The 57,671-nt window shown below is 52.3% G+C and carries 52 protein-coding genes and 1 tRNA gene (2 of these 53 cut by a window edge); 11 read left to right on the top strand and 42 right to left on the bottom strand.

The features are described 5' to 3' along the window. The 8 genes from B0F88_RS19745 to B0F88_RS12340 all read left to right on the top strand — a co-directional run. Positions 1-494 carry the end of a hypothetical protein gene (locus tag B0F88_RS19745; RefSeq protein WP_258076651.1) on the top strand. It extends 2,842 nt beyond the left edge of the window, so only the last 494 of its 3,336 coding nucleotides appear in the window; the start codon falls outside the window, past its left edge; its stop codon occupies positions 492-494. 189 nt (positions 495-683) lie between these two features. Next, positions 684-965 (top strand): hypothetical protein, encoded by a 282-nt coding sequence (locus B0F88_RS12370; RefSeq protein WP_104424232.1) that lies wholly within the window; start codon positions 684-686, stop codon positions 963-965. Further along, positions 965-1,345, top strand: a complete 381-nt coding sequence (locus B0F88_RS12365) for a type II toxin-antitoxin system VapC family toxin (RefSeq protein WP_104424231.1) — start codon at positions 965-967, stop codon at positions 1,343-1,345. The genes B0F88_RS12370 and B0F88_RS12365 overlap by 1 nt, the downstream gene beginning before the upstream one ends. Before the next feature lie 115 nt (positions 1,346-1,460). Then, on the top strand, positions 1,461-2,534 hold the full coding sequence (locus tag B0F88_RS12360) for a hypothetical protein (RefSeq protein ID WP_104424230.1): 1,074 nt from the start codon (positions 1,461-1,463) through the stop codon (positions 2,532-2,534). A gap of 225 nt (positions 2,535-2,759) precedes the next feature. Then, positions 2,760-2,900: a hypothetical protein gene (locus B0F88_RS19395; protein WP_181049897.1), complete on the top strand. Its 141-nt coding sequence runs from the start codon at positions 2,760-2,762 to the stop codon at positions 2,898-2,900. A 161-nt stretch (positions 2,901-3,061) separates the two neighbouring features. Beyond that, positions 3,062-3,490 (top strand): hypothetical protein, encoded by a 429-nt coding sequence (locus B0F88_RS12350; RefSeq protein WP_104424228.1) that lies wholly within the window; start codon positions 3,062-3,064, stop codon positions 3,488-3,490. Beyond that, complete coding sequence (locus B0F88_RS19390) at positions 3,438-3,947, top strand: hypothetical protein (RefSeq protein WP_181049896.1); 510 nt, start codon at positions 3,438-3,440, stop codon at positions 3,945-3,947. Before B0F88_RS12350 ends, B0F88_RS19390 begins: the two co-directional genes overlap by 53 nt. A 47-nt stretch (positions 3,948-3,994) precedes the next feature. Next, positions 3,995-4,210: an addiction module protein gene (locus B0F88_RS12340; RefSeq protein ID WP_104424226.1), complete on the top strand. Its 216-nt coding sequence runs from the start codon at positions 3,995-3,997 to the stop codon at positions 4,208-4,210. Positions 4,211-4,504: 294 nt separating this feature from the next. Here B0F88_RS12340 and B0F88_RS12330 read toward each other — a convergent pair whose 3' ends face one another. The 14 genes from B0F88_RS12330 to B0F88_RS12265 form a co-directional block, all read right to left on the bottom strand. Beyond that, a complete protein-coding gene (locus B0F88_RS12330; RefSeq protein WP_104424225.1) occupies positions 4,505-5,896 on the bottom strand; it encodes a glycoside hydrolase family 30 protein in 1,392 nt (463 codons plus the stop codon). Positions 5,897-5,972: 76 nt separating this feature from the next. Continuing rightward, a tRNA-Thr gene (locus B0F88_RS12325) sits at positions 5,973-6,048 on the bottom strand. Positions 6,049-6,089: 41 nt separating this feature from the next. Next, positions 6,090-7,196 (bottom strand): alanine dehydrogenase, encoded by a 1,107-nt coding sequence (ald, locus tag B0F88_RS12320; RefSeq protein ID WP_104424224.1) that lies wholly within the window; start codon positions 7,194-7,196, stop codon positions 6,090-6,092. Positions 7,197-7,200: 4 nt separating this feature from the next. Beyond that, complete coding sequence (glk, locus tag B0F88_RS12315) at positions 7,201-8,187, bottom strand: glucokinase (RefSeq protein ID WP_104424223.1); 987 nt, start codon at positions 8,185-8,187, stop codon at positions 7,201-7,203. After that, positions 8,184-8,642 (bottom strand): DUF411 domain-containing protein, encoded by a 459-nt coding sequence (locus B0F88_RS12310; RefSeq protein WP_104424222.1) that lies wholly within the window; start codon positions 8,640-8,642, stop codon positions 8,184-8,186. Before B0F88_RS12310 ends, glk begins: the two co-directional genes overlap by 4 nt. Positions 8,643-8,668: 26 nt before the next feature. Next, positions 8,669-9,736: a uroporphyrinogen decarboxylase gene (gene hemE, locus B0F88_RS12305; protein ID WP_104424221.1), complete on the bottom strand. Its 1,068-nt coding sequence runs from the start codon at positions 9,734-9,736 to the stop codon at positions 8,669-8,671. A gap of 73 nt (positions 9,737-9,809) precedes the next feature. Continuing rightward, complete coding sequence (locus B0F88_RS12300; protein ID WP_146083349.1) at positions 9,810-11,405, bottom strand: hypothetical protein; 1,596 nt, start codon at positions 11,403-11,405, stop codon at positions 9,810-9,812. Between the two features lie 76 nt (positions 11,406-11,481). After that, positions 11,482-12,564, bottom strand: a complete 1,083-nt coding sequence (aroB, locus tag B0F88_RS12295) for a 3-dehydroquinate synthase (RefSeq protein WP_104424219.1) — start codon at positions 12,562-12,564, stop codon at positions 11,482-11,484. A gap of 105 nt (positions 12,565-12,669) precedes the next feature. Then, on the bottom strand, positions 12,670-13,194 hold the full coding sequence (gene aroK, locus B0F88_RS12290) for a shikimate kinase AroK (RefSeq protein WP_104424218.1): 525 nt from the start codon (positions 13,192-13,194) through the stop codon (positions 12,670-12,672). A gap of 72 nt (positions 13,195-13,266) precedes the next feature. After that, positions 13,267-15,657, bottom strand: a complete 2,391-nt coding sequence (pilQ, locus tag B0F88_RS12285; RefSeq protein WP_104424217.1) for a type IV pilus secretin family protein — start codon at positions 15,655-15,657, stop codon at positions 13,267-13,269. 15 nt (positions 15,658-15,672) lie between these two features. Then, complete coding sequence (locus tag B0F88_RS12280; RefSeq protein WP_258076655.1) at positions 15,673-16,191, bottom strand: pilus assembly protein PilP; 519 nt, start codon at positions 16,189-16,191, stop codon at positions 15,673-15,675. A 296-nt stretch (positions 16,192-16,487) separates the two neighbouring features. Then, on the bottom strand, positions 16,488-17,111 hold the full coding sequence (locus B0F88_RS12275; RefSeq protein WP_104424216.1) for a type IV pilus inner membrane component PilO: 624 nt from the start codon (positions 17,109-17,111) through the stop codon (positions 16,488-16,490). Next, positions 17,111-17,734, bottom strand: a complete 624-nt coding sequence (locus tag B0F88_RS12270; protein ID WP_104424215.1) for a PilN domain-containing protein — start codon at positions 17,732-17,734, stop codon at positions 17,111-17,113. Before B0F88_RS12270 ends, B0F88_RS12275 begins: the two co-directional genes overlap by 1 nt. Further along, a complete protein-coding gene (locus B0F88_RS12265) occupies positions 17,734-18,795 on the bottom strand; it encodes a pilus assembly protein PilM (RefSeq protein WP_104424214.1) in 1,062 nt (353 codons plus the stop codon). The genes B0F88_RS12270 and B0F88_RS12265 overlap by 1 nt, the downstream gene beginning before the upstream one ends. Positions 18,796-19,064: 269 nt before the next feature. On the opposite strand from B0F88_RS12265, the gene B0F88_RS12260 reads away from it, so the two are divergent. Continuing rightward, positions 19,065-21,407, top strand: coding sequence for a penicillin-binding protein 1A (locus B0F88_RS12260; RefSeq protein ID WP_104424213.1), 2,343 nt, complete (start codon positions 19,065-19,067; stop codon positions 21,405-21,407). A gap of 38 nt (positions 21,408-21,445) precedes the next feature. On the opposite strand, the gene secA is transcribed toward B0F88_RS12260, so the two are convergent. The 23 genes from secA to nifV all read right to left on the bottom strand — a co-directional run bounded on the left by secA (position 21,446) and on the right by nifV (position 52,694). Next, on the bottom strand, positions 21,446-24,169 hold the full coding sequence (gene secA / locus B0F88_RS12255) for a preprotein translocase subunit SecA (RefSeq protein ID WP_104424212.1): 2,724 nt from the start codon (positions 24,167-24,169) through the stop codon (positions 21,446-21,448). A 242-nt stretch (positions 24,170-24,411) separates the two neighbouring features. Then, positions 24,412-26,526, bottom strand: a complete 2,115-nt coding sequence (locus B0F88_RS12250; protein WP_104424211.1) for an HlyD family efflux transporter periplasmic adaptor subunit — start codon at positions 26,524-26,526, stop codon at positions 24,412-24,414. Continuing rightward, complete coding sequence (locus B0F88_RS12245; RefSeq protein ID WP_104424210.1) at positions 26,511-27,851, bottom strand: efflux RND transporter periplasmic adaptor subunit; 1,341 nt, start codon at positions 27,849-27,851, stop codon at positions 26,511-26,513. Before B0F88_RS12245 ends, B0F88_RS12250 begins: the two co-directional genes overlap by 16 nt. Then, positions 27,844-28,596, bottom strand: coding sequence for an efflux RND transporter periplasmic adaptor subunit (locus B0F88_RS12240; protein WP_104424209.1), 753 nt, complete (start codon positions 28,594-28,596; stop codon positions 27,844-27,846). The genes B0F88_RS12245 and B0F88_RS12240 overlap by 8 nt, the downstream gene beginning before the upstream one ends. A 378-nt stretch (positions 28,597-28,974) precedes the next feature. Next, a complete protein-coding gene (locus tag B0F88_RS12235; protein ID WP_104424208.1) occupies positions 28,975-30,534 on the bottom strand; it encodes a TolC family protein in 1,560 nt (519 codons plus the stop codon). 147 nt (positions 30,535-30,681) lie between these two features. Then, entirely contained in the window at positions 30,682-41,445 is a 10,764-nt protein-coding gene (locus B0F88_RS12230; RefSeq protein ID WP_104424207.1) for an autotransporter-associated beta strand repeat-containing protein, read from the bottom strand. A 144-nt stretch (positions 41,446-41,589) separates the two neighbouring features. Continuing rightward, complete coding sequence (locus tag B0F88_RS12225) at positions 41,590-42,444, bottom strand: sulfotransferase family protein (RefSeq protein ID WP_104424206.1); 855 nt, start codon at positions 42,442-42,444, stop codon at positions 41,590-41,592. Between the two features lie 124 nt (positions 42,445-42,568). Further along, entirely contained in the window at positions 42,569-42,790 is a 222-nt protein-coding gene (locus B0F88_RS12220) for a hypothetical protein (RefSeq protein WP_258076650.1), read from the bottom strand. Between the two features lie 348 nt (positions 42,791-43,138). Next, entirely contained in the window at positions 43,139-43,330 is a 192-nt protein-coding gene (locus B0F88_RS12210; RefSeq protein WP_258076649.1) for an AbrB/MazE/SpoVT family DNA-binding domain-containing protein, read from the bottom strand. A 292-nt stretch (positions 43,331-43,622) separates the two neighbouring features. After that, on the bottom strand, positions 43,623-43,919 hold the full coding sequence (locus B0F88_RS12205; RefSeq protein WP_104424205.1) for a DUF6156 family protein: 297 nt from the start codon (positions 43,917-43,919) through the stop codon (positions 43,623-43,625). Between the two features lie 12 nt (positions 43,920-43,931). Then, entirely contained in the window at positions 43,932-44,231 is a 300-nt protein-coding gene (locus tag B0F88_RS12200; RefSeq protein ID WP_104424204.1) for a hypothetical protein, read from the bottom strand. A gap of 14 nt (positions 44,232-44,245) precedes the next feature. Further along, positions 44,246-44,680: a SoxR reducing system RseC family protein gene (locus tag B0F88_RS12195; RefSeq protein WP_104424203.1), complete on the bottom strand. Its 435-nt coding sequence runs from the start codon at positions 44,678-44,680 to the stop codon at positions 44,246-44,248. 12 nt (positions 44,681-44,692) lie between these two features. Then, positions 44,693-45,058: a Rieske (2Fe-2S) protein gene (locus tag B0F88_RS12190; protein ID WP_258076648.1), complete on the bottom strand. Its 366-nt coding sequence runs from the start codon at positions 45,056-45,058 to the stop codon at positions 44,693-44,695. 14 nt (positions 45,059-45,072) lie between these two features. Continuing rightward, positions 45,073-45,606, bottom strand: coding sequence for a flavodoxin (locus tag B0F88_RS12185; RefSeq protein ID WP_104424202.1), 534 nt, complete (start codon positions 45,604-45,606; stop codon positions 45,073-45,075). A 116-nt stretch (positions 45,607-45,722) separates the two neighbouring features. After that, on the bottom strand, positions 45,723-46,331 hold the full coding sequence (grxD, locus tag B0F88_RS12180) for a Grx4 family monothiol glutaredoxin (protein WP_104424201.1): 609 nt from the start codon (positions 46,329-46,331) through the stop codon (positions 45,723-45,725). A gap of 242 nt (positions 46,332-46,573) precedes the next feature. Continuing rightward, positions 46,574-47,845: an ATP-dependent Clp protease ATP-binding subunit ClpX gene (gene clpX / locus B0F88_RS12175; protein ID WP_104424200.1), complete on the bottom strand. Its 1,272-nt coding sequence runs from the start codon at positions 47,843-47,845 to the stop codon at positions 46,574-46,576. Then, complete coding sequence (gene nifM / locus B0F88_RS12170; protein WP_104424199.1) at positions 47,845-48,711, bottom strand: nitrogen fixation protein NifM; 867 nt, start codon at positions 48,709-48,711, stop codon at positions 47,845-47,847. The genes clpX and nifM overlap by 1 nt, the downstream gene beginning before the upstream one ends. A 1-nt stretch (position 48,712) precedes the next feature. Next, complete coding sequence (locus B0F88_RS12165; RefSeq protein ID WP_104424198.1) at positions 48,713-49,192, bottom strand: nitrogen fixation protein NifZ; 480 nt, start codon at positions 49,190-49,192, stop codon at positions 48,713-48,715. After that, entirely contained in the window at positions 49,189-49,506 is a 318-nt protein-coding gene (gene nifW / locus B0F88_RS12160) for a nitrogenase-stabilizing/protective protein NifW (RefSeq protein ID WP_104424197.1), read from the bottom strand. The genes B0F88_RS12165 and nifW overlap by 4 nt, the downstream gene beginning before the upstream one ends. Before the next feature lie 200 nt (positions 49,507-49,706). Beyond that, entirely contained in the window at positions 49,707-50,225 is a 519-nt protein-coding gene (locus tag B0F88_RS12155) for a hypothetical protein (protein WP_104424196.1), read from the bottom strand. Next, positions 50,226-51,017, bottom strand: a complete 792-nt coding sequence (gene cysE / locus B0F88_RS12150) for a serine O-acetyltransferase (RefSeq protein WP_104424195.1) — start codon at positions 51,015-51,017, stop codon at positions 50,226-50,228. It abuts the gene before it with no gap. Positions 51,018-51,410: 393 nt separating this feature from the next. Next, positions 51,411-51,557, bottom strand: a complete 147-nt coding sequence (locus tag B0F88_RS19385; protein ID WP_181049895.1) for a hypothetical protein — start codon at positions 51,555-51,557, stop codon at positions 51,411-51,413. 12 nt (positions 51,558-51,569) lie between these two features. Continuing rightward, entirely contained in the window at positions 51,570-52,694 is a 1,125-nt protein-coding gene (gene nifV, locus B0F88_RS12145) for a homocitrate synthase (protein ID WP_104424194.1), read from the bottom strand. Positions 52,695-52,965: 271 nt separating this feature from the next. On the opposite strand from nifV, the gene B0F88_RS12140 reads away from it, so the two are divergent. Both B0F88_RS12140 and B0F88_RS12135 read left to right on the top strand, forming a co-directional pair. After that, positions 52,966-53,274 (top strand): type II toxin-antitoxin system HigB family toxin, encoded by a 309-nt coding sequence (locus tag B0F88_RS12140; RefSeq protein ID WP_104424193.1) that lies wholly within the window; start codon positions 52,966-52,968, stop codon positions 53,272-53,274. Then, on the top strand, positions 53,264-53,623 hold the full coding sequence (locus B0F88_RS12135; protein ID WP_104424192.1) for a helix-turn-helix domain-containing protein: 360 nt from the start codon (positions 53,264-53,266) through the stop codon (positions 53,621-53,623). Before B0F88_RS12140 ends, B0F88_RS12135 begins: the two co-directional genes overlap by 11 nt. Positions 53,624-53,753: 130 nt before the next feature. Here B0F88_RS12135 and B0F88_RS12130 read toward each other — a convergent pair whose 3' ends face one another. The 5 genes from B0F88_RS12130 to rsxC form a co-directional block, all read right to left on the bottom strand. Then, a complete protein-coding gene (locus B0F88_RS12130; protein WP_104424191.1) occupies positions 53,754-54,014 on the bottom strand; it encodes an RnfH family protein in 261 nt (86 codons plus the stop codon). Then, the gene (locus B0F88_RS12125; RefSeq protein ID WP_104424190.1) at positions 54,011-54,709 is read right to left on the bottom strand and encodes an electron transport complex subunit E; all 699 of its coding nucleotides are present in this window, start codon (positions 54,707-54,709) and stop codon (positions 54,011-54,013) included. Before B0F88_RS12125 ends, B0F88_RS12130 begins: the two co-directional genes overlap by 4 nt. Positions 54,710-54,897: 188 nt before the next feature. Beyond that, positions 54,898-55,635 (bottom strand): electron transport complex subunit RsxG, encoded by a 738-nt coding sequence (gene rsxG, locus B0F88_RS12120; protein ID WP_104424189.1) that lies wholly within the window; start codon positions 55,633-55,635, stop codon positions 54,898-54,900. 175 nt (positions 55,636-55,810) lie between these two features. Next, positions 55,811-56,884 (bottom strand): RnfABCDGE type electron transport complex subunit D, encoded by a 1,074-nt coding sequence (locus B0F88_RS12115; protein WP_104424188.1) that lies wholly within the window; start codon positions 56,882-56,884, stop codon positions 55,811-55,813. Then, positions 56,881-57,671 carry the 3' portion of an electron transport complex subunit RsxC gene (rsxC, locus tag B0F88_RS12110; protein WP_104424187.1) on the bottom strand. The gene runs 697 nt beyond the window's last position, so 791 of the gene's 1,488 nt are visible here — the last part of the coding sequence; its start codon lies off the right edge, out of view — the gene reads right to left on this strand; it ends in the stop codon at positions 56,881-56,883. The genes B0F88_RS12115 and rsxC overlap by 4 nt, the downstream gene beginning before the upstream one ends.

The raw sequence follows: 57,671 nt of genomic DNA, 5'->3' as shown, positions 1-57,671 counted from the left end.
AATACGGACGCAACCCGGTCGAAAACTCCAGCTTCTTGGTCAGCAGCGGTTTCGCTGTCGATCCTCGCCAACACGGAAGAGGCTGCGTAGCCCGTCTTTCGGGTTCCACGGTGGAATTTTTGCACCTCTGGACGCATCTTTTCCTGGGGTCGACTCCGTTTGTGTTCGAGGAAGGCAAGTTGCTGTTCAGACCCGCGCCGGTGTTGTCGAAGTCGTTTTTCTCCTCGGATGAGCAATTAGCCAATCCGTTCGGTTTTGAAGAAACCTTGCCGGCGGGCAGCGCGGCTTGCGCTTTATTGGGGACAACCTTGCTGGTCTACATCAACCCCGAGCACCAAGACACCTTCGGCGATGCCGCCGTAAAACCCTGCCGCTATCTGTTACATGGGCGGGACGGCATCATGCAGACCGTGGAAGGTCAACACCTTGAGGGGCAAATTGCAGAAGCGCTGCGTAACGGCCAATTCCGGCGGGTGGATGTGGTGCTTCGGTGATGAACCTTCTACTCATGGTTGTTTATGGGTGTGGGTGTGGGTGTGGGTGTGGGTGTGGGTGTGGGTGTGGCAATGGTATGCTTTACCATAACTAAAAGCCTATAATGCCGCTGAACCGCGATGAAAAAAAGGGCGCGAGTGAAATGTAATCAGTCCCTTTTCTCTGGGCACCTTGTAGGAGATATGACAATGTTGAAAAGTTATGAGGCGATTTATGATCATGGACGCATTAAATGGCTGGGTGAAGCGCCCAAATTTAAACGTGTGCGGGTGGTATTGGTGGCTGATGATGCCAATGAAATGGATGAGGCTCTTGTGGCGGAAAAACCTAATGGTGCGCAGTTAGTCAGCATTATCCGTGCAACACCGTTAGAACTATTGACAAGCATTGCCGATAAATTTGGCGATCCGGTGGAATGGCAGCGCGAACAACGCAAAGACCGGGTATTGCCAGGCCGTGAGGATGATTGATGATCCTTGACAGCAATATTGTGATTTACGCATTTGAGCCAAAATACCGTGAATCAAGTCTGGAGGATTTTTTACTGCAAGGCGAATTTTCCGTGTCGAACGTAACCCGCTTGGAAGTGATGGGTTATTGGCGAAACTCCGATGCTGAGTTTAGACGTTTCGAGTTGTTTTTTGACGCGACTCATGTCCTTGACGTTTCATTTGAAATTATTGACCGTGCCATTCAATTGCGTCGCCAACGAAGCATGGGACTGGCCGATGCCATGATTGCGGCTACCGCCTTGATTCACCAATTACCGCTGGTAACCCATAATACCCGAGATTTTCAATGGATTTCGGAGTTGGAGTTAATTGATCCGTTGGCGGAGTCTAGCCCATGAATTTAAAATCCTGGCTTGAAACTTTCAGGCATCATCAGGATGTTTTTAATATTGATGGGCAGCAAAATGTTGGGCAACGAAAAGGTTTTGCCCAACCTTAGCTTGAGGAAAAAGTGTGACCATTAAATTCATTGAGAAAAACGAACACCTAAAGATTGAGCAGGATGGTAAAGAGTTACTTTCCATACCCTGCCAAAGCTCCGATGGCTCAGTTTTGAAGTATTATACTGAGGATGTAGATAAGGAACTTTCTCTCATAATATGTAATTCACCGGCAGGCGATATTCCAAAAGGGTTAGAGTATTCATGGGAATTTGAATCTAAAGAGTTTCCTAATGCGAATTGGCTTGCCTTTAAAAAAGAGAATGAATCTGTACAAGTTAAACTTTCTATTACGTTTTCTTGGGAAGAATGGAATCAGCCATTTACTATCCAGGAGTTTTTGGAGTGCTACAAGAATGAAATGTCTAATATTGGGTTTAAAACCGAAATAAATAAAGAAGAAGGCTGGGCATCTCTTGATATTATTTTCTTTGTGCTCGATGGGATAGTCTTGCATAGAATTGATGAGGTAATTCATGAGGCAAAGAAAGAATATCAATCATTGGTAGTAAAACTTGCAAGAGCCGGTTCAGAAAATATATTCGTGAAAGTATTTAATTTTCCCAAAGAATACGAGTCTATTTGTACTCAATATTTGGTCTGGTTTGGAGAGTTTCTTCTTAACTTGGGGATAAATGCAGATGTATCGGCTGAAAATAACAGACATCAAACATCGTTAATTGTTTCGCCAAAGGAAGCGCCAGAACTTTTAATTAAAATAGAACAATTATTCTATCAGTACCTATCGTTGCCATATATCGAGTACTTACCTGCACAAGCTGTGTCAGCCTCAGTTGAAGATAAATATCTTCTTCAAATGCTTTTTAGCCAAGTTGAAAACTTTAAGAATCAGATTCAAATGAAAGACGCTATTATAGAAATGAAGGAATTATCTATTGCCTCTTTAAAAGATAACCTTCATGAAAAAGAGAAAAAGATACTTTTGATTCAAAGCATGAAGAATGCTAAAGACATTGAAATGTTTGGAGGGGCAATAAGCTTGGGTGAAATTAAATTGGGCCCGCTAAAATTTGATCCGAAGAAATTGTTAGATGCATTTAAAGCAAGTAGCCTGGATGAAGCGTAGCGGAATCCGGGACTTCGTGGCACTGATCATCCCGTATTCCGCTATGCTTCATACGGGCTACGCAATTTTCCCCCGTTAGGGCCGGGGTTTGCAACCCCGGCCCTAACGTTTCTGCGATTTCTGAGCTAAAGAACCAAAATTAATTAACGCAAAATGTTTCGGTCGGGGCAACATGCCCCGATCGGCTTTAGCACATTCTATGGACTCTATCAGCAGCAAGTAGCCGTGTTGATTTTGCATCCAAATGGGGTTAAAACCGACATGGGCGAATACAATGTGCCACGCCCAGTTGAAAAGGATGCGGAACTTAATGAAAGTTTTGATTTAGAAAACAGCGGCAGTTCTCTTAATTTTAAAGGCCGATAATTGCCGTGGCGTAGTACCTTAGAGCGCAAGTCATCATCGTTAGCCACAGGCCAATCTGGGCAGGCGATCATGAAAAAACCCTTATACCCAAAGGGCATAAGTTTCGTTTGAGCAGACAAGCTGCTCAACTCAGCTTTAATGTTGAAGCAAGGGAAACCACTATGAAAGATAAAAATGCCGAACCTAAAGTGTCTGTTTTTCAACACAGTAAAGATTTGCAAGATCCTGTGTTTCACCAGAAGGCTGTGTTGCACAAACAATTGTTTTTTACTTTGGCAGTCGCCGTTGGAATTTTTTTCTCTGCATCTGTTGCCGCCAACAGCGCGGAGGTGGAAGCCGCCATTGATTTGATGAAGCAATCGCACATGGATCAATGCCAAAAAATAAAAATCAAGAAAGAACTTCTGATAGCCCATCAGCATCACGATCAAGCCAAATTAAAAGCCTTAGCCCCCGAACTTGATGCCATTAACAAACGCCTCAAACCGACGGAAGACAAATTAACAATTTTAAAATCCGCCATGATGAAAAACCCCGATGACGAAAGCGACTTTGCAACCGCCATGCTTTACTTGGACGCATGCAATTGAACCTTCAACACGATTAGATGCACTTAACGCTGATCGGGTGGAAATGACGGGATTGCCGCCGTCATTCCTCCCACACCACCGGACATGCGGTTTTCCCGAGCAGGACGGGCAACATGCCCCGTCCTGCTACTCGTTGTTCCGATTTGCTGTGCGACACGTCCGGCAACTGCGCAACGTATTTCGCAAAGTGCGGACGGAACGGCCTTTCACCATCGACGCCATTGTTATTCTGCCGGATCACTTGCATGCTGTTTGGACGTTGCCTGACGGCGATGCCGGTTACTCGGGACGCTGGCGGGCGATCAAATCCAACTCTACGCACGAACTGTGGCTGTCGGGAATGCCGTTAACGCCGGACAAATGCGGTGAATATCGGCTTTGGCAACGTTTCTCCCTTGAAACCGAAAAGACACTATTATTGTATTTTGTAGACGCTACCCTTGGCCGGAAACCGTAGTACAATCATAAGAGCCTGCCTTCGCTATCTCTACTTAGGAAATCACTATGACAGTCATTGAAATAGAAAAATTGTCCGTCACAGAAAAAATACAAGTTATGGAATCTCTTTGGGACAGCTTATGTACTGATGCTGATAACATCAACTCTCCGGCTTGGCATTCCGAGGTATTACAACAAAGGGAAGAAATGCTTAATGATGGAACCGATACCTTTATCGATTGGAATGATGCAAAAAAGGACATTCGCAACCAGCTTCCATGAAAATCCAAATACAGCGATCTGCGCAACGGGATTTAATCGATGGTTACCGGTTTTATAAGCAGCAGGCTTGGGAAGTTATTTTGTAGATACGCTTTTTTCAGACATTGACTCATTGATAATTAACGCCGGAGTTCATCAGATCTATTTCGGGAAATATCATCGCTTATTATCAAAACGATTCCCGTTTGCCGTTTATTATCGGGTTGAAAATCAAACCGCACGAGTCTATGCCGTTCTTGATTGCCGAAGGCACCCGGCATGGACAAGGAAAAAACTGAGCCAAAAATAAGTTTTTTACACCGCCCGCCAAACATAAGTAGCTACGGCGTTTGCTGGCAGAGTGGCTACTGCACTTTTCCCCTGAAAGCGGATAGTAAAGAAACGTGCTTCAGCTTCGTCATTGAGCGCGATCAGAACGATATAACCCTCGGGCGTCAGAAAGGCCACATTCGGTAAGAACTCGTGCTCATCGGAATAAATCTTCACCGAACCGGGGCGGACGAATTTCGCGGCATGGGCGATCACATAATAGGCGACGTTGCGGGCAACCTCTTCGCCGATGGTCAAAGCGCCGACGCAACGGGCCTCGCCGCCGGGCGTATGGGGGCGGCAAAACGGATCGGAAGCCAGGTTCCATTCAAGCACTACCCGGCTCCAGTTGCGTAGGGAACCGATCAGCACGTTTTTCATGTGCCACATCGAATCCCCCCCGAACTGCCCGTCTATCCCCACCCACTGTTCGGTGAAATACAGTTTCATATCCGGGTAAGCCCGATGCACTTCGGAAAGGGCTGAAATGTCGCCGCCGTACAGATGCCAAGCCGATCCGCTCAGGTAACGGCGCGCTTTAGCATCTGCGAAGACTTCCAAAGGATACTCAGGGACATCGCAATTGTGGTCCCAGCAAAACAGCTCCACATCGGCCAACCCGGCTGTCGACAAAGCCGGCCCCAGATGATTTTTGATGAACTCGGCCTGCTCGCCCGCTTCCATGACCATGCTGGGTTCGTTTTTTTCATTCAAGGGTTCGTTCTGCGGGGTGATCGCATGGACGGTGATGCCTCTGTTCCGCATTGTTTGCAGGTATTTGACCAGGTAGGCTGCGTAAACAGCGTAGCAATCCGATCTTAGTTTGCCGCCGACAAAACTCTGGTTGGTCTTCATCCAGGTTGGAGCCGACCAAGTTGTAGCCATGATCTTGATCTCGGGGTTGATCGACAAAATCTCCCGCAACAGCGGAATGACTTCACGGTCGCCGGCCTCGATGTCGAAATGGGCAAGCTCAAAGTCCGATTGTCCGGCAGGCCTGTCGTCATAGCTAAAGCAGCGCTCGCTCAGATCCGACGCACCGATGCTCAGACGCAGAAAACTAACGCCGATGCCGTCCTCATCGGGCAAAAACAGCTCCCGCAACAATGCTTTCCTGTCAGCGGCGGACAAGCGACCGATCAGCATCGCGCTGCCGCCGGTCAACGAAAAACCGAATCCCTCGATGACCTGATACTTCTGCTTGGCATCCACGGTTATCACAGGGAAATCATTGGCGTTGTCGGCAAAACAGAGCTCATTCGGCTGCCGTTGGAACAACGCAGTTTGGTCGGCGGTGGTCAGCCAAACCGCCAAAAAAGAAGAAGGATCTTCCCAAAAAGGAAAAAACGGATCATGGGGATGGGTTTGTTCTGGCATGGAAGTTCCTTTGGAGAAACAACTGGCATTACACACAAAAAAGGGCCAGGCATTCCGCCTAACCCTTTGATCTTTTTGGAGCCAATGATGGGAGTCGAACCCACGACCTACTGATTACGAATCAGTTGCTCTACCAACTGAGCTACATCGGCTTTAGTGCTTATCGTAACTTAGAATGTTACCGTAAAACCATTTAAAACTTATCAATCGACTGGTAGTTATCCAGCATATCCAGACTTTCGGCTACAGCTTTACAGGTGATCTTGCCGTCACAGGTATTAATCGCTTTTGCCAGTGTCTTATCGGTCATTAAAGCCCCTTTCCCTGCATCGGCTATTTTCAGGACATAGGGTAATGTCGCATCGGACAAAGCGATGGTTGATGTTCTGGGATACGCGCCCGGCATGTTGGTCACGCAATAATGGATGACATCGTGTTTGATAAATACCGGGTTGGTATGCGAGGTTGGCTTTGATGTTGCTATGCAGCCGCCCTGATCGATGCTGACATCGACAACAACCGTTCCCTTAGCCATCGACTTGATCATGTCTTCAGTGATTATTTTGGGTGCTTTGGCGCCATGAACCAGCACGGCTCCGACAACCAAATCGGCGTCTTTTACATGCTCGCCGATATTTTCAGGAGTCGACAAGAAAAACTCTACATCCGGCAATGATGCGGTTTTTATTTGCTGCATGTGTGCCTGATCAATACCTGCAACAAACACATCGGCCCCCATTCCGCCGGCTACCTGGGCGGCATGTTGGCCGACCACGCCATCACCGATGATCACGACCTTGCCATGCCGTTTGCCCAGCACTTTGCCTAACTGGACTCCCCTGCCCTGATTGAATTCGGCAAGATAATAACCGCCCATCAGCGCGGCCATGTTTCCGGCAACGGCGCTCATCGGCGCAAGCAGTGGCAAGCGTCCCTGTTCATCTTCCAGGGTTTCGTAGGCAATCGCCGCTGTGCCTTTTTTTAACAGCTCCTGGGTCAAGCTCGGCGTCACACCCGCCAGATGAAAATAGGTAAAAATCATCTGCCGGTCCAAATAAGAGTATTCGGATTCCAAGGGCTCTTTGACTTTGACCACCAGATCGACCGCCCAGGCAGCGGAGGCTGAAACCAACTGTGCGCCAGCCTGCTGATATTGCTCGTTGCTAAATCCCGAGCCTAATCCGGCATCGATCTCAATAAGGACCTGATGTCCTTTTTGAATTAAATGCCGCACGCCGTCGGGTGTGATTGCAACCCGGCCTTCCTGATCTTTTATTTCTTTGGGGACGCCAATTTTCATTGCTTTATCCTAGCCTCTTTTTTGCGTAACTGAGCGCGCCCAACAAGGCGACCTCGGGGTTGGTGCAGACTTTAACCGATAGTTTCTGCAACACGGCCCGGCAGCGTCCTTTTGCCAAAAAACCGCGCATAAATTCACCTTGTTGCAGCACGGGCAGAATTTTTGCGCCTATGCCTCCGGCCAGGTAAACGCCGCCATACGGCAGGCATTTAAGCGCCAGATTTCCCGATTCCGAACCATAGAGCCGGCAAAACAGTTTTAACGCCTCAACGCACAACGCATCGCTGCCGGAAACGCCCGCTTCGCCTATGACTGCGGCAGGATCCCGCTCGGTCATCTGCTGTTCGGTTTCCGAATTGGTTTGTGCGTAGTTAATGTGTTTGAGAAATTGATAAATGTTGATCAGGCCTTCACCTGACAGCAATCGCTCCCAGCTGACATGCTCCGGGTACTTTTCCATCAAGTGCCTGAGCAAGGCTATTTCCTGCTCATTAGTCGGCGAAAAATCGGTATGCCCGCCTTCGCTGGCGATAACCTGATGCGCGGCGCCATCCCATGCGATGATTGCCTCGCCCAAGCCTGTTCCGGCGGCAACTACGGCAGTATGGCCTTGCTGACTTTGCGCATCGGGATTCAATTCAACGAAATTACGCTCCGGCAAATCCAGCAAACCCCATGCGGCGGCTTCCAGGTCATTCAACAACCAGACATTTTGGCTGTTTACGCGCTCGCCGATCTCTTTACTGCTGAGCACCCACGGCAAATTGGTTGTTTCGCAACGGCCGTTGTCAACAACGCCGGCGACTCCGATGCAAACGGCCGCTACCTGCGGGCAAGCGGCATCGGTCAAAAATTCCGACAATAATGCGGTAAACGTCTGATAGTTCGCGCTGGGAAATTGCTCTTTTTTAAGGCATTTAACCTCATCGCCTTCCGTCTTAAACAGCGCCAGGATGGTTTTTGTACCGCCTACGTCGCCGGCTAAAATCATTGTGTACCTTCGTAGCTGTTGAATACCTTGGTGTGGTTTTCGCGGTCGAAACTCAGCACTTTATAAGCGTCCTTGCTATCGCCCATCTCCATGCCGGGACTGCCGTCAACCATGCCGGGAACGGCTATTCCGGCAACTTTAGATTTGGTTGTCAACAGCGTCTTAATGTCGTTTGCAGGCACATGGCCTTCGACAATATAGCCGTCGACGATGGCCGTGTGGCAGGATGCTATTTCCCGGCTAACGCCGTATTTATCCTTTACCGCCTGCACGTCATTGGTGACGACATCTTTTACATTGAAATTATTATCTTTCAGATGCTCCAACCACTTGCCGCAACAAGTGCAGCTTGGGCTTCTATGAACCACGATGTCGATAGGCTTGTCCTCAGCCCTAACGCCCGCCGTATTGGCAGCGAGCAAGCCGATTATCAACAAGTTTTTCAATATTTTCATGCTCGAAACTCCTAATATTTTGATGCTTAGTCCTGATGATAAGCCCGGCTATGCTCATGCACGGCATCGACCATCGCTTTAACATGATCAGGGTTCATATCGGGCAAGATGCCGTGCCCCAAGTTGAACACATGGCCGGAACCCGAACCGTATTTATGCAAAATGGTTTTTACTTTTCCAGTAATGACGTCCGGGTTTGCATAAAGCGCAACCGGGTCCATATTGCCCTGCAAGGCGACACGATGGCCTACTCTGGCGCGAGCCTGTTGCATATCGGTCTGCCAATCGAGGCCCAATGCATCATAGCCTGAATCGGCCATGGCTTCCAGCCAAAGCCCGCCGCCTTTAGTGAACAGGATGGTCGGAACCTGTTGCCCGTCTACATGGGTTTTAAGCTGCGCCCTGACTTGCTTGGCGTAGTATAAGGAAAATTCGGCATAATCTTCGGTCGACAACATGCCGCCCCAGGTATCGAACAGCATGACCGCCTGAGCGCCCGCCTCGATCTGCGCATTCAAATAGGCCGCAACCGATTGCGCCAACTTGTCCAACATAACGTGCATCAACTTGGGCTGTTCGTACATCATGCCTTTAACTTTTTGAAAGCTCTTGCTGCTGCCGCCCTCGACCATATAGGTTGCCAGCGTCCAGGGGCTGCCGGAAAAGCCGATCAACGGAACGCTGCCTTGCAGGTTTTTCCGTATCAGCCGAACCGCATCGACCACGTAACGCAAATCGGTTTCAGGATCAGGAACCGGTAATTTAGCGACATCGGCTGCGGTTCTGACCGGATGAGTAAATTTAGGCCCTTCGCCTTCGGTAAAATAAAGTCCCAAACCCATTGCGTCGGGAATGGTCAATATATCCGAAAACAGAATCGCCGCATCGAAGTCAAAACGCCGTAACGGCTGCAAGGTGACTTCGCAAGCCAGCTCAGGATTGGTGCACAGATCTAAAAAACTGCCGGCCTGCTCCCTGACCTTTCTGTATTCAGGTAAATAACGACCCGCCTGGCGCATCATCCAAATCGGTGTGTACTCAACAGGTTGTTTTAACAGCGCTCTAATAAAGGTGTCGTTTTTTAATACTGTCATGGATTTAATTATTCAGGTTTAAAATTTTGTAGGATGGGTAGAACGGTAGCGAAACCCATCCTACACAACTTAGTTATTGTTTTATCGCGCTCATTTTTCTTACCAGCGCCTTTCGGAATTCGAACGGCAAGGATTGTCTGGCTTTATTTGCCGATGCCATATCAGAATATGAACCGTAAACTAAAATGAACTTCTGTTGACCGTTCGCTATCGTGTTAATGGTTCTAAACCCCGAACTCATCTCCGGATATTTCCTGAGCAGGCCGTCAACCGACGATTGTTTGGATAATACCATAAGTTGCAGGGTGAAATTATTTGCCGACTGCGCCAATGATTCGTTAGTCTCCACTTGCCGGGGCACCAACGTTTCTACAACCGCCCCTCCGGGAAGCGGCGCAATTTCTACGGGCTTTTCAGGTATCTGAATGGTTTCCAGACCATTGGGTGTAAACGGCTTAAAACTGTCCGCCAGCTTCTTCAACTGCGCTTGTCTGGTTTTTTCTTGCTCAACCGCACGCTGCGCAGCCGCTTGTTTATTTTTAAGCGGTTGATCAACCGCAGGCACCGGCTCGGACGGGGCTTTAACTTCCGGCTTTACGGGAACGGGAGGCTCGATGACCTGCTGTTGCCGGGCATCAGGGGCTTTTTCAGCGGACGGTTGTTCAGGCGGCTTAATCGGCGTTTCAGGCTGTGCTGCGGGAACCGCAGCTTGCCCAGCCCCTACACCTGTATTTACGCCAGCCGCTGGCTCTATGGCATTTGCCGGCGCGGCTTGCACCGGCTGCGGTATTACCGGCTGGGCAGCCGGCAATACCGGTTCTTTCGGTAATTCATTCGGGCGTTGCCCGACTTCTTGCACCGGTGCAGTCGTGCCGCTTGCTGCGTTACCGTCGCTCCCTGCAGTCGACAGATCCAGCATTATCGGGGTCTCTGTTCGTGGCGGAGGCGGGATGTCGATAATATCTGTTTTTTGTTGAACGGGCGCGGGCGCAACGGTTTTGTCATCCTTTTTTGATGTTGTCAGCAATTGAATACCGAACACTATCGCAATGGCTGCTGCAACGGTAATGACAAACATCCATTTCAATTTTCCGCCCGGCTTGGCGACGGGCAAGCCGGACACTTCAGCGATAATACGCCCCGGAACACCATGCGTTTCCCGATAGATGTGCTCTATCATGTTTTCGCCGATTGCATCAAACGGCAAGTTTAAAGAAGGTTTTGTGGACAGATGCTGTAAAAAATCGCCGCACTGCCTCTCCGATAAAGGCGGGATTTCAACAATATGACAATCATCAACCGCACGATCCGATCCCCGTTTCATCTGCAATTCGTCATGCGTTAAGGCGAAGATGACCCTTAAAACAGGATTTGCCGCGGCATATTGAATGACGGCCGTGATCAGGCCCGGTACTAATTCGCCGGCATTATCGACAATCAATACGATTTGTTTATATTGCCCCGGCGACCGGACCCTGGCTAACTGCTCGTAAATCGCCTCAAAGCTTAAGTCGGCATTGCCTTGCATCAGGCAATACCGCCGTGATTCAGTCTTGCGCTCCTGCAAAACGTTAAGCAGCGTCGTTTTACCGATGCCTTTCGGCCCGCAGACGACAAGGGCTTGCGTCAGGTTTGAAAGCAGATGGATTAATAAATCAAGCTTCTGCATCCGCTCCTTTGTTATCAAGGAATGAACAGCCTCATTTGCCGGGTCCCGGCGCGGCTGTTTTATCCAGAGGACATCATCATCTTCTACCATAAGTTTTAAGCGTCATCTCCAATAATTCTCGATCTACGTCAACAGGCAGAGTTGCCATGCCGATTTTTTGCAACAGGATCAGTCTGATTTGACCGTCTACATTTTTTTTGTCTACCGCCATTAATTCCAAAAACCGGTCCGAAGCAATTTGCTCCGGCGGATGTACGGGCAATCCGGCTTTTTTAAACAGCGCAATAATTCTTTCGACATCTTCATCGTTCAGCCAGCCTTTTCGTCTGGAAAGATCGGCGGCCTGGCAGGTGCCGATGGCGACCGCCTCGCCATGAAGGTATGCGCCGTAACCGGCGCCGGTTTCTATCGCATGGCCGAAAGTATGGCCTAAATTTAACGTCGCCCTGACGCCGGTTTCGGTTTCATCCTCGGCGACAATTTCGGCCTTGTTAATGCACGACCGCTCAATCGCATAAGCCAATGCCTGCTTGTCTCTAGTCAATAACGCATCGATATTGTGCTCCAGCCATTCAAAGAACTCAGCATCCCTGATCAAGCCGTATTTAATCACTTCGGCCAGCCCCGCCGCTAATTGGCGGTCATCCAGCGTATCCAAAACGTCGGCGTCGGCGATAACGCATTGCGGCTGGTAAAAAGCGCCGATCATGTTTTTACCCAGCGGATGATTAACGCCGGTTTTTCCGCCTACCGAGGAATCGACCTGAGCCAACAATGTTGTCGGTATTTGCAGAAAAGGAATCCCTCGCTGATAGCAGGCCGCCCCAAAGCCGCCCATGTCGCCGATAACGCCGCCGCCTAACGCGATCAGGCTGGCGTTACGGCTAAATCTGCACGCCAGCAGCTTATCGAAAATTTGCGCGACAACATCCAAAGTCTTGAATTGTTCGCCATCGGGCAGTATCACTGTTTCAACAATATAGCCCTGTAAGTTTTTTAAAACTGTGTCCAGGTACAACGGGGCAATGGTTTCATTGGTAACCACGACAACCTGCTTGGACTTTATATGCTTTGTGAATAATTCGGACTGGCCCAATAAACCGGAGCCTATATAAATCGGGTAACTACGGTCACCTAATTCAACCTGTAATTTTTTCATATTTATCAACGCTTATAGATTGGATTGGCGTAGCGCAATCCGGTATTTGCCGCTTCGATGTGCCGGGTTACGCTACGCCAACCCGTTCTTTGTAGATTTTGTTTGCTAACGGTTAACTGACTTATATTCTTCTAAAATACGGCTGACAACTTCTTTGCTTTGCATAACGCCGGTATCAACTTTAAAATCGGCGCAAGACAAATACAGGGGTTCACGCTGCGTGAATAAGGTCTCTATACGTTCTCTGGGATTATCCGTTTTCAGCAGTGGACGCTGCGTGTCCCTGCGCGTCCTCTCCAGAATCCTTTCTACCGAGCATTGCAGATAAACGATAAAACCATTTTCCTTCAACAACCTGCGATTTTCTTCACGCAAAACAGCACCGCCGCCGGTAGCCAGCACAATACCCTTCATTTGCGTCAATTGCTGAATCATCTTCTGTTCCCGATCCCTGAATCCCTCTTCTCCCTCGAACTCGAATATAGTCGGAATATCCACACCGGTTCTTTCCTCAATCGCCTTGTCGCTGTCATAAAAAGGTACTGACAACGCTCTGGCTAATTGCCGCCCTATCGTGGTTTTCCCTGCACCCATCAGGCCTACTAAATATATATTCTCTGATCGCGTCATAACCTGCCTTCCTGCGGCTAAACCATTAAAAAAGGGGGCATTATGCCCCCTTTTTGATCCAAGTAGAAGCAATCAATCGCTGACCAGATTATCCTGCATGATTTTCGGCGTGACAAAAATCAGTAATTCTTTCTTAGTCTTCTCCTCTGTTGAATTGGTAAATAAAAACCCAATACCCGGCAGGTCGGCGAAAAATGGGATTTTATTCTTGCCTATTGATTCAGACCCTTCATAAACGCCTCCTAAAACAACCGTCTCTCCATCCTCAACGAGAACCGAGGTTTTGATCTGTCTTTTGTCAATCCCGGGGTTGCCCGAAACAGGATTGCTTGTTGTATTCTCATTATCCTTCTTAACCAGCAAATTCATGATAACCGAGCCATTGGGGGTAATCTGCGGCGTTGCGTTTAACTCAAGGACGGCATCGATATAAGTCGTTGTCGGCGGTGTATTGGCCGTCCCAGGCGTTGTCACCGGAATCTGAACACCTTGCGTCATAACCGCCGTGCATCGGTCCATCGTCATTACCCTCGGGTTGGACACTATTTCCCCCCTGCCTTCAATTTGTAATGCCTGTAGCTCAAGATTCAACACATAATCGGCGCCTCTGGCGAGGGTCATTCCCAACGCCCCCGGCGGAGTCGCCGTTAGGGCTTCGACGCCCAAATCGACCAGCAAATCGGTTGGTTTTCTTGTGTTTATAGTAGGATCCCCCCCACTTGAAGCCACCTCAGTTCCCCCCACAGCGAACGTTTTACTGGAACCTATAGTCGCTTCTTTTGCTACACCAAACTTGACGCCTAAATTTTCAGTAAAACTATCATCGGCAATCACAACCCGCGCCTCAATCATCACCTGACGCACAGGAACATCAAGCTTGCGTATCAGTTTCTTGACCTCATCCAGGCGCTTCGCCGTCTCGCGAACAATCAAGGTATTGGTTCTGGCATCGACAACGGCCGATCCGCGGGCAGAAAGCAAGCCAAACTTGTCATTACCGCCTTCCGAACCACTGGCGCTACCAGCCCCGCCGGTCTGGCCTTGACCGGCTTGCCCCCCGCCCGTGGCGCCGCCGGCGGAAGCGGAAGAGGCCGTTGTTGATGAAGCAGTTCCAGTTGCGCCGGTCACCCCGCAACTGCCAAAAGCACCGGTATCGCGGCCATTCAACAGATTTCTAAAGTTCTCTGCCTTGGCGTAATTGATTTTAATGTACTCTGTCACCAGCGGATCCAGCTGTTCAACAACTTTATCGGTTTCCTGCTGTTTCTGCTTGTAGTCCTTGATCTTGTCCAGCGTTGAAATCAGCGTGACATTACCGGACTCGTACTTGCCCAACTCCTTGGTCATCATGATAAAGTCGAGCGCTTCATCCCAAGGCACATCGTCCAGCTTTAAGGTAATCGTACCCGTTACATCATCGCCGGCAACCACATTCTGCCCGGTAAATTCGGCCAGAATGGCAATCACACTGCGGATTTCGATTTCCTGGAAATTTAAAGATAACCTGTCGCCGGTATATTTGGTGCGCGACCTTTCCAGCGCATCTTTCTCTTCATTGCTTAAGGGGCGAAACTCAACGGTCAACAACCCGTCCGCTTGAAACACCGAATAATCGTAAAGCGCATTTTGCAGCGTCACGGTAATCGTGGTTTGCTGGTCGGCCGACACGGTATCAATAAACTTGACCGGCGTTGCAAACTCGGAGACATCGAGCCTTTTAGCCAAACTTTGAGGTAAGCGGGTGTTTAAAAAACTGATGACGACTTTCCCACCTTGTTCCTTAGAGTTAACGATAGTGTTGGGATTAGCCAGCGAAACCAGTATGCGTCCCTCGCCTTTGTCGCCGCGCTTAAAGTCAAACCCGCTAATATCTTGTGCGGGGATTAAGGCTGCCACTACTGCATTAGTCGTCTTTGTTAGGACAGGCGCTGTCGGCTTTGGCGGCGTTGCAACAGCCGGTGGAAGAGCCGGCGGTTTTAACTCGGCAGGCATTACAGCCTTTGCCCGCGTTAGGGTCAGTACCACTTTATTGCCGACCACCTTGGTATCAAACGGTATTGTCTCAAGCAGGTTAACAACAACACGAACCCTGTCGCCCGCTTCCACGACATAAACGCTGTTCGCCGCCCCCTGATTGATCGGGTACATTTTTTTTGCCAGTCCGCTTTTTACACCCGGAAAATCCAGGGCGATACGCGCAGGATTATCGGTTTTAAATACTTTAGGCGTAGCCGCGGGCCCCGTCATTTCCATTTCAATCTGCAACTTATCAGCTGACGGCGTCGCAAAATCTATCTTTGATAACAACAGTTCACCTGCCTGAGCAGATGCGAGCTGAAATACGAATAGGAGCAAACCTAAGCCAATAGGCATACATGATGATCGCCACGTCTTACCCTGCCCCCTGAACGGTATGGCTCCCCTGTGGGTATTCGCCATAACGCAGCCTTGTTTATTATTCATTTATTGTCCTCAAAATCACTCTGTCAACGCTATTGAAGCCGGTTGTTCGCGCCACGTTCCCGGCTTATCGGGCACTATTTCGATCAATTCGATTTTATCGCTAACTATCCGTATGATTTTCCCATAATTTTTACCCATATAGTTCCCAACTTTGACGCGATAGATAGTGCCGTCGCTGGCTTTTACCAATCCCCACAAACTCGACTTCATATCGACAGTACCCACCATTTTCAGGACATCCAAAGGGAACATCTCCAGCTCTTCTTTACGCCGCGCCGTATCCGGTTTTATGCCACTAGCCTTTGAAACATCTACGCTGTCGGCCTGTTCGGGCTGCTCCAACGGCTTAAACGGATCGCGCAAGCCTTCCGGTTTAAAAATAAAAGGCTCAATAACTTTGATTTCAGGCAAGGGCTTAATGGCCTCTTTAGGCCTGGCCTTAACTTCCGCTATATAGCGGTTTAAGTCCGCAAAGTCATCGTTGCCGCATCCGGTCAACAAAGCTATAAAAACCACACAAGTTACGACCGCCAAGGATGGTGGAAGTGTCGCAACGGGTAGGGAACCCGTGCAACCGACCGCCAAGGATGGCGGGAGTGTCGCAACGGGTAGGGAACCCGTGCAACCGACCGCCAAGGATGGCGGGAGTGTCGCAACGGGTAGGGAACTCGTGCGACCGACCGCCAAGGGTGACGGAAGTGTCGCGACCGGTACGACTGCATGGATGCAGGAGGTAGAGCAACGCAGGGAGCTGTTGCCGAGGGAATCGGTGCGGCGTTGCAAACCTGCTTGTGCGGCTCCACTGGACAAAGGCAATTTGTTATATTCCATTACTTTCTCGCCCTTTTCTTTTTGGCCGTCTCAGCGGCTTCATCAACGCTTTCGTTATAGGTCTTTACCGTTGCATTCATCTTCATTTCCCCGGTCTTTCCGTCCTTGCTTTCGGGAATAATATTTACGTCGTGTACGGTAACAATCCGCGGCAACGAGGCCAAACCACTCACAAACAACCCCAGCTCCTCATATTTTCCAATAACCTCTATCTCGATCGGCAACTCTGAATAGAAGTCTTTTCGAATCGCCGCACCCGGTTTAAATAACCGGAATTCCAGACCGCTGGCCAATCCTGTCTGGGAAATATCAATCAACAGGCTGGCAAGCTCTTCTTTTGTCGGCATTTGGCGGATCATATCCTCCAGTTCCGTTTCAATTTGCGTCAATTGATCCTGATAATCCTGAAGATTGATTGATTTCTTTTGCTTCGTCTCAAACGCCTGCTTTAACTCCCGCTCTTTTTTCTCGGAGACATCAAGCGCCGCCAATTGATCAAGCGTGTCATAGTAAACACCCGCACTAAAAACCAGAACGCATATGACGGCAATCGCCGCCGCTTTAATGGGCAATGGCCAAGACCCCGCCTCATTAAGATCCCAGTTAATTTCCGACAAATTCATTAGTTCCCCCCGGCCGGACGGATCGCTTCCTTACCGCTTGCGGGACTTCCGCCACCCGTGGCAGTCGCGGCTTGCGCATCTTGACCGCCTTGCTTTGCATGCAGAATGAAATCGCTTAACTGTTCGGAATTAACCTTACTTCCAGTATGAATCACATCAAGCGTAGGAACTTTAAGCCAGGCCGAAGCCTCAATAGCCCGCATAAAAGCGGAAACGCGGGCATTGGTTTGCGACTTGCCTTCAAAATTCAGCTCATCCCCTTTCTGGGTGAACTTCGTCAGAAAAACCCCGTCCGGTGTAACTCTCGGAAGCTCATCGAATAAATGCACAATCTCAGGACGGCTTTCCTGTAATTTCTGAATTAATTCTATTTTGGTCAGCAACTTGCTTTTTTGTTCCTCAATTGTTTTGATTTTGGCGATTTTTATATCCAATAATGCTATTTCGTCCTGTATTAGCTTGTTTCTTTGTTCCTGATAAGCCTTTAATCCCTCGATATACATGTGAAGCCCGGCAAAAATAAGCGCCGTGAATAAAACCGCCACGCCGATGGCATTGATAAAATCCTGTTTTTTCTGCGCGCGCAGCTCTTCACGCCACGGGAGCAAATTGATTTTTGCCATTAATCAAAACTCCTCAATGCCAACCCGCACGCAATCATCATTGCCGATGCATCGTTACTCAATGACTGAGGTTTTACCTTATTGGATAGCGCCATATTGATGAAAGGATTGGCTATAAAGGTAGGTATTCCTAGGGTCTGTTGAACCAGTTTGTCGATGCCGGGTATTGAGGCGCAACCGCCCGCCAGAACAAGATTGTCGATACGTCTATTCGCGCTTGATGAAATAAAAAACTGTATCGACCGCTGAATTTGCTGAACCATTGCCCGTTTAAACGGCTCAAGTACGTCGACTGCATAGTTATCCGGCAGTCCGCCCAGCTTTTTTGCCAAGCCGGCCTCTTCATAAGTTAAACCGTAGCGGCGCTGAATCTCTTCAGTCAACTGCCTGCCGCCAAAGCCTTGCTCTCTTGTGTACACGGTACGGCAATTATGTAGAACATTTAACGCCGTCATGGTTGCCCCGATATCCACAATAGCAACCGTCTGGCCTTCAACGGCATCCGGCAATTGATCAATCAGCAAGGTAAAGGCGTTTTCCATCGCAAAGGCTTCAACATCGACAATTTTGGCTTTCAAACCGGCCTTGACCAACACTTCGACGCGATCCGCGATAATCTCCTTTCTCGACGCCGCGAGCAGCACATTGACCATTTCAGGGTTATTTTCATTTTGCCCCTGTACTTCAAAATCGAAATTAACCTCGTCAAGCGAGTAAGGCACATACTGGTCCGCTTCAACCATGATTTGATCTTCCATTTCATCATCGGTTAATGAAGCGGGCATCGGTATCACCTTGGTCATCACTGAAGAGCCGGCAACAGCGACAGACGCTTGCTTTAACTTTGAGCCGGATTGCTTTAAAGCGATTTTTATCGCTTCAGCGATCACTTCAATGTTTGCTATATTTTTATCAACAACAGCATCTTGCGGCAAAGGCGCTACCGCATAACTTTCAACCCGGTAACGGGCGCCGACCTTGCTCAATTCGAGCAATTTTATAGCTGCGGTACTGATATCAATACCTAGAACGGCGCTCTGTTTCTGCCCAAACCAACTCATGAACTATCCCTTGAAAAACTTGACGACATCGTGACCGATCAGCTGCAATGCCGGGTTTTCAGCTACAATCAACAATGACAAAACTTATTTACTGGCGAAAGTATAGTAGCCTTTTTTATTTTGATGCTTAAAATGTTCAATTTATTTGCTCGATCCGTTGCTTTTTATCTCCAGTGAAAATCATTTCTGCCGGCATTTACTAAAAATGTATCTTTTTATTCATAAAGCTTGCGCTCTTACCTCTACCGTACCGTTTCCCGGGATTTCTTGTGGCTAAACTTTTAAAATGGTTCGCTGTTTTTTTTATCACCATTACATTGGGCTTAGCTATTTCCGGCTATTTTTTATACAACAAGCTTGCCGCCGACCTGCCTGATGTTAAGACCCTGCATAATGTTCAGTACCAGACGCCTTTAAGCGTTTATAGTGCGGATAATTTGCTGATTGCTCAATTTGGCGAAAAAAAACGCGCACCGGTCAATATAGAGGAAGTCCCGCCGCAACTGATTAATGCTTTCATTGCCGCTGAGGACGACAGTTTTTACCAGCACCCCGGCGTCGATTTCAAAGGCCTGCTTCGGGCCGGTCTACACCTTGCCTTAACCGGCAAGAAAAAACAGGGCGGCAGCACCATCACCATGCAGGTTACCCGTAACTTCCTGTTGAGCAGCGAGAAAACTTACACCCGTAAGTTAAAGGAAATCATGCTGGCGTTGAAAATAGAACGCGAGTACCCGAAAAACAAAATCCTGGAACTTTACTTAAACCAGATTTTCATGGGCCACAGAGCCTACGGCGTTGCCGCTGCCGCCCAGGTTTATTACGGAAAATCCCTGTCGGAACTTAACTTGGCCGAATACGCGATGATTGCCGGGCTACCCAAAGCGCCATCGACATACAACCCCATTACAAATGAAGCGCGAGCCATTGAACGGCGCAATTATGTCTTGCACCGTATGCTTGAGCTTAACCATATCAGCCAACAGGAATACGAGGACGCATCCGGGCAACCCTCTACAGCCAAGCTGCAAACAGTCTCTCCTGAAATTTCGGCGCTTTATTTCGCCGAAATGGTTCGGCAAAAAATCTTCGAGCTCTATGGCGAGCAAGCCTATACCTCCGGCTTCAAGGTCTATACAACAATCAACGGAACGCTGCAATCGACGGCGAATCAGGCGCTTAACAATACCTTGCACGCCTATGACCAACGCCACGGCTATCGCCACTTACGCACCAGGACCAGCAATTTCAACGAAGCTTCCGCTCCTGCTCACGCCCCTCGCCTACTTCCTGTAGGCGAACTTCCCGTCATCGGCGATACATTGCCCGCCACCGTTCTACGCGTAAAAGATAATATTGCAACTGCCGCTCTTCAAGACCGCTCTGTCATTGAAATACCGTCGGAAAATATTAAATGGACCGGCAACTCTATCGCAAACCTGTTAAAAACAGGCGACATTATCCGCGTTCGTCAGCTACAAAATAACACCTGGACTTTAACGCAAGTGCCCGAGGTAGAAGGCGCATTTGTTTCTTTAAATCCCGCCAACGGCGCCATTTTGGCGTTAACCGGCGGTTTCGATTTTTACCGCAACAAATACAATCGCGCGACCCAATCAAAAAGACAGCCGGGGTCGGGCTTTAAACCCATCATTTACACCACCGCCCTGGAACAAGGCTACACCGCAGCCAGTCTTATTAACGATGCGCCTATCGTCATCGATATTCCAGGCCAGGAAAATGAATGGCGGCCGGAAAATTACAACAAGAAATTCTACGGTCCAACCAGTATCAGGGCGGCTATAACCCACTCAAGAAACATTATCTCCATCCGCCTATTACAGGAAATGGGCGTTGAAAAAGCCGTTGCAACGGCTTTGCGCTTCGGCTTTACTGAAGAGCAAATACCCAAAACCCTGTCACTGGCGCTGGGCAGCGGCTATGCATCCCCACTGCAAATGGCTCGGGTTTACGCCACATTCGCCAACGGCGGCTTCCTGATCACTCCCTATTTTATTGAACGCATTGAATCCAACGAAGGCGAGATTATTTATCAGGCCAAACCTAAAACCCCCTGCCCTTCCTGCGACAGCAGCGAGGAATTAAAACGCAACTACGCACCCCGAATTATTACGCCGCAAATTTGTTTTCTGATGAATTCGTTGCTAAGAGATGTCGTCCAACATGGTACGGCAACCGATGCAAAAGTATTGGGCAGACAGGATCTTGCCGGAAAAACAGGAACCACAAACGAACAGCGCGACGCCTGGTTCAATGGCTACACGCAATCGAATGTCGCCACCGCATGGGTCGGATTTGATGATTTTTCCCCGCTGGGGAATCGTGAAACGGGCGGTGTAGCCGCATTACCGATGTGGATAGAGTTTATGCAAACAGCATTAAAAGATACCCCCGATACGCCTCTTGAAGCGCCGGAAGGCATAGTAAAAGCGTTTATAAACCCTGAGACCGGCCTGCTAACAGAGGCCGCAAATAAAGACGGGATATGGGAGTACTTTCAAGCTGACCGCGTGCCGACAAGCTTCACGTCCGGCGACTCGACGACTGATTCCAGTCAATCTACTGAACAACCCGCAGAAGACCTGTTTTGAGACAACACAGGGCGGGGTTAACCCGCCCTGCAATCAAATCAGCTTAATTTACCGTGGCACTGTTTAAACTTTTTGCCCGAACCGCAAGGACAAGGATCATTACGCCCCACTTTATTGCCGTCCCTGACAAATGGCTGCTCAGCAACAGTAGTTTCTTCCTGTTCGGGTGCCGACAGCGACTCCTCGTAAGCATCCAAAGTCGGCGCCTGCGCGTGCTCAAAATGCATTTCCCTGGGCGCCTGCATTTGCTCGTCAAGCGCCTGAACATCCTCTTCCTGCCGAACCTGAACTTTGAACAGCGTAGTGATTACCTCGTACTTGATATGCTCTAGCAGGTTGGTGAACATTTCAAACGCTTCGCGCTTGTATTCCTGCTTGGGATCTTTTTGCGCATAACCTCTAAAGTGGATGCCTTGACGCAAATAATCCATCGCCGCCAGATGCTCTTTCCAGCTGTTGTCCAGCACTTGCAACATTAATGATTTCTCAATATGCCGCAGCACTTGCTGAGTCATCTGCTGTTCTTTGTCTTTATGGTTTTGTTCCAGAATTTCGATAATTCGCTTGCGTAAAGATTCTTCCTGCAACGAGTGGTCTTCTTCCAGCATTTTACGCACAGGAATTTCAACATTAAACTCCTGATGCAAATGATCCTCCAGGCCCTTGGTATCCCACTGCTCCACCATCGTCCTTGCCGGGATGTACTGAGTAATCACATTATTGACCACGTCTTCGCGTATCGCGGTGATGATGTCGGAAATTTCCTCCGCCGCCATCAGCTCGTTACGCTGCGCGTAGACAACCTTGCGTTGATCGTTGGCGACATCGTCATAGGCCAGGATTTCTTTACGCACATCGAAGTTACGGCCTTCAACCTTGCGTTGGGCGCTTTCGATAGAACGGGTTACCCAAGGATGCTCAATAGCTTCGCCATTGCCCATACCTAATTTCTGCATCAAGCCCGCCACGCGATCCGATGCGAAGATGCGCATCAGGTCATCTTGCAATGACAAGTAGAAACGGGTTGACCCCGGATCGCCCTGCCGGCCAGACCGGCCTCTTAACTGGTTGTCGATACGGCGCGATTCATGACGCTCCGAACCGATAACATGCAAGCCGCCGGTGGCGACAACCTGCTCGTGTCTGTCCAGCCACGCGCCGCGGACGCGTTCCTTATCGGCCTCGCCGGCATCTTCGCCCAATGCCGCCAGTTCCGCGTCCAGATTGCCGCCGAGCACAATATCGGTACCCCGTCCGGCCATGTTGGTCGCGATAGTCACCGCTCCCGGCATACCGGCCTGTTCAATGATATGGGCTTCGCGCTCATGCTGCTTGGCGTTAAGTACTTCGTGTTTAATACCCTGTTTTTTCAACAGCGCAGACAGCCGCTCGGAGTTTTCAATCGATGTGGTTCCCACCAACACCGGCTGTCCACGTCCAACACATTCTTTAATATCTTCGGCAACGGCGACATATTTCTCGTCGGCAGTCAGAAATACGACGTCACCGAAATCCTTACGAATCATCGGGCGGTGCGTAGGAATAACCACAACTTCGAGGCCGTAAATCTTGTTTAATTCGAACGCTTCGGTATCCGCTGTACCGGTCATACCGGACAGTTTTTCGTACAAACGGAAATAGTTCTGGAAAGTAATCGAGGCCAGCGTCTGGTTTTCATTTTGAATGGCGACGTGCTCTTTCGCCTCAATCGCCTGATGCAAGCCTTCAGACCAGCGGCGTCCCGGCATCACGCGCCCGGTAAACTCATCGACGATAATCACTTCGTTATTGGCGACGATATAATCCACGTCTTTTTTAAATAACACATGCCCGCGCAACGAAGCGTTCAGGTAATGCATCAGGCGAATGTTGGTTGCGTCATACAAACTGGTCCCTTCCGCCATCAAGCCATGTTCGACCATTAAACGCTCAACCCGTTCGTGGCCTTCTTCAGTCAGGTACAACTGGCGTACTTTTTCATCGACGGAATAGTCACCCGGCTCGCCTTCTTTTTCCTGCTTGGTCAGGAACGGGACGATCTGATTGACCTTCACGTATATTTCAGTGCTTTCCTCGGTAGGCCCGGAAATGATCAGCGGCGTTCTCGCCTCATCAATCAGGATAGAATCCACCTCATCGACAACAGCAAAACTTAAATCGCGCTGGACTTTCTGCTCCAGGCTAAAAGCCATATTGTCGCGCAAATAATCGAAACCGAATTCGTTGTTGGTGCCGTAAGTGATGTCTGACGCATAAGCTTTGCGACGTTCTTCACTTTCCATCTGGCTGATAATCACACCGGTCGTCAATCCCAGAAAACCGTAAAGCCTGCCCATCGTCTCGGAATCGCGCTTGGCCAGATAGTCGTTAACCGTAACAACATGTACGCCGCGTCCAGGCAAAGCGTTCAGATAAGCCGCCAGGGTCGCCATCAGGGTTTTACCCTCGCCGGTTTTCATTTCGGCGATTTTGCCGTCATGAAGTATCATGCCGCCGATCAATTGCACATCGAAATGGCGCATACCGAAGACTCGGGTAGACGCTTCCCTGACTGTCGCAAACGCTTCCGGCAACAGATTGTCCAGTTTTTCACCCTGCGTCAGACGATCACGAAACTCCTGCGTTTTTGCTTTTAACGCATCATCAGATAATTTTTCGTATTCAGAAGCCAGGGCATTGATCTTTTTGACCAACGACCTTTTCTTCTTTATCAGCCTGTCATTACGGCTTCCTATAACTAATCTAACCAACTTACCCAGCATGTTTTTTTCCGGTATGAATTTAGTAAATGATTGAATAAAACCGTCGGATTATATACCGTCTGCTGTTTTAGTTACAGTTAAAAACATGCGTTGTCCCTCTGCAAAAGACCTTAACACTCACAAAAGGCATTTAAGAATCAACTGCCGCCTTTTGCGGCAATCGGTTTGATAAGACGCAATTTTGTAGAGTGTAATCGTGTTAGAAACTACTGTGGAGGTGTTGTCTGAATCGGGCAAAAGGCCTAGAACCCGGATTCCCTGACGAATGCGGCTGCAATGTGTCGCCATACGGATGAGGCGATGCTTTCGGCTTTTCCATCGATCAGCACATTGCCCTTGATAGCCCGATTGATCGGTCCGCTGTTTTCCAGAGGCTGAAGCCAGACCCGGTAAACCGATGCTTCGGGAACCAGTTCATCCTTATTGTTGCCCCGGATGGCGATACTTCCGGCATAACGGGAAGTAAAAACCGGCGGCAACTGCAAGGCCGCAGCATTATCGATGCGCACAATCCGGCACGGAATGCTCGGCCAGTCCAGCTGTTCGGGATAAAAATCGGCTCGCGCACCGGGCTGAATCTGGCCCAAATGGTCTTCAGCCAAAAAAGCCTCTATCTGATAAGCATCAAACTTCCCCAGAGTTAACAGCGGTTCGTTTTTGGCGATCCATTCCCCGGCATTCAATTGGTCGTTTATTTCGATGATTTCACCGTCGAAAGGCGCCACAACGGTCAAACGTTTACGTTCATCCATAAGACTGTCGTACTCGCTAGCCGCGCTTTCCAGTTCGGTCAACGCCACCAGCCGCCGGTTGATCAGGTTTTTCTCCTGTCCGTGAAAGGACAACTCCCAACGCAACGATTCAACTTTTATTCTGCTTTGCTCAAGACGCGAGTCGATATCGGACGAGCTGAACTGCATCAGGGGCCGCCCTTCCTTAACGGCTTCACCTTTGGCGACCAGAATCCGGTCCAGCTTGCCGGGCAGAGGCATAAAAAGTTCGGTATGGACGGCTATTTTCAACAAGCCCGGCGCTTCAATGCGGCTCTTCCACGGAATAACCAAAATGCCGGAGACGATCAGCACTGCCGCCAAGGTCGCCTTGGTGTTACGATTCCATTCGATGCGCCGCCGGTGTTCAAGCCAATACTTAATTTCTTTGGCGATAGGGAGCATGATAAACCAGCCTATTTCGACCATCATTAAAAACAGGCCGAGCAATTTAAAAAAGAAGTGATACACCAGCAACGCAATCCCTAAAAACAGGAAAAAGCGGTAAACCCAGATGCACCAAGCATAAATCAGCAGTAACCGTTGAGTGCGCGGCGGAAACCGCTCCGGCGCTTCATCGGTAAGGCCGAATAATAGTCGCCGCAGTTGCCAGCGCCCCAACGCGAACGCCCTGTTTTGCAGGTTTTCGATCCCCCAATAATCCGACAGTAAAAAATAACCGTCAAAACGCATTAACGGGTTTAAATTAATAAACAGCGTCATGATCCAGGTGGTCGTGGCCATCAAAAATACGCTGCTGCGCAACGGGCCGTCCGGTAAAAAATGCCACAGCGTGGTACATAGAACGGCCAGCCCCAATTCAGCGGCAATGCCGCCAACACCAATCGCCAGCCGTTGCCGCCGCGAGGTCAATTTCCACGCATCGCTGGCATCGGTAAATAACACCGGCATCATTACCAGAAAAGCCACGCCCATCGAGGAAACCCGGCAACCGTAACGATGGGCTGTATAAGCATGACCCAACTCATGCAGGGTTTTGGTCAAGGTCAACGCAACGGCGTAATAAATAAAACCTTCGGTCGAGAAAAAATGCAGGAAGGTTCGGCTGAATATTTCCCAGCGATCGATCAGCAAATACAGATTAACCAGCACCAACGCCATCAACACGTACAGCACCAGCGGTTGATAAATCCAGCGTAGCGCAGGATAAGTCCGCGCCAGCAGGCGATCAGGGCGAAGCAGCGGGATTTTAAAAAACAGGTAATGATGTATCAGCCAGGCAAACCAGTGATGATGAGCGGCTCTGCTTTGGCCGACCAGACGCTGCACAGCGTCTTTTCCCCGGATCTGGAGCAGATTATGGCCGGCAAGGAACTGCAATAAATGCTGAATATCGTCAACGCTGACGGTGAACAAGCCTTGCTGCGATAATTGTTCGCTGATAGCCTCGGACGACCTTAAATCCCAATGCGCGAGAATCTCGTTTTCAAGCGGCCCGATGCGATAGAAATGCTGATTGGCCGGATCGTAAATTGTCCAGGTGGGCGAACCGTCAAATGCGCAAGGCCCCGGAAACAAATCCAGTTCTTCACGCAACGGCGGCAGGTTAATTACAACCCCATCCATTGTCTCAATGCCGCCAAAGGTCTTCTTAACACATAGTACACAAAAGGAACCCGCGAGCCGAAGACTTTGGCCGTCCCTTTCAGGCCGATCCTGGGTAACACGTCCGCTTGCTTGAACTTGGCTTTCAAACGGTAGGCCAAGACCTCGTCAGGCGTAACTTCGGCTTGATAGGCGGCAAAATAAAGCTCCGCCGAAACCGGCGTGACCGGATCGACATTCAAGAAAAACTGCACCTTGGCCCCAGGCTCAAGATTAATCGCATCGGCAATCGGCAACTGCACTTCCAGCTCGACATCGACGGGGTCAGCGACCATTAAAATACGCTCTCCGATGGTGACGGGTTTTCCTATCCAGTCGTTGGCATCGGAAAACACCGCTATCCCGGCATGAGGCGCTTTAATATCGATACGCGCCAGCCAATCCTCCATGCTGCGCACTTCGGCCTGCTGTTGCTCAACCCGGCTTTGAAGAATATTGACCTGAGCCTTGCTGTCCATATCGAACATCGCCTGTTGCGCGGTTTTTCGGTATTCCGCTTCGGCAACCTCCAAGGCCTTGCGGGTAACGGTCAGCTTGTTTTTAATGGTTTCTTCTTCGAGGCTTAACAACAGCTGATCTTTCGCCACCTGATCGTTGGGCTGAACATAAAACCGGTCGACGACGCCGTCAATCGCGGCCCTGAGTATAGTCGGATGTCCGGGAATAACGCTGGCCGGAGCCATTGCCGTTTGCCGCACCGGAATCCAAAGCAGGCAAAACAGCACAGCCAGACCGACCATCAGGCGCTTTTTAGTCAGCCAGTCCTGTTTCCAGAAAGACGGTCTGGGCGACAATGCCGCCCAGGCATGGCCGAAAGTGTCCGCCACATGCTCCAGTAAATAAAGCTCCCCATCGGTCCAGTCGGACTCTCGCGCCAGCAGCAGCCCGGCTTGCGGCGTAGCGCCATAAGCCGACACCGGCAGCCATACGGCATGAGCAGGCAACCATTGACGCCACTCATCGGCACAGTCGCCTTCCAGGTCTTCTGCGGTCAAACGCCGAATGGCTCCAGAAGCACCCGCAGACAACTGTTTGAATACTTGTTTCAACCAGCTTATATACGGCGCATTCGTGTCGATCACGGCCAAACCGGAAACGGCGATCACTTGCGATCCGTTTATTTGCCACAACGCAGCTTGGCGGTATTCAATCAGGCTGCGGCTGTCGTTAACCAGCGTATAGGCCAACGCTTCCGAGGTATCGGCGTTACGGAACGTTTTTTCCAGTTGCAGCAAGGTCGCCAGCGCCGCCAGCTGCCGTTGCGAGTCGGTCATCGCATCAGTCATGCGCGGCAGCCGCAGTTGCCGACGGGAAAATGGCGCGGCCGCTCATACCGGCCAGAAGATCTTCGGTCTTGCCGGTAATAATTCCGGTAATTTTAATGGACTGACTGACCGCATCGATGCGCGCGCCCAGTATTTTGACCTTGGCGGGATATTCCTTCTGCGTTTCTTCAAGAAAAACCTTAAACTCGTAGCCCGGCTTCAACCATTTCAGCCAACTGGAGGGAACCAGCACCGTGACTTCAAGCTGGCTGTCATCCAGAATATCCAGGATCGGGTCGCCGGCTTTAACGTATTGATAGCGCTGCACCAGGCGCTCCGCCACGCGTCCCGAAAAAGGCGCGGCAATCGTGCATTTTTGCAGCACCGCCCCCATCAACGCAATATCGGCTTTGGCCTTGGCGACTTCGGCAGCCGCCATTTCAAGCTCCAGCGGACTCATGGAATTGAGTTTGGTCAAACGGGAATTAACCTCATAGGTTTTTTCGGCGGCTTGCACAACGGCTTGCGCCTTTTTCAATTGCGCCTGTTGTTCGGCGCAATTGAACGCAACCAGTAAATCGCCTTGTTTAAACCGTTCGCCTTCTTGGACATTGAGCTGAATGATTTTTGCCGCCATTTCACTGGACAGAATAGTGGAATGCTGCGCATTGAGCTGGGCGCGAATTTCCGCCGCCTCAGCCGCATAGACTGTGCTGGAAACGCTAAAACCGGTGATACCGGTTAGCAAAAGTAAAAAAGTACGCATAAAATGAGTATGGGTTGTTTGCTGGGAGTTAAAAATGCGTAGGCCGGTATAAAGCCAACCAAGTGTAACGCTGATGGACTTTTCCGGCTTAGGATTTGGTCAAAAATAACTTCCCGAAATCACTGTCTTCTATCGTCAAGCCGTTCGTGCTGCCCCTTCGACTCGCTCAGGACTAAAGGCCTTGTCGAAGCATGATCGGCTTGACGCGGTAGGCCGAAATTTTTCCGTCCACCCTTCGACAAGCTCAGGGCGAACGGAAAAATTTTACCCGAGCCATATTGGGAAGTTATTAATGACCGTATCCTTATCATGCAGCGATGGCCGGAAACGCAAGTTTCCGCTTTCGCTCAAACAGGCTTATTCCGACATACAGGATTACTAATTCTTCTTGACCGCATTCAAATCGGTAGCCGATAACGTGTCTGCCGCCGGTTTCGTTATGGGTGGAAACTGTCCGGCCTGCCAGTTCTTATCCACGGCTTCGATGGAGCTCGCCAGCGTATTGATATTATGGTTTTCAATCCAGTCCGGTAAAGGATCAAGGCCCAATGACACATAAACTCTGCCCAACGAACTTTGAATGCCGGCATAGGCTTCAAGCAGCTGTAAGCGCGACATCAACGCATTGGTCGTTGCGCGAATGCGCTCCAACTCGGTTTTTGCATCGTTTTCGGCATCTGTGGTGATGTGCTTTGAAATCTTCTGATTGATTTCATCCAGTTCCTGGGTGCGCTTATACTGCTGTCCTGCGACCAAAAACTGCTGATAAGACAAATGAACCTGGGTCAATACCGCCATATAAACCGATAACCGACGCGTATCCCCCAGTTTTTCCTGAGCGTCTATCTGACTAAAGCGTGCCGGCGCCGAAACCAACTCCATCAGGTTATTGCTAATGATGCCGCTCAATTCCAGCCAGTTGTTATTTAGCAGGTAACTGTTGTTGTCATAGTTATAGCCGGCCCTGAACTCAATACCGGGAAGCAGGCGCAATATGGCTTTATGCGTTTCTTCCGCCGTAATCCGGTTGTTGTAAATTTCCTCGCGCAATTCAGGGCGCAGTTGCAGAGCCATTTCTTCCATTTTGTCAATGGCCAATGAAAGTTCCGGCGCCTTCAGCGCGTTGTTTTCAGGTAGTTTGAGCTCAAATTTCTGGCTGGGTGAGATGCCCAGCAAAGAGGCCAGTTCGGTTTTGGCAAGACGCAATGTTTCCGATAACTCTTCCAGTTTCCGTATGATTTCCAGCAAGTCTTTTTCGTATTGCAGTATCGACAACGGTGCGGACAAACGCTCGCTCTCGATACCTTGGGCGTCCTTCAATGCCTGCTTGGCGCTGGTCAGGATTTTATCGATCTCCCCTTCCAGTTGCTGGGTGCCGGCCATTCGCCAGAATGCGGTGCGCACATCCTGCATCAACAATTGCGCGGTTTTACGGCGGGTTTCTTCTGCAACCAAAACCCGGTTTGCATCCTGCTTGGCCTGAAAATAGCTGACGCCGAAGTCCAGCACGTTCCAGCTGAAGGTGAAGTCGTAAACCTTGCGCGACCGGTCCTGGGAAGTCGATGACTGCAATTGTTGTGCGCCGGTGACAGCGTTACGGCTGTTGGAAGCATTGTAATTATCACGACCCCGATAACCCGCCGTAGCAATCAAATCCGGCAATAAATTGAATTTCGCCAAATCGGACTGCCCGTCGGCCACCGCATGTTCCATCATCTTGACACGATGGTTAAGGTTATACTTTAGCGCTCTGGCCATCGCTTCATAGACGCTGATCGGGGCTAAAATAGGTTCCTGTTTTGCAAAAATAACCTGTTTATCGGCATCAAGCGATGTCTGTTGCTCACTCCGCGTAATCGGCTCCGGCATGATGGCGCAACCGGCGAGCATTACAATACCGGAAAGACCGGCAACCAACTGGGGGACTGGATAGTTCATGGTAGTTTTTTATTATTGATATTTAGTCGAAAGAATTACAGGCGGCTATCCCGCCTCATTTTACAGCTGTAAAGTTAAAAATAATCTAGCCGGGGGAACCACAACAGATCCCCCCGCAAAAATGTATCGGTTATTTAATTTCATCTATCAGGCGGCATCTTTATCATTGTTAACAAGACTTGCCAGACTGTCCAGCAATTTCAGGCGCTGAAATTCAAAGCCTTTTCTGCCCACCATCTGCAGCTGTTGCGTTAAACCGGGCTTGCCCGCATGAGCCAGTTGCTTGTCGGTCTGCTCCAGCCGGCCTTGTTGATTTTGCCCTCTTCCTTCCTGCCCTTGCTGATGATCTCCAGCCTGCGGCTGATCTTGATCCTGATTTGGATCCCGCTGACCCTGTTGCTCAGATCGACCCTTCTGCGGCTGCACCTTGACCAGAACAACCACCTGCTTGCCTTGACTGTCTCTTATGGTGACTTTAACGGTTATCGGACTGGTCACGACAGCGCCATCTTTTACCGTCACAGCCCCGGTGCTGGGGTTAACAGTGATAAATGACGGCAAACTTTGTCCGCTGGACTGGGCGGCGGAAATAGTTATCGCCCCGCTCGTATTCAGCCCGGCAAAGGCACTGGACGGTATGTTAATCGTGCCGCCGCTGGTACCGTTGCCGCGTGAATCAACGCTCAGCTTCATATCCACAACGATGGTTTGGTTAGGGCTGGAACCGCTGTGGTTGCCGGTGTTGGAATTATTGCCTGTGTTATTATTGCCTGTATCGGTGTTGTTACCGTTGTTACCGTTGTTACCGTTGTTACCGTTGTTACCGTTGTTACCGTTGTTACCGTTGTTACCGTTGTTACCGTTGTTACTGTTGTTACTGTTGTTACTGTTGTTATTACCCGTACCGATGCTGTTGCCGGGGCCAGGATTATTGTTATTGCCCGTACCGGTGTTATTACCTGTGCCGTTATTATTACCGGTATGAGTGTTGTTGCCGGAGCCCGAATTCGAATTGCTATCGCTATTCCCATTTATTTGAGTGATATTGATCGGCACTAACCTTACCGGCGCTGTTTCTTCGCTGGTTATACTCTCCACAGTACCTTTACCATCAGTGTAACTGACGACTACAGTGATTTTTTTACCCGCAACAGCCTCTATCAAAATAAAGCTTTTGCCTGTGCCGCCGGGGATGTCAACACCATCGGCTTGCCATTGATAACTGATGTCCCCCATCCCATCAATATCCGCCAGATTGTTGTCGGCAGTCAGGACGTCGCCGACAAAAGTGGTTCCGCTGATGGTTGTTGTACCGGTTGGCGCATCATTAACCGAGTTTACCGTGATCGTGAAGGTCTGATTGGCGCTGGTATCGACACCCCCATTGGCCGTGCCGCCGTTATCATTGATCGACACGGTGACTGTCGCCGTACCGTTAGCATTGGCCGCCGGTGTGTAACTCAAGTTACCGTTGCTGTCGATCGTCGGCTGTACGCTGAACAAGGCGTTGTTGTTATTGCTAACAACAAAACTCAGAGTTTGGCCGCTTTCGTCAGCCTGTCCTTTACTGAGTCCGGTCGCCCAGCCATTGACCGTTTGCGCCCCTCCATCTTCGTTGACGGTTTGGTCAGCGCCCTTAGTAAAGCCGGGGGCGTCATTGACAGGGGTCACGGTGATCGTGAACGTCTGGGTGGCGCTGGTATCGACACCGCCATTGGCCGTGCCGCCGTTATCATTGATCGACACAGTGACTGTCGCCGTACCGTTAGCATTGGCCGCCGGTGTGTAACTCAGGTTGCCGTTGCTGTCGATCGTCGGCTGTACGCTAAACAAGGCATTATTGTCATTACTGGTATTAAAACTCAGGGTTTGGCCGCTTTCGTCAGCCTGTCCTTTACTAAGGCCGGTCGCCCAGCCATTGACCGTTTGCGCCCCTCCATCTTCGTTGACGGTTTGGTCAGCACCCTTAGTAAAGCCGGGGGCGTCATTGACCGGGGTCACGGTGATCGTGAAGGTCTGGCTGGCGCTGGTATCGGCACCCCCATTGGCCGTGCCGCCGTTATCCTTAATCGATACGGTGACTGTCGCCGTACCGTTAGCATTGGCCGCCGGTGTGTAACTCAGGTTGCCGTTGCTGTCGATCGTCGGCTGTACGCTAAACAAGGCATTATTGTCATTACTGGTATTAAAGCTCAGGGTTTGGCCGCTTTCGTCAGCCTGTCCTTTACTAAGGCCGGTCGCCCAGCCATTGACCGTTTGCGCCCCTCCATCTTCGTTGACGGTCTGGTCGGCCCCCTTGGTAAAGGCCGGTATGTCATTAACCGCCGTGATGCTGGTGCTAATAGTGTTGAGTGTGCTGGAAATGGCCGTAGTACCGCCATTAACCGAACTATCGGCGGTAACGCGGGTTTCAGTGCCGCCCGTCGTCGTGCTGAAAGCAGCCACATAAATGTTATCCAGAGCGCGTACTGATAAAGCCGGTGGCGTACCATTGTAATTAGCCGCAGGTACGAAACGAACTTGGGTGGCGCTAGCCAGAGCCAAGGCAGCAGAATTATCACCGACCGCACCAATAGCTTTCCAGTTCGCACCGCCGTCACTGCTGTATTGCCACACGCCTTCGGTGACTGCGTTGGCAGTGTTGCCCACCACCAGAACGCCGGGGCTGCTAGCTCCGGCATCCGTATCCTGAAAACTATAGCCGGTTAAAGCACTGATAGCAGTGCCGGTCGGATTAGCCGCATCTTCGTTAATCGCCGCCAAGGTCAGATTGCCGACGCCGGTGGGCGCATTGTTGGTTAACGTCAGCGTCATATCGTTGTTGGTGCCGCCCACGTAACTGGCTTTAAGCGTACCAGACATAGCGCCTTCAGCCAATCCGCTGAAAGTTCCGGTAATAAGATCGGTGCTGTCGTTGTCGATCAGCCTAAAACTGTCGTTAAGCGCCGGAGTGAATCCTAGAGTGGTTGATAAAGTCGCGCCAGTCACATCGACCGTGCCCTTCACCACAACCTGATCGTAATCCGTACCGGCAACCGTACCGTTGATGTTGGCCGATAAAGTTCCGGCGATAGCCAAATTGCCGTTGACAGTCAACGTACCGGGACCGGCAACGCCGGGCGCCAATGTGCCGCCACTGTTGATTGTCAGCGTATTCGTGGAAGAGGTTGCAAAGATACTGCCGGTGCCGCTCAAGGTTGCCCCGGAAGCAACTGTAACGCCAGTGGTTGCGTCTAATGCCCCAGTGACGGACAGCGTACCCGCCGACACGGTGGTGGCGCCGGTGTAGGTGTCGGTGCCCGATAGCGTCAGCGTGCCCGCACCGCTCTTGGTCAGCGCGAAACCGCCGTCGATTGTGTTGCTGAGGGTGGAGGCGTATCCCGACCCGACGTTGAGGGTGGCGGCGCCGCTCAAGGCGATGTAATTGCCGAAACTCCCCGACACGGCGAAGGACAGCGTCGCGCCGGCGGCCAGGTCGACGCCGGACGAGGCCAGCGCGCCGGTGGAGCCGACAATGACCGTGCCGGCGGAAACAGTGGTGCCGCCGTTGTAGGTGTTAGCGCCCGACAGGGTCAGCGTGCCGCTGCCCAGCTTGGTGAGCGTCCCGCCGCCGGTACCGCCGATGGCGCCGCTGAACGTCGTCGACGTGTTGTCGCCGCCGGCCCTCAGGGTGCCGACCAACACGATGGCGCCGGCCCCGGTGATGGACCCCACCGTTTCCGTGCCCGAAACCGACAGCGTGCCGGTGTTCAGCACCGTCACCGCCGACGTGTCGGCGATGGCGCTGCTGCCGCTGAGCGCCATCGTGCCCGCCGAGACGGTGGTGGATCCGGTGTAGGTGTTGGCCCCCGATAGGGTCAGCGTGCCAGTGCCGGTTTTGGTCAGGCCGCTGGTATTGGTGGAGGAGATCGCACCGGAGAAGGTGGTGCTGGTGTTGTCGCCGCCCGCCGTCAACTTGTAACTCAGGACGACGTTGCCCGCGCCGGCCAGCGAGCCGATGGTTTCGTTCCCGCCATTCAGGGTCAGGGTGGCGCCGCTGTCCACGGTCACCGCGCTGCTGTCGCCAATACTGCTGCCGCCTTCCAGCGTCAACCCGCCGGCCGATACGGTGACTGCGCCGGTGTGAGTGTTGGTGCCGGACAGCGTCAGTGTGCCTGCCCCTGCCTTGGTCAGTACGTTCGATCCCGACAGCACGCCCGACAGGGTGACGGCGTTGGCGTTGGTGATAGTCGCATCAGCGTTTATTGCAATGGCGTTGCTGACGGTTACGGTGCCGGTGATCGTCAGGCCGGATTCGAGCGCCACCGAGCCGGTTCCCAGATTGGCACCGCTGGTCACCGACATGCCGATCGCCCCCCGGACGGTCGTGCCGCCGGAATAGTTGTTGGTGCCCGACAGCGTCAGCAGTTGCCCGCCTGTCTTGGTCAGTGAGCCCGTTCCGGTGATGTTGCCCGACAGCGTTCCGGTCCCGGTGGTGACGTTGATCGTTCCGTTGCTCGCCCCCAACACGATGGCGTTGTCGATATTACCTGCGTTGTTGAGGTTGAGCGTGCCGCCGCTCAGCGTGACGGCCCCGCCGACCAGCCGGCTGTCCGACGCCACCGACAGCGTGCCGGCCGTCACCGTCAGGGTGGCGGCGGCGCTGGAGTTACCGGTGTTGCTCAGTGTCAGCGTACCGGCCCCGGCCTTGGTCAGTACCGCCGACCCGGTGATGGCGCCCGACAAGGTGGCGGCGCTGGCGTTGGTGATGGTGGCGTCGGCCGACAGCGCGATGGCGTTGCTGAAGGTGTTGCTAGCGCTGGTGATGGTCAGGTTACCGCCGTTCAGCGTGAGATTCCCGCCGACCATCGTAGTGGCGGCACCCACCGACAGAGTGCCGCCCGTCACCGTCAGTGCGGTGGTGGTGGCGGAGGAGTTCGACGTGCTTGACAGGGTCAACGTGCCGGCCCCGCTCTTGGTCAGGGTATTGCCCGCTCCGCTGATCGCGCCCGACAGCGTGACGGCGGCGCTGTTGTCAAGGGTGGCGTTACCCGACAATGCGACGGCGTTGTCGATGGTCGTCGCGCCGGTGACCGCAAGCGTCGTGCCGACGGCCAAGGTCACCCCGCCGGAGCCGAGATTGCCGTCGGCCGCCACGCTCAGCGTACCGCCGGAAACCGTAGTAGTATTGTTGTAGGTGTTACTTCCCGACAGCACCAGCGTACCGGCACCGGCCTTAGTGACGCTGGAACCGCCCCCAATACTGCCGCTAATGGTCAATTGATCGGACGCAACGCCCAGATACGTGTTCCCGGTCAGCGTCACGTTGCCGGACAGGGTGTTTGTGCCGCTGACGTTGTAAATCGCCCCGGCACTGGACACGCCCAGGCCCGCCACCGACACCGCTTCGGCCACCGTGATGCCGCCCTGTAAGCCCAACGAGGCGCCGCTCGACACCGTCGTCGAACCGGCAGTGGTTCCCAGCGCGTTGTTGTGCGCAGCCACCAGCGTACCGGTGCTGACGGTAATGGCGCCGGTGTAGGTGTTATCCCCCGACAGCACCACCGTGCCGGAGCCGACTTTGGTCAGCGCGAAACCGCCGGAAATCACGCCGCTCAAGGTCAGCGTGTCGCCGCTGTTGTAGGCGCCGATATCCGCGTCCGCCGCCAGGGTTATGGTCCCGGAGACGGTGGCGCTGCCGCTGCCTTCGTTGATCTTCAAGGCACCAATCCCGGAGGAGACGCCAATACCGCTGAGGGTCAGGTTTTCGGCAACGGTCAGGCCGTTACCGATCCTGAGCGTGGCGCCGCTCGCCACCGTGGTGCCGGCTCCGGTGGTTCCCAGCGCGTTGTTGTGGGTGACGAGCAGCGGGCCGACGCTGACGGTGGTGGCGCCGGTATAGGTGTTGTTGCCCGATAGGGTCAGCAGGCTCGCGCCAGCCTTGGCCAGTGTGCCCGAGCCACTGATCACGCCGGACCAGGTGGCGGCGGCGTCGGCGGTGAGCGTGCCGGCCCCGGTCAGCGAGATAGCATTGGTGAAGGTGCTAGCCCCGGTCAGAGTCAGCCCGCCGCCGTTCAGCGTAACCGAGTGATTGCCGAGGTTCAACGAGGACGCCACGCTCACCGCACCGCCGCTGACCGTCAATCCCCAGGTTTGGTCGTTGTGGGTTCCCGACAAGGTCAGCGTGCCGGTTCCGCTCTTGATCAGGCTGCCGCTGCCGTCGATGGCGCCCGAAAAGCTGGTGTTGGTCGATTGGCTGACGGTCAGCGCGTTTGCGCCTAAATTCACCGTACCGGCCCCACTCAACGCGCCGATGGTCTCGCTCGCCGACGCCAAGGTCAGCGTCCCGGCAACCGACACGGCGCTGCCGTCCGCCAACGCGGCGCCGCTGCTGTTGTTCAATTCCAGGGTGCCCGCCGAAACCGAGGTGGTCCCGGTGTAGGTATTGGCCCCCGTCAACGTCAGCGTGCCGGCACCGGTCTTGGTCAGGCCGCCCGCGCCGGAAATCACGCCGCCGAAGCTGTAGGATACGTCGCCGTTGCCCAGGGTCAAGGTTTGCCCGGAGTCCACCGTCACTCCGCCAACCCCGCTCAGCGTCGCGATGGTCTCCGATCCCACCACCTGGAAAGTCGCGCCCGACGCCACCGACACCGTACCGTCGTCGGCGATGGCTGAGCCGCCGCTAACCGCCAGCGTACCGGCGGAAACCGTCGTCGTTCCGGAGTAAGTGTTGGTTCCCGACAGGGTCAAGGTACCGGCGCCGGTTTTGGTGACGCCGCCGGCACCAGAGATGTTGCCCGACAGGGTCAGCGTGTCGCCCGATCCGTTGGTCAACGTCAGCGTCTTGCCGCTGGCGATGGAGATGTCGCCGCCGACGGTGATGCTGTTGACCACGTTGGCGTCCAGCGTGATGTTCTCGCTGATCGTGACGCTGGACCCCAAGGTCACGGTCCCCAGCCCCGAGGCGAAACTGATGGTGCCGCCGCCCGCCCGGTTGGCGATGCCGACGGCCTCGCGCAGACTGAGGCCTGTGCCGTCCGCCTTTTCCGCAGCGTAGGTGCCGCCGCCGTCCGCGTCGTCGGTGACGGTGTCGACGACCAAGGTGTTAGTGACGGTGATGGTAAAGCTCTGGTCGTAGTTGTTGTCGCCGTCGTTCACCCGGATCACCACCGTGTAATCCCCGACGGCGGTAGTTGACGGGCTGGCCGCCCGTAGCGTGACGCCGCTGATGTTGAACAGATCGTAGGTGGCGCCCGAGGTGTTGGTGTTAACCGACACGATGGAATAGGTCGGTCCGCCACCGTCCACATCGGTGCGCGTCAAGGAACCGATCGTCACGTTGCTGCCGCTGTCGTAGGTGGACGAGGTGGTGGAGCTCAGTGCGATAGCGGTTGGAGCATCGTTCACCGCCGTCACGTTGATAGTGGAGGTAACACCGGCGCTGGTCTGCGCCCCCACAGCGGCGGCGTTGGCGTCGGTCACGGCCCAAGTCACGGTGCGACTGGCCGAGGATGAGGTCGGCGTGTCGGACGAACTGGAGTAAGTAACCGAGCGCAAGGCCGCTTGGTAGTTAGCCTTGGTCGCGGTGCCGGACAAGGTCAATACGCCGGTGCCGCTGTCGTAGCTGCCGGTGATGCCGTTCTGGGTGGTGAATCCCAGCGTGTCGCCGCTGGTGAAGCCGGACGAAAGTGTCACCGTGGCCCCGGCAATCTGGGTATCGTCGGCGTCGGAAAGAGTGATGGTGTTGTCGATAGCCGCCGCCGAACCGTTTTCGGTATAGCTCAGCGAACCGCCTGCGGTCAATACCGGTGCGTCGTTGACCGCAGTAAGGTTGACGGTGGAAGTGACGCCGGTGCTGGTCTGTGCCCCCACAGCGGCGGCGTTGGCGTCGGTCACGGCCCAAGTCACGGTGCGGCTGGACGAGGATGAGGTCGGCGTATCGGACGAACTGGAATAAGTAACCGAGCGCAAGGCCGTCTGGTAATTGGCTTTGGTGGCGGTGCCGGACAAGGTCAGCACGCCGGTACCGCTGTCGTAGCTGCCGGTGATGCCGTTCTGGGTGGTGAATCCCAACGTGTCGCCGCTGGTGAAGCCGGACGAAAGTGTCACCGTGGCCCCGGCAATCTGGGTATCGTCGGCGTCGGAAAGAGTGATGGTGTTGTCGATAGCCGCCGCCGAACCGTTTTCGGTATAGCTCAGCGAAGCGCCTGCGGTCAATACCGGCGCGTCGTTGACCGCGGTGAGGTTAACGGTGGAAGTGACGCCGGTGCTGGTCTGGGCGCCGTTGCCGCCGGTGGCCGCCGCATCGGTCACGGCCCAGGTTACGGTGCGGCTGGACGAGGATGAGGTCGGCGTATCGGACGAACTGGAATAAGTAACCGAGCGCAAGGCCGTCTGGTAATTGGCCTTGGTGGCGGTGCCGGACAGAGTCAATACGCCGGTGCCGCTGTTGTAGCTGCCGGTGATGCCGTTCTGATCGGTGAAACCCAGCGTGTCGCCGCTGGTGAAGCCGGACGAAAGTGTCACCGTGGCCCCGGCAATCTGAGTATCGTCGACATCGGAGAGGGTGATGGTGTTGTCGATAGCCGCCGCCGAACCGTTTTCGGTATAGCTCAGCGAACTGCCTGCGGTCAATACCGGTGCGTCGTTGACTGCGGTAATGCTGGTGCCAATGGTATTGGTGCTGGCTGAAATCGCCGTGGTGCCGCCATTGACCGAAGAATTCAGCATAACCCGAGTTTCGGAACCGGCCGTCGTACTGTAACCGCTGGCGTTAGTGTTATCCAGCGCCCGCACGGTTAAAGCGGTCGGCGTGCCGTTGTAATCGGCCACCGGCACAAAGCGCACCAGCGTAGCCGCGGACAAGGCCAGCGCGGTATTGTTATCGGCCACGGTGCCGATATTAAACCAGTTTCCACCCGCGTTAGTGCTGTATTGCCAGACACCTTCGGTGCTGCTGTTGGCGCTATTGCCGACCACCGCCACACCGCCCAAACTGGAGGAACCCGCATCCGCGTCGGCAAAACTCAGGCCGGTCAACCCGCTTATCGCCGAACCTGCTGGACTCACTGTATCTTCGTTAACCGCCGTCAGGGTCAGATTACCCAGGCCTGTCGGAGCGTCGTTGACGGCGGCCACGGTCACAGTCGCTGCGATATTGGGGCTGGCCGTATTACTGCTGCCGCCGCTGTCGGTGATGCCGGTAATGGTGACGACGCGGCTACTGGCAGTGCTTGGAGCTTGACTGCTGTCGCGGTAAGTGATGCCATCGATCAGCGTTCCCATATTGGCGTTGCTGAGCGCGGCGCCCGTGATAGTGACGGTTTTGGTGCTCCCCGCCCCGGTCACCGTGACGCTGCCGACGCTTTCCGCGCCGACGGTGGAGAGCGACAGGCCGCTGGTTGAAGTGCTGAGCGCCACGTCAATACCGTTGACGACCAGATATTCGGTAGTATCGGAAACGTTAGTAACGGTCAGCGTCATACCGCTGAAAGTCTGGCCGCTATCGTTGGTCGCGGCGGTGATGCCGCTGAACAGGTCCACAGCGCTGCCGTCTTCGGTGTAAGTGGGGGTGGCACCGGTGGCGCTGAGAGTCGGGGCGTTGAGGCTGGCGGCTTGGACATTGTCGACAGCAAAGTTATCGACAATGATCCCTCCAAAATAGTTAAAGCTATTGTTATAGGCACTCCCAGAACCTCCGGTTTTTGTGATTGTCAGAGAAGTGACCGTGCCGATTGAACTTAAATCGATATTAGGGTGCGCATGAGTTCCACCACTCCAGGTACTCATAGAAGGTGTTGTTATGAAATTGCCGTTACTACCTTGGATTTTAAAGGTGATATTGTCATTTAGATATTGACCTACGCCTAGTGATTCAGAGGTAGAGTTTGTAATGTCTATAGATTGCGGAGAGAACGTTTCACCGCCGGTAAAAAATAGGCTAACGCTAGTTTCATGACTATAGCTTCGATTGATGATTACGTAGGAGGTGGAGTAGCCGTAAACAGGCTGGGAGGCTCCATCAATCTTCAACTGATGACCAGAAACCGTATAGGTTACGTCACTAGAGCTGCCCGTGGTACCACCTGCGCTATCGCCCGCCCCAGCGAACCCGTTACCAAATGTGATCGTTCCTGAATAAGCAGCGAGCACAGAGTCATACAGCTTCATCTGTTCCGCAGTCACCACCGGCTGCGCTTCAATATTCCCTTGCACCACCTCCAATGTCCAATCGCCGCCCAGACTCGAACCTCCGGTCAGGTCATTCGATGCCGCGATATCGGTATGCGTCGTTTGCGCCAACGCCGAGATAAACGCCGCGCCATCGGAACCTTTACCCACATCGCAGCCGTACAGCAAAATATCGGCATTTGGGTTTAACGCTTGTCCAATCGTTTCCAGATCCGCGGCATGGGCCGACAGGTTTTGCGCGGTCAGGGTCAGCGACCCCAAGCCTACCGAAGCCTCGGAACCGTGGGAAATGATGTGAATAGCATCGATGCCGCTACGCCCTTCCAGAATCTGCGCCATTTGCGCCAAGCCGTCCCGGCTTGCGTCCAGCACATGCACTTCGGTGTCGGGTTTGGCCCCATCAATCAACGTCTGGTAATCGGTGACATTGTTCTCGATAAACAGGCTTTCGGTGCGTTGCGCCGCCGGATCGGCCTGCACAGCCGGCGGCGCAACATCGGCAGCCGCCTCGGCAAGCTTGGCGGCCTCTTGGTCGATGGCGGCATCCTGCACAGGGGGCTTGGTGTCGGTCACGGTATCTGCGGCTGTCTCCGCCGCCGCACCGTCGAACATGAGGCGTGGTTCAAGCGCTATCATGGTTCGACGGGGTTTATAGTACAAGTCATTGCCGATTGCAGGAGCCGACAGCTTTGAATTTATTTTGCTTGATTTTTCTTTAAGCATAGTTTCGATAACTTTCATGTTGGTACTCTCTGCATTTAGTGATAACGGGTTAACGAAAAGTCCGGCTTAAGCGCTTTGCGCGTTGTGAGCGTCACTTAAAGACTGCTCGGAATCTGTTTTTAGTCATTGCGAGACCTAAATCAGCACTTCCCTAAACGGCCTTTACGATTTCAATTCAAGCACGGCAGCTCCCTGCTCCGGCGGTTTGGCTGTAATGACGTAAGCCTCGCTGCCCGCAGAGTCGCTCCAAAAAGAAAGCTGGGAGTACTTCTCGAACAAATCGGGCGGGATAATCGTGCGCCTTGATTGGAATTCCACCTTGGGTCGAACGCGGTGCAGGCCCTCGACACCTATCTGGAAATCGAATTGTGGGGCGTCGTATTCCACGTTTTCGAAATCATGATCAAAAAGCGGCTCGCCGATGAACTGGTAGAGAAGCGGCAACACTTTTTGCGGCGCCTGGGCCAACAGGTCGTAATCCAGGAGCAGCATAGAAGCCGCCTGTTCGCCGTAAAACGCTTCGCGCAGAGCCGACCAGGCAAAGCCGACCAGTTGATCGTGTTGGGCCAACCCTTCAAGGCGATTATAAACCGTGCTCCGTTGCATATTACCGAACAGCCGGGTATTTTCATACGGATTGGCCCGGTACAGCCGCTCAATGCTATCCATCACCCAAGCTACGTTGCGCACACAAGCAATAATTTTGGCCTCGGGGAAAAGATCCAGCAGGGCCGGCAGTTTGGTACACCATAGGCGGTTAGTGTCGAAAATCACAGCCTCATCCGGGTAGCTCTCGTAAAACGAAGTAAACAAGCCCCGCAAAACCGCCCGCCGCTGATCGACACCGACTACCGCCCCAAATTCGCTGCCGGCGCTCATTTGCGCCAAGGCTGCGTTAAAAAGAGAACCTACCGGGCTGGTCATGCCTCCGTGGAACCGGGGGTTCTGGCGCAGGATGGCCGCCAGCAAAGTGGAACCGGAACGGGGCAGGCCGGAGATGAAATGGTAGTGGGGCATAGTTTTAAACGGGTGATAAAACTCTAACGGAAAAAATACTTAACTTTATGGTTGAATAATAACATCCAGTCACTGCATTACAACATGATTTTATTAATTACAATCCCCCGGCTGTGAATAACCTTCAATTTAATCCACTGGTTGAGTCAGGCATAATCGACTCAACGCTCGGAAAATAGGTGCTGAACCGGCCCCGATCTCGGGTGATGAGCTGATACCCGGACACTGCCGCATGAGCGCCGATAAAAAAATTCGGCAACACATTGCTTTTTTGTCCTTGATTCTTCCTGTACTGCAAGAACGCTTTTCCCGCCAGGAATAACGCTTCTCTAGGAATGAGTTTCATTGTAAAGCCCAGATGTTCGAATAATGCCTCTACCTCTTCTATGCGCTCATAGCCGACCGAGCACTCTGTGTAAACGATCGGGTTAATAACCAGGGTGGGACCAATGGCGTTAAGTTAAGCCCGTTCGTGGTGACCCTTCGGCTACGCTCAGGACTAAAGGCCTTGTCGAACCATGAGAGGCTTAACGACTTGTTCCGCTCACCCTTCGACACGCTCAGGGCGAACGGAACAAGTCTTAACTTAACGGCATTGGGGTGTGGACTGGATCCAGTCTCTCCAAGGTTCCAGCGCTCCATTCGAACCAATCACTTTCAGGACCGGCCAGATCAGTGATAATGCAACTGTCGACTAGGATGACCGCCACGATTCGCCCCGCGTCAATGCCATGATGTCATCGGTGCTCATGGTTAATTTGCCGGTCTGATGGGCAGTGCGAAAACGGCTGTCCCGCTTTTTAGCCGTTTTGGCCTTGACGATATACCAGCGACCGCTTTCGTCCTGCATAAATTCGATCTCGGTTTCAGCGGGTAGAATGCCCATATTCTCCCGTACATTTTGTGGGAATGGTCACTTGACCTTTGCTGGTTACACGCATGGTTGCCTCGGGTTTATTGGTAATATTTTGATGGTATTACTTTTTGGGAAAACAATCAAAACCTGCAATTTAACAGCCTCCTATGCAGGGCAAGGCCTTAAAAACTTACAAGCCGGACGGGGTTGCATGCTTTTGTTCCCACGGGCTCCGCTCGCGGGAACAAGAAAAAAATAACGCCCCAAACAACGACCGGATTCAATAAAGGTGCGCGATGCGTACCCTGCATTTCTTGTCGGTTCACGCCATCTCCCCCAACTCATTAAAATGAATCTCCCTGACTTCATCATCTTCAGTGATTCGCGCATGTTTTAAAACGCCGTCATCGTAATATTGATACCGATGTTCGGATTCAACCTCGCCATAAACAACTTTCTGGCAAAGCAACATTCTGCCCTGTACATCAAATTGACTGCGATAATAGGTGTTCCGGTTATTTAAGCTGTCTTCGGTTATTTCATTGACCAGCTTTAGCGGGAGTTTGACGCCACTGTAACTGACAAAGTAGCGAAATCCGGTTTGTTGTTCTTGATTCATGATGTATAGGGTTTAAGAAAATAGATGAGTGGAGATGATTTCTATGATTTGGTCCAAGGTCAGGTCTTCATTTTCTCCGACAATGTTATGCGCCGGAATGGGGTATTTCAGGTCGACGCCGTAACGTCCTGCGTTCTGGCCGAAAGTGTAGATGTAGGCGGAAATAGCCGGCTCGTTAATCCTGCATAAATCGACAGCCTGGAAGTGCTGCACCTGATTATTCAACGCCAGCGTATTTTCGCCGTACCGATGCACCAGTTCCAATAGCAGGAGCTTCAACGGAACATCTTTATCAATGGCCCAGACATTCATGCCGACATCGAGGCTTAAACCTTCCTGACTACGACAGGCCGGGCGTAACTCATTATCAACAGACTTTGCGCCTTGTTGATTAACCACAGCGAAACTAAAAAACTCAGCACGGCGCTGCCGGCAATCCATACGTCTGCGGACTTGGCATTATCGGCCAGCAGCCAATCGGCAATACCGGCGCCTGTAAACAGCGCGATTAACGGCGTCAGATACAATAAAAGTGAAGCGCGCAGCAGCAGGTTTTCATCAATCGCGACCATGACTTGATCGCCGGTTTTCAGCTGAATGTCGCTATCAACCGGTACCGACTTTTTCTTAAGAACGCTACCGATTGCGTTGGTCGCACACGATGCTTTTTTCAGACAACCGCCGCACGCGCCGTAAGGTCCGCTTTCGACCCAGACTTGATGGTTTTCTATTTTCACCACGATCGCTGATTCTTCTATCATCGTTATCACCGTTCAATCGATAAGCGTTAGATGCTTTTCGGCAAAATAAAGAACGCCGTCAATCTCTTTCAAACGAAGCGATTGCAAGCGTTGCCCCAAGCAGACCGGGCTTTGGCACTCTCCGGTTTTGGGATCGAAGATAAAACCGTGCATCGAACAACGCAGATATAAGCCGGTTTCATCAAAGATAGCGTCCTGCTCGCAATTTAACGGTCTGTGCATATGCATGCAATGGTTCACATACGCATAGACGCTGCCTTCAAACGCGAAAATAATGGCCGAAACCGGCTGTTTTTTAAAACAGATTTTCCGCGTTAAATAGCTGGCTTTATCCAATTCATCGCGAGTGCAGGCTAATTTTGCATTGTCATCGGCCATGGCTGATCCTGACTTTAACTCCAAGCCTGCGTCAGCATTGTTAACCATGTTTCCAGCCTTGCCGGGGTAAGGTCTTTCTGGTTTTCCTGGTCCAATGCCAAGCCGACAAAGCGGTTATCGACAACGGCTTTAGAGCTTTTAAAGCTGTATCCTTCGGTATCCCATGCGCCGATCAGGGTGGCGCCGCATTGCTTGAACTGCTCGTAGACATAGTACATCGCATCGACAAACTCTACCGGATAGCTTTTTTGATTCCCCAAGCCATAAATAGCGACCTTTTTACCGCTGAAATCCTGCCCGGCCAACTTCGGCAAAAACTCTTCCCAGCTTTCAGTTGCGTTGCCGGTCGATAAACCGGGCAACTGGCCTTCGCCATAAGTTGGCGTACCTAAAATCAAGGTGTCATACGCCAGCATGTCTTCCACTGTCGCATTGCGCACATTGACCGGTTTAGCGGCAACAGCCGAACCCAACGCCGTGGTAATATCTTTGGCAATCCGCCGGGTATTGCCGGTATCGGTGCCGAAAAAAACGCCTACTTTAGCCATGATTTCCTCGCTAAGTGTTTTAATAATTCCTACGCTCCGGTTACGGGTTAGACCTTCCAGGTTTTTAAAACCTGGAAGGTCGGCGCCTTGATATGATCGGGACAAACGGTCTGTTACTACGACTGGATTTGCAGCAGCCCGCCAGCGTTTTGCTTAGCCTGCCACTCATCCGGGGTATAAGCCTTAACGCTGACCGCATGAAGCTTACCTGACGCCAAAGGCTCTTTTAACGTCGCCAGGACCAATTGCTGTTTTTTCACTATCGTTAAATCGTTAAAGTGCGAGCTGACCACGGTGATTGTTAAGTCGCAGCCTTCGCCTTCGATCATCACTTTGGCATCGTCAATGCCCTGCTGCACCAGTTGCACAACTTCGCCGGGGGGCAATGCATCGCTTGCGGCTTCCGTTTTTTTCGGCGCGGCGGCTGTTAATAAAGGCAGCAGACTGCCGTTGTTGGACATTTCTTCAATAATGTCGCAACCGCCGACCAGTTCTGCGTTTACAAACAGCTGGGGATAAGTCGGCCAGTGGGAAATGCTCGGCAACTTTTCACGGATAAAAGGCGCTTCCAACACATTCACATAAGCGTATGGGATGTTGGTCTCATTGAGTATGCCGACTGCTTTGGCTGAAAAACCGCATTGCGGATTAGCCGGTATGCCTTTCATGTAAATAATGATCGGCTGGGCAGCCAATTGAGCGCGGATTTTGTCTTCGGTTTTCATAAAGTTCTCGATGTAATAACGGTTGTTGGGAAAATAGAGCACGGATGCCAAAAGTAGGCGTCTCTAGGCGACACGGATTAGACGGATTCACACGAATTTCTTGTACTGGTTCCCAAGCTCCTGCTTGGGAATCCCGTCTTGGAAGCTCCAGCTTCCCGAGTCGCGAAGCTGGAGCTTCGCCTCCTGGGTTCCCAATCTGGAGATTGGGAACCAGCGTCAATTGATGTCGATGGAGTTCCACTCTACCCAGCCTGCTGCCTGAGTTGGGTTTCGGCTTTTTTTATCAACCTGATCTCACCCTCCCCCTTAACCACATCGGCATCGACAATGCATTGCTCAACGTCATCGACGGACGGAATATCGAACATGGTTTTTCGCAAGATCTGCTCCATGATGCTGCGTAGACCGCGCGCTCCGGTTTCGCGTTCGATGGCTTTTTTGGCGATTTCAACCAGCGCATCCTGCTCGAATATCAACTCCACGCCTTCGTAGGCGAACAGTTGTTGATACTGGCGAACCAGCGCATTTTTAGGTTCGGTCAATACCCGGATCAAGGCATCGACATCCAGAGGTTCCAACGGCGCCAGCACCGGGAAACGGCCGATAAACTCGGGGATTAAGCCGAATTTGCGCAAATCGCTGGGCTGGGTCGCGTTCAGCATAGCTTCCAATGCCGGTTTTTCAGCCGGATTGCTCACCTCGGCATGAAAACCGATAGCCGAATTGGTCGGCACCAGGCGTTTTTCGACATGTTTTTCCAGGCCCGGAAACGAACCGCCGGCAATGAACAGGATGTTCCGCGTATCCATCGTGGCATCGCCGTCCTTGTTGCGCCCTTTTGCCGGGAGCTTAACGTGAGAGCCTTCGACCAGCCTGAGCAAGGCCTGTTGTACGCCTTCACCGGATACATCGCGGGTTCCGGTTTGCTGTTCAGGGCTGCGGGCGATCTTGTCGATTTCATCCAAGTAAACGATGCCCCACTCCGCATTGGTCATATTGCCTTCCGCGACATCCAGCAAGCGCACCAGGATATTTTCCACATCATCGCCGACATAACCGGCTTGGGTCAGTGTTGTCGCATCGGCAACAACGAACGGTACGCCGACGATTTTCGCCAAGGTGCTGGCTAACAGCGTTTTCCCGGTGCCGGACGGGCCTATCAGCAGGATGTTGGATTTGCCGATTTCCACATCCTTGTCGAACTCGCCCAGGCCCGCGTCGCCGCTTTCATGCTTCAGGCGTTTGTAATGGTTGTAAACAGCAACGGACAATATCTCTTTAGCCAAATGCTGTCCGATAATGTACCGGTCGAGATATTCTTTGATTTTTGCCGGAATCGGCAATGCGCCCTGCATTTCGGACAGCTCTTTTTTGCGGCTCCAATTGCTGACGACTTGGTTGGCTAAGTGTACGCAAGCCCCGCAAATATAGCCCTCGCTACCGGCAATCAAGGGGACTGAAGCGGATTGGACTATGCCGCAGAATGAACAGTGTTTGGTTTCTTTATCGCTCATTATCTTTCCTCGGTTTCTGGCGCCGTCAAACCGGCCAGCCAGGCGCGCTGACAGGTACGCCGGGCGCGTTCGTTCATCAGCTGGCGTATTTTCGGCGTCGCTTTGGCAAGCGACAGGGTTTCGGATTTTTGTATGCTCTTGCATAACAACACATGAAAACCGATTTCCGATTTAACCGCATCGCTGACTTCGCCCGCCTTTAAGCCGAACAGCACCGCATCCAGTTCGGGATAAAGCGTGCCGCGCGGCACGGTGCCCAGAACGCCGCCTTGCAAAGCGGTAGGACATTCGGAATGCTTTAAGGCCAGGTCGGCAAATTTGTGCGGCTTTTTACGCAGTCTTTCGGCGAGTTCCTGGGCGCGTATCAAAGCCATCTCGGGCGTGTTTTCAGGATAGTCCGGGTTAATACTGATGAAGATATGGCAGGCTTCGCGCCGTTCAGGCAGATGAAATTGATCGGCATGGACATGGTAATAGATGCCGATTTCGACGTCGCTGACAGCGGGCGCACGGCTGGCAACCAGCTCCAGAACCGTATTGACCTTGCACTGGCGGTGCAACGCCGCCAGCAAGCTGTCTTTGTCGAGCCGGTTTTTCTCCAGATCGCTGAAAAAAGCAGCTTCGTCATCATAACGCCCCTGAATTTCCTGATAGGCCTGTTGCAGTTCCTGCTCGGTAATGATCACTGCGGCCGCCTCAGGCGCATTCAGCACACGGCTTTCAATCCTGAATTCATTCAGGGCTTGTGTTTTTGCCTGCTGCAACTCGGCCTCCGCCAATTCGGCCGGCGACTTTTTAAATAAGGCTAAAGCCGCTCTTAACAAATTGTAGGTTGACAGCTGGACAGGTTCTTCAATTACGGTCATATCAAACCTCCGGTTCACAAAATGACTCGGGATGCGCCGGGGCAAGCGCTGTCTCAGGCACCTGCAGGACCCTGCCCTGAAAAGCGACGTGGTATTGAATCAACTCGTTATCCCTGATCACCTTAAAGACCTCTCCTTCCGTGCCTTTGGCGAACAGGATATTGCCCGCAATGCCTAAATCGATAGTGCAAACCACCTTGTCCCTGAACTCGAAACGGCTGGGATTCCAGGGCTCGTCAGCGCCTATCAATTCTTCCAGGCGACAACCGACCATCCGTCCCTGATTCAGGAAATGCACGGTAAAAATAACTTGGTCCTGCAGAAAAGTGCCGACTTCAATGACATTGCCGACGCTGCCCCGGCGAATCAACAAAGTGCCGACGTCCATGCCCGGATAAGTGCCGTCGTTGCGCACGTTTCGGGTGACCCGGACCGATTCGCCGAACTCAAACCGGCCTTCGTCGAAGCGCTCGGGTTTCATGTTTTTATATCGCTTAAGGAAACAAACGCGGTTTGCGACGCTTCGCCCATTGCAAACACCTTAAAAACCTTTTCGGTTTGGGCGTCGGATTCGACAAAATCCTGATAGGCGCGCTGCAACAACTTGCTGTAAACCGCCCGTTTCGGAGCTTCATCTTCCGGCATCTCGCCTTCGGCTTTTTGCAAGTAATCATGAAAACGCTGCAAGATATGCAGACGGTTGACATGCACCACGCTGGGCACGTAGTCCAGTTGAAAATATTGCAGGAAGTCTTCTGCGGACTCCAGTTCTTCCATTTCTTCTTCAAAACTCATGGGGATTTCTCCGGTAATTAAAGCGGGCCGACTAACGAAGCATCCTGAATCAAAAGATAAAGCGCCAGCATAATAAACGCCGCCAACGGCATCAGGGTTATCAATGAATCGGTGATCTCTTTTTTCAACATGATCTTGCTCCTATTAACTTTTGAGTTAGCGCAGCGCAACTCAAACAATCGAGGTTCAAAAATACGGGGTCACGCTGCGCTTACCCACCCTACATCTGTTTTACGCTTGACCACCAATTCCAATAATCCCTGCGCGCCGATCCTGTCCTTAGCGTCCAACTCGACCAGTTTTTCAAAAATGGCCTGACTCAAATCCAGATTCTCCAACCGCATATTCAAAAAGCCGACGGCTTTCAGCGTAAACAAATACAGCCTGATCCAGGTTAATAAATTGGCCGGCGCATCGCTGATATGGCTGCTTTGCAGGTCACGCCAATCCTCGGGAAAAGCGACCGTCGGCCTGATCACATCCAGCGCTTTAGTCGTCGCAGCCAAGGCCTCTTCCAGACGATGCTGGTAATAATAAAAACGGTTCAATGCGACCAGTACGTTCAACGACTCGGGCGCGAGAAAATAAGCCTTCAATAAAGACAGCTCGGCATCGCCATTCGCATAATTTTCCGCCGCCGTCGCTATCAGCTCGTTAACGCCTGCAACGTCCGGTTCTTCAAAATACAAACCTTGCGCTTCAAAATCCAACAGATCCATCTACAACCTCGCCGCCTGTTTTACCGGGCTTTCTTTCTTGGGAACGCAGATGCTTTCGGCGTCGCACACATCACAACTATCCTCAACCAATACTTTATGCGCCTGCTTTTGCCCGGCCTCCAGTTCATCTATCCGTTCGATCAAACAGGCAATCGCTTTACCGACCGGATCGGGAATCAAGTGATGATCCAGATCGATGCCGTGCCGGTTTTGTATTTGCGTACCTTTACTTTGAATAACGCGGCCGGGAATACCCACTACCGTACAACAGGCCGGTACATCTTTAATTACCACCGAGTTGGCGCCGACACGGACATTGTTGCCCAACGTAATCGCTCCGAGAATCTTGGCCCCGGAACCCACCATTACGTTATTGCCCAAGGTAGGATGGCGCTTTTCCTTGTTCCAGGTCGTGCCTCCCAAGGTGACGCCGTGATACAGCGTGACATCGTTGCCGATCTCAGCCGTCTCGCCGATCACCACGCCCAGCGCATGATCGATAAACAAGCGCCGCCCGATAGTGGCCGCCGGGTGAATATCGACGCTGGTAATCATTTTGCTGAATGCGGCCAGGATTCTGGCAGCCAGTTTCCAGTCTGCTTTCCATAAACGATGGCTGATCCGGTGCATCAGCACCGCATGGACGCCGGCATAGGTCAGCAATATTTCCCAGACGCTATGCGCTGCGGGGTCGCGGCCAAAAACGCAGTGGACGTCTTCATGCCATTGGGCCAGGAAGCCCTGCGTTGCTTGTCCGTTACTTTTTACCTTATCTGATATGGCCATAACCATCTTTATGCTCCTGTTGAGTGCGGAGGTGCTCACCCTCGTTCCCACGCGCCGCGTGGGAACGCCTTGAAGGACGTGCTGCGTCCCTTATTTGCGCGATGTTCATTTTCATATACTGCCCATGTCTCACGGCGTAGCGCGCCTCGACTGCATTCCCACGCAGCGCGTCACTGCCATTAAGTTAAGAAAAAGCGCCCTCTCCAGCTGGACGACTGCACGGATGCAGGAGGTAGAGCAACGCAGGAGCAGTTGCCGAGAGGGCTGGGGCGAGGAGAATAAAAATAAGGAAAAAAGCCTTATTTGATCCCCTCATCCTAACCTTCTCCCTGAGGGAGAAGGACTGTCCATCCTTAACTTAATGGCAGTGACGCAGCGCGTGGGAACGAGGAAACAAAATTAATTTAAACTCCAACCGGTTTTACCCAGCATCGGTGGACCCGGTATCCTGAAAAAAGAACCGGGATAGAGATCGTCCTGATCCGGTATTTGTAAAGTCTCTTTAACTTCCGGTTCGCATAATTGCAGTTCTTTATGTTCGTTCATGATGATCGCCCTCTAAAGATTTTGATGAAAAAGATTAAGCTCTTCGGCTTTAGGCGACCGTTTCGTGTCGCTGACAAAGCGCCTAACCTGGGTTAATAAGGCTTGCGCCTGTATCCGGCTTACCGCTATGCCTATTTGTTGATAGGCGTGAATCACGCCTTGAGTCCCCGAATGTTTACCCAGAATCAGCTGGTGGCTGCGCCCGACTATAGCCGGATCGACGCCTTGATAATTATTCGGGTCTTTCAACAAGCCATCGACATGAATACCCGCCTCATGGCTGAATACGCTTTTGCCGATCAGGCTTTTACGGCTGCCGATCGCATCGCCCGATGCTCTGGCAACCTGCTCGGAAAGAGTCGGGAAGTTCTGTAAATTAATGCCGGTTTCAATGCCGTATAACTGCTTTAAGCCGACCACAACCTCTTCCAGTGCGGCATTGCCCGCGCGTTCGCCCAAGCCGTTAACCGTGGTATTGACATGAGTCGCGCCTGCCAACGCCGCGGCCAGCGTATTCGCTGTGGCGAGCCCCAAATCGTCATGGGCGTGCATTTCAATTTCCAGGTCGGTTGCCGCTCTTAACTTTTTGATCGTCCCGAACACGCCGAACGGTTCCATGATGCCCACCGTATCGGCGAAACGAATCCTGCCCGCCCCGGCTCTTTGCGCGGTTTCGGCCATGCGTATCAAAAAATCCACATCCGCTCGCGAGGCGTCCTCCATACCGACGCATACTTCCATGTTCAAGCTACGCGCTTCCTGAACGCAGCAGTTAATGGTGTCTAACACCCACTGCCGAGTTTGCTTAAGCTTGTGCCGGATGTGCTGATCCGAAGCCGATATGGATAAATCGACTTTGTGTACATTCAAGCCCAAACAGGCATGCAGATCGTCACGGCGCATTCTCGACCAAACCAGCAGCTTTACAGGCAATCCTAGAGCCGCAATCGCCATGATTTCATCGCGTTCCACCGGCCCCATTGCCGGAATGCCGATTTCCAGCTCCGGCACGCCCAAGCCCGCCAACTGCGTCGCAATCGCCAGTTTTTCGTCCAGCGAAAAAGCGACTCCGGCCGATTGCTCGCCATCCCTGAGCGTGGTGTCGTCGATGATGATATGGCGGGTCGGTGTTGTCATGGCGCATCTCAAGCTATTGGCAAATGGTTAAGGAACAGGGCCTAATGCCTTTAACTGTGATAAAGCAATATGCTTGCCAATTGTTGATGCCATGAAAATAGCAGGCTCGGAGTCTGGATTGACTTAATACCGACAAGACAATGCAACGCAAGGACAGGCAATTGTCGTAAAGCCGACAAAGTGGGTTTTGGTTTTTAGTTGGGGTAAATTTGAATAAAATCTTCGCTTCGTTTACCATCCTCCCAATTCGGGAGGATAAGACGGTTAACTCATGCGCGTCATTGCTAAAAGCACTGTCAAGAAATTCTGGGAACAGCCCGCTTATCGTGACGCCAAAGGCCCATTAGAAAGCTGGTATGAAGAAACCATTAAAGCTAATTGGTTGTCACCGCAAGACATAAAAGCCCAATATCGGAATGCCAGCATTTGTAACAACAACCGCGTGGTATTCAACATCGGTGGCAACAAATACCGTTTAGTTGTGGAAATGCAGTATCGCGCAGGAATCGCCTGGATAAAATTTGTCGGCACACATGCCCAATACGACCTGATTAACGTGGAGACAGTCAATGAATATTAAGCCCATCCGTAACGATGACGAATTAAAAGCCGCGTTCCAGCGTCTGGAAATGGTTTTTCAAGCGGAACCCGACACACCCGAAGCCGACGAAATGGAAGTGCTGGTCACCTTAATTGAAGCCTACGAAAACAAACACTATGCAATAACGCCGCCCGATGCGATCGAAGCCATCAAGTTCAGAATGGAACAACAAAACCTGAATAACCGCGATCTGGAGGCCTATATCGGCAGCAGCGGACGCGTTTCGGAAGTGCTTAACCGTAAACGGCCGTTGAGCCTGAGAATGATAAAACGTTTGCACGACGGATTAAGTATTCCTTATGAAAGCTTGTTGGCGGATGTGGGGTGAAAAAAGTATTAAAGTGGACCCCATTGTCCAGATCGGGAACCTAGAAGGCGAAGCCAGAGCTTCCAACACCGAATTCCCAAGCTGGAGCTTGGGAACTAGCGAACAGCGAGAACCGGTGTCCGGCAAACGCCTAACGCCTCCGCCGTTGCACCGTCTGCGGATCGGCTGTTATCTGGCGATAAATCTCCACCCTGTCCCCATCCTTTACCGCAGTATCCAGCGGAGCGATTTTGCCGAATATGCCCACTTTCTGGCTGGACAGGTTTATCTCGGGATAAAGCTGTAACACGCCGGATAGGTTGATGGTTTCTTCGATGGTGCTGTTGTCCGGCACTTCCAGACGCATCCATAACTGCCTATCGGATTCTGCGTAACAAACGCCAACGTTCATGATTCCTCCTCAGCAATGACTGGGGTTAATACGGTTACCGGCACTTTTCTCGTTGCCAGTTTTTGGTCGATCAGGCGTTTGCCGACAATCAAAAAAGCCAGCATGATGAAGCCGCCGGGCGGCAGCGCCATTAATAAAAAGCCTTTGTAGCCGGGAATGACGGTGACTTCCAGAAACCTGAACGATTCACCGAGCAACACCGATGCATTGGCGAACAGCGTACCCGACGCGCTTATTTCTCTGGCCGCGCCGAGAGCGACCAGGACGAGGGTAAAGCCTAGGCCCATCATCAAGCCGTCCCACAGCGCATGTTTTACCGACTGCTTGGAGGCGAAGGCTTCGGCGCGGCCCAGTAAAGCGCAGTTGGTCACAATTAACGCAATGAATAGACCCAGCACTTTATAGAGTTCGTGAGCCCAGGCATTCATTAAAATATCGACCAAGGTCACCAGCGCGGCGATCAACAGCACGAAAATCGGGATACGGATTTCGCCGGGGATTAAATGCCGCGCCGCTGAAATGAGGCCGTTGGACGCTATGATAACCACCAGCGTGGCAAGCCCCATGCCCAAGCCGTTGGTGGCCGTTCCGGTCACCGCCAGCAAGGGGCAAAGCGCCAGGTTTTGCCCGAACACGATGTTGTTGTTCCAAATGCCGTCGGCGGCGATTTTGCGATAAGTTTCCGATATAAACATGGTCATTTTCTCCAGGACTAATGGCTTTCAGCTTAAGATGAGACAGTTTAAGGTTAAAACCGTTCGTGGTGAGTCCTTCGACTACGCTCAGGAGAGCCTTGTCGAACCACGAACGGCTTAACCATCCACCCTTCGACAAGGCCTTCAGTCCTGAGCGCAGCCGAAGGGTCAGGGCGAACGGTTAAGCCTCACTCCTTGTCCCGACTTTGATGGGAAGCCGGATTAATCAGTTGTTCTTGATGCGCTTTGAATAACTGCAAGCCGCGATAAATCGCCTGCACCGACTTGCGCGGAGTAATCGTCGCACCGGCAAACTGGTCGAATTCGCCGCCGTCTTTTTTAACCGCCCATTTTGCCGGCGCTAAATTGTCCAGGGAGCGGCCGGTAAATTTCAATATCCAGTCCGACTTGGCGACTTCGATTTTATCGCCCAGGCCGGGGGTTTCTTTGTGGCTAAGCACGCGCACGCCCAAAATATTAGCGTTACGGTCTATGCCCATGATCATATTGATCGCGCCGGAATAGCCGTCGGGCGCGGTGAATTTGAAACATACGGCGCTGACTTGGCCTGACTTTTTGGCGATATAGACCGTGGTCTCGTTCGCGCCGATATTGTATTCGGCGGACGGGATGTTCAGCGTGTCCAGCAGCAAGTCGTTGTCATAAAGAGCGGCGGGCACGACCTCCTCCAGCGACTTTTTCAAGTCTTCATCGAGCCGCCGTTGAATGGTGCCTTCGGTACTGCAATTGGTCACGCCCAACAGTACGCTGGCAATTAACGCGAAGCCCGCCAAGACGCCGGTTTGAAATTCCAGTTTGGGCCTAAGTTCCGCCAAGTTCGACGGCTCCAGCCATTTTTTAAGGAATTCCCGGTAAACGGCGATCTTTTCTTTCAGGCGCATTATGGTTGCTGGGTCAAATTTCATGGTGTATTCCTATATTTTGTCTCGTTCCCACGCGCTGTGTGGGAATGCAGTCAAGACCTGTCCTGAACTGCGCCGCGAACGGTGAGGGCCGACAATGCGTCAAACATAAATTCTCCAAATACTGGACGCAGCGCGTGGGAACGAGTTAACCCTCTCCCGCTGGAGAGGGCTTTGTTTACGATTTCGGTATTTCAAGCGGCTTGCCTTTGCGGTCGCGTCCGTAAATCCGAGGTTTAATATAATGGTCGATCAGCGGCGTCGCCGAGTTCATCAGCAGCACCGCAAAACCTGCGCCCTCTGGATACGCGCCCCAAGTACGGATAACGAAAATCAGCAGCCCGCAACCCGCGCCGAACACCAGCTGTCCTGTAGGCGTATTCGGCGAGGTGACATAGTCGGTGGCAATAAAAAAGGCGACGCACATCAACGCGCCTGAATTCAAATGCAGCAGCGGACTCACATAATGTTCGCTGTCCACGCCGTGAAAAATCCCGGCCAACAACGCAACAGTCAGCAATAACGACACCGGAATCTGCCATTGAATGACGTTTTGGCGGATCAGCCACACGCCGCCCAAACCCAGCAACAGCGTCGAGGTTTCGCCCAAGCTGCCGCGCGTCGCTCCGATAAAATTAAGGAAACCGGAAGTGTCCTTTAGGATGTCGGTCAGTACACGGTTCTGCGAAAACTCGGTTTTGATAAAACCCAGCGTGGTCGCGCCGGTGCTGGCGTCGATATTGTCCAAGCCTGAAAAAGTGATATGCCAGCTTTCAATCAGCCCCGGCGAGTCCGAAAAAAACAACGGCGACACATTGGCCCAAGTGGTCATTTCGATAGGAAAGGAAATCAGCAGCGCGACCCGCGCCAACATGGCCGGATTGAACAGGTTTTGTCCCAAGCCGCCGTAAACCTGCTTGCCTAAAATAATCGCCAGCCCCGAACCGACCACGCCTATCCACCACGGCGCCCAAGGCGGCAGCGTCATCGCCAACAGCCAGCCGGTCAGTACCGCAGAGCCATCCATAATGACGGGCTTGACCGCCCTGCCCTTGAGCCGTATGCAGAAGGCTTCAAACACAACCGCCGATAGCACGGTGATGACAAACAAGTTCAGCGCAGGCCAGCCGAAACACAAGAGGCCGAACGCTGTCGCAGGCGATATTGCCAGCATGACCTGCCACATGATACGGCTGACGCTGGTGTTGGCGCCTACATGCGCGCCGCTGCTGGGTTTCATGTGCGTAATCATACCAATGCCTCCTGCTCGGCTTTTAATCGTTCCCGTTCCGCCTTGGCCGCTATCCGGGCCAGTTCGTCTTCGCGCTGTTGCTGGGCGATGCGTTCCATACGGGCATTGCGCGCATCGATCAGCTTTTTGGTTTGCTCGGCTTTATGCTGCGCCTGCTGTCTGGCCATGACTTCGCCGGAGGCGTATTTAAAATACTGCACCAGCGGAATATTGGACGGGCAGATGTAAGAACAACAACCGCAGCTGATGCAGTCTTTCAAGCCTAAATCCACCGCCGCATCCAGTTGGTTAATGCGGATATTATTCGCCATATCCAAAGGCCTGAGTCCCGCAGGACAAACGCTGACGCAGCTCGCACAACGAATACAGGGTTGTTCATCGGTATTTTTGAGTTCGCTTTGGGTCAATGCCAGGATGCCGCTGGTGGCCTTGACCGTCGGTAAAGCGGTATGTGGTAAAGAGTCGCCCATCATCGGGCCGCCCATAATGATGCGCGCGGTTTCTTGCCGGTTCACCTCGCAAAAATCGAACAGTTCGGAGATTAAGGTGCCGAAAGGCACTTCCACATTCATCGGGCGTTTGACCGCACCGCCCGCTACCGTGACCACACGGCTAAGCAAGGGATATCCGTGACGAATCGCTTTATGGACTGCGTGAGCGGTGCCGACATTGTGGATGGTCACGCCGATTTCCGACGAACGGCAGCCGACAGGGACTTCCTTGCCGGTTACATAACGGATCAATTGCCTGTCCCAACCCATCGGGTAACGGGTCGGGATTTGTATGA

Source organism: Methylobacter tundripaludum (assembly GCF_002934365.1).
GTDB classification, from domain to species: Bacteria; Pseudomonadota; Gammaproteobacteria; order Methylococcales; family Methylomonadaceae; genus Methylobacter_A; species Methylobacter_A tundripaludum_A.
The sequence above is the reverse complement of the archived record's forward strand: the minus strand, read 5'-3'. Positions and strand labels throughout refer to the sequence as shown.

What these genes read in the sequence shown, in the direction of transcription:
- B0F88_RS12370 (WP_104424232.1), top strand. Translation starts at nt 684, where the DNA reads ATGTTGAAAAGTTATGAGGCGATTTATGATCATGGACGCATTAAATGG.
- B0F88_RS12365 (WP_104424231.1), top strand. Translation starts at nt 965, where the DNA reads ATGATCCTTGACAGCAATATTGTGATTTACGCATTTGAGCCAAAATAC.
- B0F88_RS12350 (WP_104424228.1), top strand. Translation starts at nt 3,062, where the DNA reads ATGAAAGATAAAAATGCCGAACCTAAAGTGTCTGTTTTTCAACACAGT.
- B0F88_RS19390 (WP_181049896.1), top strand. Translation starts at nt 3,438, where the DNA reads ATGACGAAAGCGACTTTGCAACCGCCATGCTTTACTTGGACGCATGCA.
- B0F88_RS12340 (WP_104424226.1), top strand. Translation starts at nt 3,995, where the DNA reads ATGACAGTCATTGAAATAGAAAAATTGTCCGTCACAGAAAAAATACAA.
- B0F88_RS12330 (WP_104424225.1), bottom strand. Translation starts at nt 5,896, where the DNA reads ATGCCAGAACAAACCCATCCCCATGATCCGTTTTTTCCTTTTTGGGAA.
- ald (WP_104424224.1), bottom strand. Translation starts at nt 7,196, where the DNA reads ATGAAAATTGGCGTCCCCAAAGAAATAAAAGATCAGGAAGGCCGGGTT.
- glk (WP_104424223.1), bottom strand. Translation starts at nt 8,187, where the DNA reads ATGATTTTAGCCGGCGACGTAGGCGGTACAAAAACCATCCTGGCGCTG.
- B0F88_RS12310 (WP_104424222.1), bottom strand. Translation starts at nt 8,642, where the DNA reads ATGAAAATATTGAAAAACTTGTTGATAATCGGCTTGCTCGCTGCCAAT.
- hemE (WP_104424221.1), bottom strand. Translation starts at nt 9,736, where the DNA reads ATGACAGTATTAAAAAACGACACCTTTATTAGAGCGCTGTTAAAACAA.
- B0F88_RS12300 (WP_146083349.1), bottom strand. Translation starts at nt 11,405, where the DNA reads ATGCAGAAGCTTGATTTATTAATCCATCTGCTTTCAAACCTGACGCAA.
- aroB (WP_104424219.1), bottom strand. Translation starts at nt 12,564, where the DNA reads ATGAAAAAATTACAGGTTGAATTAGGTGACCGTAGTTACCCGATTTAT.
- aroK (WP_104424218.1), bottom strand. Translation starts at nt 13,194, where the DNA reads ATGACGCGATCAGAGAATATATATTTAGTAGGCCTGATGGGTGCAGGG.
- pilQ (WP_104424217.1), bottom strand. Translation starts at nt 15,657, where the DNA reads ATGAATAATAAACAAGGCTGCGTTATGGCGAATACCCACAGGGGAGCC.
- B0F88_RS12275 (WP_104424216.1), bottom strand. Translation starts at nt 17,111, where the DNA reads ATGAATTTGTCGGAAATTAACTGGGATCTTAATGAGGCGGGGTCTTGG.
- B0F88_RS12270 (WP_104424215.1), bottom strand. Translation starts at nt 17,734, where the DNA reads ATGGCAAAAATCAATTTGCTCCCGTGGCGTGAAGAGCTGCGCGCGCAG.
- B0F88_RS12265 (WP_104424214.1), bottom strand. Translation starts at nt 18,795, where the DNA reads ATGAGTTGGTTTGGGCAGAAACAGAGCGCCGTTCTAGGTATTGATATC.
- secA (WP_104424212.1), bottom strand. Translation starts at nt 24,169, where the DNA reads ATGCTGGGTAAGTTGGTTAGATTAGTTATAGGAAGCCGTAATGACAGG.
- B0F88_RS12250 (WP_104424211.1), bottom strand. Translation starts at nt 26,526, where the DNA reads ATGGATGGGGTTGTAATTAACCTGCCGCCGTTGCGTGAAGAACTGGAT.
- B0F88_RS12245 (WP_104424210.1), bottom strand. Translation starts at nt 27,851, where the DNA reads ATGACTGATGCGATGACCGACTCGCAACGGCAGCTGGCGGCGCTGGCG.
- B0F88_RS12240 (WP_104424209.1), bottom strand. Translation starts at nt 28,596, where the DNA reads ATGCGTACTTTTTTACTTTTGCTAACCGGTATCACCGGTTTTAGCGTT.
- B0F88_RS12235 (WP_104424208.1), bottom strand. Translation starts at nt 30,534, where the DNA reads ATGAACTATCCAGTCCCCCAGTTGGTTGCCGGTCTTTCCGGTATTGTA.
- B0F88_RS12230 (WP_104424207.1), bottom strand. Translation starts at nt 41,445, where the DNA reads ATGAAAGTTATCGAAACTATGCTTAAAGAAAAATCAAGCAAAATAAAT.
- B0F88_RS12225 (WP_104424206.1), bottom strand. Translation starts at nt 42,444, where the DNA reads ATGCCCCACTACCATTTCATCTCCGGCCTGCCCCGTTCCGGTTCCACT.
- B0F88_RS12220 (WP_258076650.1), bottom strand. Translation starts at nt 42,790, where the DNA reads ATGAAACTCATTCCTAGAGAAGCGTTATTCCTGGCGGGAAAAGCGTTC.
- B0F88_RS12210 (WP_258076649.1), bottom strand. Translation starts at nt 43,330, where the DNA reads ATGGGCATTCTACCCGCTGAAACCGAGATCGAATTTATGCAGGACGAA.
- B0F88_RS12205 (WP_104424205.1), bottom strand. Translation starts at nt 43,919, where the DNA reads ATGAATCAAGAACAACAAACCGGATTTCGCTACTTTGTCAGTTACAGT.
- B0F88_RS12200 (WP_104424204.1), bottom strand. Translation starts at nt 44,231, where the DNA reads ATGAATGTCTGGGCCATTGATAAAGATGTTCCGTTGAAGCTCCTGCTA.
- B0F88_RS12195 (WP_104424203.1), bottom strand. Translation starts at nt 44,680, where the DNA reads ATGATAGAAGAATCAGCGATCGTGGTGAAAATAGAAAACCATCAAGTC.
- B0F88_RS12190 (WP_258076648.1), bottom strand. Translation starts at nt 45,058, where the DNA reads ATGGCCGATGACAATGCAAAATTAGCCTGCACTCGCGATGAATTGGAT.
- B0F88_RS12185 (WP_104424202.1), bottom strand. Translation starts at nt 45,606, where the DNA reads ATGGCTAAAGTAGGCGTTTTTTTCGGCACCGATACCGGCAATACCCGG.
- grxD (WP_104424201.1), bottom strand. Translation starts at nt 46,331, where the DNA reads ATGAAAACCGAAGACAAAATCCGCGCTCAATTGGCTGCCCAGCCGATC.
- clpX (WP_104424200.1), bottom strand. Translation starts at nt 47,845, where the DNA reads ATGAGCGATAAAGAAACCAAACACTGTTCATTCTGCGGCATAGTCCAA.
- nifM (WP_104424199.1), bottom strand. Translation starts at nt 48,711, where the DNA reads ATGACCGTAATTGAAGAACCTGTCCAGCTGTCAACCTACAATTTGTTA.
- B0F88_RS12165 (WP_104424198.1), bottom strand. Translation starts at nt 49,192, where the DNA reads ATGAAACCCGAGCGCTTCGACGAAGGCCGGTTTGAGTTCGGCGAATCG.
- nifW (WP_104424197.1), bottom strand. Translation starts at nt 49,506, where the DNA reads ATGAGTTTTGAAGAAGAAATGGAAGAACTGGAGTCCGCAGAAGACTTC.
- B0F88_RS12155 (WP_104424196.1), bottom strand. Translation starts at nt 50,225, where the DNA reads ATGGATCTGTTGGATTTTGAAGCGCAAGGTTTGTATTTTGAAGAACCG.
- cysE (WP_104424195.1), bottom strand. Translation starts at nt 51,017, where the DNA reads ATGGTTATGGCCATATCAGATAAGGTAAAAAGTAACGGACAAGCAACG.
- B0F88_RS19385 (WP_181049895.1), bottom strand. Translation starts at nt 51,557, where the DNA reads ATGAACGAACATAAAGAACTGCAATTATGCGAACCGGAAGTTAAAGAG.
- nifV (WP_104424194.1), bottom strand. Translation starts at nt 52,694, where the DNA reads ATGACAACACCGACCCGCCATATCATCATCGACGACACCACGCTCAGG.
- B0F88_RS12140 (WP_104424193.1), top strand. Translation starts at nt 52,966, where the DNA reads ATGCGCGTCATTGCTAAAAGCACTGTCAAGAAATTCTGGGAACAGCCC.
- B0F88_RS12135 (WP_104424192.1), top strand. Translation starts at nt 53,264, where the DNA reads ATGAATATTAAGCCCATCCGTAACGATGACGAATTAAAAGCCGCGTTC.
- B0F88_RS12130 (WP_104424191.1), bottom strand. Translation starts at nt 54,014, where the DNA reads ATGAACGTTGGCGTTTGTTACGCAGAATCCGATAGGCAGTTATGGATG.
- B0F88_RS12125 (WP_104424190.1), bottom strand. Translation starts at nt 54,709, where the DNA reads ATGTTTATATCGGAAACTTATCGCAAAATCGCCGCCGACGGCATTTGG.
- rsxG (WP_104424189.1), bottom strand. Translation starts at nt 55,635, where the DNA reads ATGAAATTTGACCCAGCAACCATAATGCGCCTGAAAGAAAAGATCGCC.
- B0F88_RS12115 (WP_104424188.1), bottom strand. Translation starts at nt 56,884, where the DNA reads ATGATTACGCACATGAAACCCAGCAGCGGCGCGCATGTAGGCGCCAAC.